We start from the raw sequence: 55,667 nt of genomic DNA on the forward strand, positions 1-55,667 counted from the left end.
CCTCGCCCATCATCTGCGGCTTGACGGCCACTAGTACCACGGCGGGGGCCTCGGGCAGCGGGGTGTTGATGTTGACGCCCTGCGCCTTAAGCCAGTCCGAGGGGTTAGGATCAATTACCCAGACCGCTGACGCAGGAAGGCCATGCTCTAACCATCCGGCGAGCATGGCCGATCCCATCTTGCCGCACCCCAGAAGAACCAGCCCCTGTTCGGCAACGCGTGACATGTCCATGATTGCCCCTCTCCTCATTCGGTTCGGGGCAAAGCTTTACGCGCGGCCGTAGGCCTCTGCAATGGCGACTTGTATCGCTTCTTCGGGGGTCCGATTGCCCCATGTGACCAACTGGATCGCCGGATAGTAGCGCTCGGCGCTCAGCACCGCGGCGCTGATCATCGTGTCGATCTGATCCGGGCTGGCCATCTGACCACCGGCCAGAACCAGACCATAGCGATAAACCATCAGCTTTTGATTGGCCCAGTACGTAAACGCCCCGGCCCAGCACTGATCATTCATCTTGTTCAGCAGTTCATACAGCTTGGCTTCGCGATCCGTTGGTGGCTCCATCTCGAACGAGCACACCATGCGCAGGGTTTCGTCATAATTCGACCAGGCCAACGTGATCGAGTATGTGCGCCACTGCCCTTCGACGGCCATGGCAATCTGATCATCCCCGATCCGGTCAAAGTCCCAGTCGTGATGTTCAGCAATATGTTCAACAATATCGATCGGATGAAGGTCTTCTTCGAGAAACTGCTCGGAAAGGGCCATAATGCCACCTCACTAATCTCTAGCCTTTTAGGGGCTGGCAGCGCCCCAATGCTAGTTGCTTACTCTACAAGCCGGGGCCAACCCCGTCTGCCTGTACTAAATATGGTGCGATGCGAGATAGGTTCTGGCAACCCTATTTATTGGGGATAACAGCAATAAGTTGTGGACAGTCGGCAACGGCGATCAAAATATTGGCACGAATTGTAGCTTTGTCTTGATTAATCTCAGCAGGGCGGCATGATGCACAACACCGCACAACCCAAGTTCGGATTGCGCGGCGGATAGCTTTAGCCAAAAATCAGATTGTTGGGGCGTTACTTGTCCAGCTTTGCCTCAAGCGCGGCGATGCGGGATTCCAGCGCTGCGTTTTCTTCACGCGCTTTTTGGGCCATCGCGCGAACGGCGTCGAATTCTTCGCGTGTGACGAAATCGCGGTCGGCCAGCCAGCGGTCGATCATCGACTTCATCGCATTCTCAGCCTCTTCCCGTGCGCCCTGGGCCACGCCCATGGCGTTGGTCATCAGTTGGGAAACATCATCGAGGATCTTGTTGCGGGTTTGCATGGCTCTACTCCGAAATCGCGGTTGGTCTCTATATGGGGAATGATTACTCCGGGCTCAAGGTTGACTTGCCCTGCAAACCCCGGGCAATGAGACGCACATGCAGGCTGTTCTGAATTTCCCCGATCTGTCGCCCGAGTTGTTCTCGATCTCATTGTTTGGGATGGAGTTCGCCCTGCGGTGGTACGCGTTGGCTTATATCGTTGGCATTCTTATTGCTTGGCGGATGGGCATTGCGGCGCTGCGGCGCCCGGCTCTGTGGCCCGACGAGACGCCCCCGATGAAGCCCGAACAGCTTGAGGATCTGATTACCTGGATCATCCTCGGTGTGATTCTGGGCGGGCGCCTGGGATTCGTGCTGTTCTACCAGCCCGCCTATTACCTTTCGAACCCGCTGGAGATTCTCAAGGTCTGGCAGGGTGGCATGGCGTTCCATGGCGGGCTGTTGGGGGTAGTAATCGCCTCTTATCTTTATGCGCGACGCCACCAAATTCCGGTTCTGTCCATGGCCGACCTGATCGCCCATACAGTGCCGCCGGGGCTATTGCTCGGACGGTTGGCGAATTTCACCAACGCCGAGTTGTGGGGACGCCCCAGCGAATTGCCATGGGCCGTGATCTTTACCGGCGGGGCAGCTCAGGATTGCCCCGGTGTCGTCGCCGGGATGTGCGCGCGGCACCCCTCACAGCTTTACGAGGCGGCGTTAGAGGGACTGTTTCTGGGTGCCCTGCTGCTGTGGCTCGCCTATCGGCGTGGCGCGTTTCACAGGCCGGGCCTGGTCATGGGGGTCTTTCTGGCCGGCTATGGTGCCTCTCGATTCATTGTCGAATTCTTCCGTCAGCCCGACGCACAGTTTATCTCGGCGGGGAACCCGCTGGGTCTGGCCTGGCACGTGGGCGGCTATGGTCTGACGATGGGCCAATTGCTGTCACTGCCGATGATTGCCCTTGGCTTGTGGTTCGCCCTGCGTGCAAGATCGAAGGCATGAGCCTGCAAGATCATCTGCTGGCGCGTATTGCGCAGGACGGCCCGATAAGTGTGGCCGATTACATAGTCGAATGCCTGCTGCACCCGACATACGGTTATTACACCACCCGTGACCCTCTGGGCACGCAGGGCGATTTCATCACTGCCCCCGAGATCAGCCAGATGTTCGGAGAATTGATTGGCCTGTCCCTGGCCCAAAGCTGGATGGATCAGGGCCACCCCGAGCATTTTGTTCTGGCCGAGCTTGGACCAGGGCGTGGCACGTTGATGGCCGACATGCTGCGCGCCACGTCCCGCGTGCCGGGCTTCAATGAGGCCGCCAAGGTCGTGCTGCTTGAAGCCTCGCCTGCTCTACGTGACGTACAAGCGCAAACTTTGAAGGATCATAACCCGCGCTGGATCGACTCGGTCGCCGATCTGCCCGAAGCGCCGTTGTTTCTGGTCGCGAACGAGTTCTTCGACGCCCTGCCAATACGACAGTTCCTGCGCGACCGCGATGGCTGGCGCGAGCGGTTGATTGGCCGCGATGGCACCGCGTTAACTTGGGGATTGGGTCCACATGCAGATCAGATCGCCCTCAAGGATCGACTGAACGACACTGCTGATGGTGACCTGGTCGAACTGTGTGCCGCAGCCATTCCCATCATTACCGTGGTTGCTGGGCGGATTGGCACCCATGGCGGCGCAGGGTTGATTGTGGATTATGGCGACTGGCATTCGCTTGGCGACACGTTTCAGGCACTGCAGGCACATAAACGCGCTGATCCTTTGGCCCAACCCGGTCAGGCTGACCTGACGGCACATGTGGATTTCGAACCACTGGCACTGGCGACCCGCGCCGCTGGATGCGCCCATTCGCGCCTGACACCACAGGGTGTATTTCTGGAGCGCTTGGGAATTGCCACCCGCGCACAAGCCCTTGCCGCGCCCCTCGGCGGGTCTGAGCTTGAAGCGGTAATTGCCGCACATCGCCGGTTGACGCACCCCGATGAAATGGGAAACCTGTTCAAAGTGCTGGGCCTCTACCCCACCCCTTCCGCACCACCTCCGGGATTGGAGCCATGACCTTGGAAATTCTGACCTCTGATTTATTGGCCCCTGTGCGCCACGGTTTTTTCAGCCGACGCGGCGGTGCATCATCGGGTATTTTTTCGGGCCTCAACTGCGGCTATGGCTCATCCGATCAGACCGAAGCGGTCACGGTAAATCGCAAGCGCGTGGCGCAGGCGATGGACGTCACACCCGAAGCCCTGGTGGGCATTCATCAGGTCCACTCTCCCACCGTTCTGACTGTCGACGCCCCGATCAACGGTGACAAACCAAAAGCCGACGCGGTGGTCACGGCGACCCCTGATCTGGCCCTGACGATTCTCACCGCCGACTGCCAGCCGGTCCTATTTGCCGATTCTGACGCGAACGTGATCGGAGCGGCGCATGCCGGATGGCGCGGCGCTTTGGATGGGGTGCTTGAGGCAACGTTGGACGCAATGGAGGCGCTTGGCGCCAAGCGGGAAAACACCGTGGCGGTAATCGGCCCCTCGATCTCGCAGGCGGCATATGAGGTCGGGCCGGAATTTCTGGATGAATTCGTCGCGGATTCTCCGAAAAACCTGCAGTTTTTTGCGAATGGAACGGGCGACCGACTGCAGTTCGACTTGCCTGCTTTTGGCCTGCACAGGCTGCGTCAGGCGGGGGTCGGACAGGCCGAATGGACACGCCATTGCACCTATTCTGACCCCGACAGATTCTACTCGTACCGCCGGTCAACCCACGCGAAAGAGGCAGATTACGGTCGCCTCATTTCCGCCATAAAACTTTAAGACTGGGCCCGAATTGCGGCGAAATCGCCGCTTTTTCGCCACAATTTTCCTATCTATTCGTGTCTCGACAATTTGATAATTATTGTCCGCTCTCAGGTGTTTATCTGCCGACTCTCCAGTAGAGCGCGACGCGATCAGAAAAGAGGAAATGCAAAACTTCATTTGTCCTGAATTCAATCCGGATCAGCCTTATCGCCGCCGTAATAAGCGGGCAGACTTAGGTGTCAGAGGAAAACGGGGCGTCAGTTCCCAAGCGAGCAGGACACAAAAATGAAGACGAGATCACGCTTTCTAAGCGCCGTACTTGTGGCCACCAGAGAGCAAAAACTGGAGATGCCGTGGAAACGGGTTTCCAGCAATTCGGTCAGAGTTGCGCGCCGCCTGGCGGCCCGACGCTGATGATGACTTACCCGCGAACCAAGCTGCCGGTTCCGGGGAATAAGACGCACAGCGGAGGGTGCTCCGATCCGGTGTGCGGCCTGCCGCCAATATTTGCGCGGCTCAATACCGGGGCGTGTGTGCGCTGGCAATTTCGCCTGCGTTTGTATGAGTTTGTCTGGGGGGTCATTGTGCTGACCAAAAATGTAGGAATTTCCTTCGCAAAAAGCGACCTGCGTTTCTGTCGCCCTGCGTGTCGCCGCTTTCTTCCAAGACATGGAAATAACCGATCAGGCTGGCCTGTACGGGGGTCTTGCCTGCCTGCGCGGTTTTTAGAGGGGACGGAATTGTAATGGCTATTCCAAATTCTTTATCACGCGCCGCCAGAAATGCTGTTGAAACCTCAGCATTGCTGCGCGAGGCGCCAAGACCGACCACACAACACAAGGCGCAGCTGCGGCGCTATGAGGTCAGTACGCTGATGAAAAACGGCGATGTGGTCCAGACCCGCCATATCGCACCTGCCCTGCCGATGTTCGAGGACGCGTTCTGCGCTTTTACCCGTGGGGCGTTGGTTGAAACAGAACTTGGCCCGATGGCAATCGAAGACTTGCTGCCTGGCGATACGGTCCTGACACAAGATGGGGTGTCGGAAACGGTGCTGTGGAAAGGGTCGGTCACCCTTATTCCTGGCCGCGTGGATTCGCGGGGCCGGACGCGCCCGTTAACACGGATCATGGCCGACACATTCGGAATGCAAAAACCAATGTCTGGCGTGATCGCTGGCCCTGCTGCTCGGTTGCTGGGCACGCCCGCACATTTGCGGCACCTGCACGGTGACGATCAGGTCCTTACACCGGTTAACGAATTTCAGGACGGCATGAGCGTCATCGAGACCCTGCCACCAACACCGGTCGAACTGTTTCATATCTGCCTGAAACGGCACTCGGTCATCCGAGTCGACGGTCTGCAATTCGAAACCTATCACCCTGGTACAAACGCTATTCGCAGGGTCAGCCGGTCCTTGCGGTCGGTTTACCTGAACCTGTTCGCGCATATCGAATCGCTGAACGATTTCGGCCCATTGGTCATGCCGCGCGCGGGTGATGGCGAGGTGGACGCGATATCAGCCTAGTTCAAAACAATTTCTGCAATGTGGGGGCAATATGCAGTTATTACTTAGTTGGATGGTTTACGTATCGGTGGCAGCGTTCCTGCCACCGGTAAAATCACACCCTAGATATCTGGAATTCAGGCCGTCCGGCTCATGCGTTCCTCGAGAACATCGAATGGCACGCCTGGTTCGTCTTTTGCGCCGCGAATAACAAGCGATGTCTTGACACTGGCCACATTCGGCGTGGTCAGCAGCTTGCCGGTCAGGAACTGCTGAAAACTGCTTAGGTCAGGCGCCACGCATTTCAGAATGAAATCCACTTCGCCGTTCAGCATGTGGCATTCCCGAACCAAAGGCCATTCGCGGCAGCGTTCCTCGAATGCGGTCAACTCGGCTTCGGCCTGACTTTCCAGACCGACCATGGCAAAGACTTGAACCTCAAACCCCAGCTCGCGTGAATTTACATCGGCATGGTAGCCGCGGATCAGACCTGATTCTTCAAGGGTGCGTACGCGCCGCAGGCAAGGCGGGGCAGAAATTCCCACACGTTTTGCCAATTCGACATTGGTCATGCGACCGTCTGCCTGCAATTCCGCCAGAATCTTGCGGTCAATCTCGTCCAGCCGTATCGCGACCATCAAATACTCCTGAATTTTTCGGTTGTTATATCAGCACCCGGCAGATGCGCAATAATCTTTCGTGAATGCGCAATATTGTTTATTTTCAATGTTCTTATTCAACCGTCATTTACCTAGCGTCTGACAGGCGTAAATCAGGAAGGGGCTTTAAGCGCGGCACAGGGGTCGCTATATCCATCCGCCAGGGGCCACGCGCCCAAATCAGGCAGATCGAGTTGGGGGTACCATGAGCGAGACACGTCACACCAAGGTTCTGATCATCGGATCGGGACCGGCCGGTTACACTGCGGGCGTATACGCAAGCCGCGCGATGCTTGAACCGATTCTGGTTCAGGGAATCGAGCCTGGCGGTCAGTTGACAACAACCACCGACGTCGAAAATTACCCCGGTTTCACCGAAGTTCAGGGGCCTGATCTGATGATCAAGATGCAAGAACATGCCCAGGCGATGGGGTGTGAGGTTATCGGCGATATCATCAGTGATCTGGACATCAGCAAACGCCCCTTCACCGCAAAAGGCGACAGCGGCAATACCTATACTGCGGATGCGGTCATTCTGGCCACCGGTGCGCGCGCCAAATGGCTGGGCCTGCCGTCGGAAGAGCAATTCAAGGGCTTTGGTGTTTCGGCCTGCGCGACCTGCGACGGCTTTTTCTATCGCGGACAGGAAATCGTGGTCATCGGTGGCGGCAACACCGCCGTGGAAGAAGCGCTGTTCCTGACCAATTTCGCCAGCAAGGTTACTCTGATTCACCGACGCGACGAACTGCGGGCCGAGAAAATTCTGCAGGATCGTTTGCTGAAACACGAAAAAATCGAACCGATGTGGTTCCACGAGTTGGAAGAAGTGATCGGCACCGATTCCCCACTGGGCGTCGAGGGTGTGCGCGTCAAGAACGTCAAAACCGGTGAGATCACCGAGGTTCCCTGTAAAGGCGTCTTTGTCGCCATTGGTCACGCGCCAGCAAATGAGCTGGTCAAGGACTCGCTGGAAACCCATATGGGTGGGTATGTGGTGACCAAGCCGGGCTCGACCGAAACCTCGGTGCCCGGTGTGTTCGCAGCAGGCGATCTGACTGACCACATCTATCGTCAGGCCGTCACGAGCGCCGGTATGGGCTGTATGGCCGCGCTGGATGCCGAGCGGTTCCTGGCGGAACAGGACTAAGACAATGCTGGAGTTCTCCGGCCCGGTCTGGAGAATTCTGTTTCTCTCCCAAAGTGACGCCCCTTTGGCCCCTGCCCGGGCGCCTGAGGGGCGTTTTCATCATTCAGGGCAGATTGCTCTCTATGCCTCTCTCAGCGCCGAAGGCGCAGGGGTCGTCATTCGTCGGTATGTCTCGCCCAACGATCCGCCGCGGATATTGCAAAGAGGCCAAGTTACTGGTGCAAGACTGGTCGATCTGAGGGGCCAGTCCGATGCGTCGATTATCTGGCAGGATATCCACGAAGAACGGGGCGTTTCACCGACATGGCGCTTCTCTGATCACGCCCGCGATACGGGTGCTGACGGGTTGATCTACAGCTCTCGGTCCCGACCGGAGCTAAGCCATATTGTGCTGTTCACTCTTTCGCCAACGATTATTTTCGCTGAATCCCAAGCAACCCCGTGGACACCGCCATTTACGTAACCATAACTTGACCCACTCGCGTCGCCGTACCAGACTCGGGAACACGCGCGGCGAATACAGGTGGCTTGATTGAAAAGCGTTTTATGGCAAGGCGGGTGGACAACCCGGCTTAGGATCATCAGCGGTCTTACCCTGTTCGCCTTTGCCTTCTTTCATTTCATCAATATCGGGTTGGGGCTGTTCCATACCGATTACCTGCACGGCATGCAGGATGGGCGCCACGCAGTTACCCGGCACAGTCTGGGCAGCTTGATCTTGTATCTGGCACTGTTCGTCCACCTTGGCCTTGCGCTTTATTCCATTAGCCAACGCCGAACGCTACGCATGCCCTTCAGCACGGCCTTGCAGGTCATTCTGGGGCTGTTGATCCCGCTGCAACTGATCTCGCATATCGTGCAGACGCGCTATGCCCACGAAATCTATAACGTCAATGACGAGATGGGGTACATCATCATTCTGATGTGGCCCAACTCGGCGATCTGGATGCAAAGCCTGCTGTTGCTGGTGGTTTGGGTCCACAGTTGCATTGGGCTGCACATGTGGCTGCGACTGACCCGCTGGTGGTCCAGATGGGTGCCTTACCTGATCGGTCTGGCGGTATTTGTGCCCAGCTTTGCGCTGGCTGGGTTGCTTACCGAAGGGCGCCGCATCTGGGCGGATTTTGCCGATCCGTTCCTGCGCGATCAATATATAGAACATTACAACTGGCCCACGCCCGAGGCCTTTCAGGTCATGTTCAGTGTCAAAGACAATGCGTTAATGGCCTTCTGGATCGCCTTGGGGGCTTCGCTGGCGGTATTTACTATCCGCAAACTATGGCGCCGCAGGCACTCGGTCCGGGTCAAGTATGTCGATGGCCCCGAGGTCGTGGCAGAAAAGGGCATGACCCTGCTTGAGATTTCGCAGGCCAATGGCATTCCGCACACAGCCCTTTGCGGGGGCAAGGGGCGTTGCACCACCTGTCGCGTGATCATTGAGGATGGCGCGGATCAACTGCCCACCCCGGATGAGGTTGAAACCCGCAGCCTTGCCGCCGTCAGCGCCCCGACTGGCGCAAGGCTGGCCTGTCAGATACGGCCAACCGCCCCCCTAGTTGCGTTTCGGATGTTCCGCTCTGATGGCAAGCGCGGACGAGCCCATGCCAGCCAAGGGCAGGAACGCAAGCTGGCGGTTCTGTTTCTCGATATGCGCGGGTTCACATCGCGGACCACGGGCCAGTTGCCCTATGACATTGTATTCCTGCTGAACCGTTTCTTTGATGCCATCGTCCCGGCAATCACGGCGGATGGCGGGGTGGTCGACAAATACATGGGCGACGGCTTGCTGGCCGTGTTCGAAACCCCGAATGCCAAAGACTCGGCCCGTGCCGGGCTGAAGGCCGCCGCCGATGTCAGCCGCGCGCTTGAGTATTTCAATCAACAGCTTCAAACCGAAGGCAGCCCCCGGATACGCATCGGAATGGGTCTGCATCTGGGCGATCTGGTACTAGGTGAAATCGGCGCTGCAGGCAGTTCTGCGCGCACCATTATCGGCGACGCGGTTAATGTGGCCAGTCGTCTTGAAGGCCAGACCAAGGCGCTTGGGGCGGAACTACTGGTCTCGGCCGAATTACTGCAGGCGGCTGGGTATGACGGCGATCTGTCCGGACTGCAATCGTTTGAGCTGCGCGGCGTGACACAACCGGTTTCCGCGCTGCCGGTGACGCGTGCTGCGGACCTTATGACGGACAAGGCCGCCTAGGAACGGATGTACTGAATTCACACGACAGGTGCGTGTCAGCGGGATACAAGTCGGGAAAAGCTGCGTCAGGCGAAAAATCCTTCCATTCCGGACAAAAACCGCGCATATCGTCCTTAATTTCGTGAATGTATATGGACTTCGCCCAGCAGCCGGGGCACATGCCCCATAAACACCCCTGAATCACCGATAAAACCGCACTGCGACAAGAGTATTCCAATGACGATGTTAAGCAATCTGGCTCCGATCTCTGAACTGTACGTTTCGTACGAGTCGGCGCAGAAATTGAAAGTGGAAGCTGCCGACCTGACCAGCTGGGACCTGAGCCCGCGTCAGATCTGCGATCTGGAACTGCTGATGAATGGCGGGTTCAACCCTCTCAAAGGGTTCCTGAGCGAAGCTGACTACGACAACGTCGTCGAAAACATGCGTCTGGCCGACGGCACCCTGTGGCCGATGCCCATCACGCTGGACGTTAGCGAAGATTTTGCTGAGACCATCGAATTGGGTCAGGACATTGCCCTGCGCGATCAGGAAGGTGTCATTCTCGGCACCATGACCGTGACCGACCGCTGGACCCCGAACAAAGCGCGAGAGGCCGAAAAGGTCTTTGGCGCCGATGACGATGCGCACCCGGCGGTGAACTATCTGCACAACGTGGCTGGCAAGGTCTATCTGGGCGGCCCCGTAGTCGGCATTCAACAGCCGGTTCACTATGATTTCCGTGGCCGCCGGGACACGCCGAACGAGTTGCGCGCCTATTTCCGCAAGCTGGGCTGGCGCCGCATCGTTGCGTTCCAAACCCGCAACCCCCTGCACCGCGCACACCAGGAACTGACCTTCCGCGCCGCGAAAGAGGCGCAGGCCAACCTGCTGATCCACCCTGTCGTTGGCATGACCAAACCGGGCGACGTCGATCACTTCACCCGCGTCCGCTGCTATGAGGCGGTTCTGGACAAGTACCCGGCATCGACCACCTCGATGTCGCTGCTGAACCTGGCGATGCGCATGGCTGGCCCGCGCGAGGCGGTCTGGCACGGCCTGATCCGCGCCAACCACGGCTGCACACATTTCATCGTTGGCCGAGACCACGCCGGTCCGGGCAAGAACTCGGCGGGTGAAGATTTCTACGGCCCCTATGACGCGCAGGACCTGTTCCGCCAGTTCCAGGATGAAATCGGCGTCGAAATGGTTGACTTCAAACACATGGTCTATGTGCAGGAACGCGCCCAGTACGAACCGAATGACGAGATCGCAGACAAGGACAACGTCACGATCCTGAACATCTCGGGCACCGAGCTGCGCCGCCGTTTGCGCGAAGGGCTGGAAATCCCCGAATGGTTCAGCTTCCCTGAGGTTGTCACCGAACTGCGCCGCACGTCACCGCCCCGCTCGGAACAAGGCTTTACCGTGTTCTTCACCGGTTTCTCGGGCTCGGGCAAATCCACCATCGCCAACGCGCTTATGGTCAAACTGATGGAAATGGGTGGCCGTCCGGTTACATTGCTGGATGGTGATATCGTTCGTAAGAATCTGTCGTCTGAACTGGGTTTCTCTAAAGAGCACCGCGACCTGAACATCCGTCGTATTGGTTACGTGGCTAGTGAGATCACCAAGAATGGCGGCATCGCCATTTGTGCGCCAATCGCGCCCTATGCCACCACCCGCCGTGCCGTACGGGAAGACATCGAACAGTTCGGTGCTTTCTGCGAGGTTCACGTTGCGACCAGCATCGAAGAATGCGAACGCCGTGACCGCAAGGGCCTGTACAAGCTGGCACGCGAAGGCAAGATCAAGGAATTCACCGGTATTTCAGACCCTTACGATGTACCGGCCAACCCCGAACTGAGCGTCGAGACCGAAAATGTCGATGTCGACAACTGCGCCCATCAGGTGCTGCTCAAGCTGGAAAGCATGGGTTTGATCGCCGCGTCTTAAGCGCAGGCAATTCCATTCAGGCGGCCTCCGACTTTCGGGGGCCGTTTTTTTGTAGGCACGATTGACAAGGCGCTGGCCAATTGGTGCATTTGCCTGACTTGATTTGGACGCAACACGCCTATGCCCTCTGACCTGCCCACCATAGCCAGTTTCTGGTTCGGATCAGATCTAAGTTGGCTAGAGGCATTGTGCATCCAATCCTATCTGGATCGGGGTCACCGGTTTATTCTTTATACCGGGCACGAGATCGAAGGCGTTCCCGCAGGGGGCGAATTGCGGCCCGCCAGTGATATCCTCTGGCCCGCGCCGTTTGATATGCCTGCAGGTGACCGGCGACGCGTCGCGGTTTTTTCCGACATTTTTCGTCTGCGACTGATGCAGAAAACCGATTTCATCTGGGTGGATCTGGACGCCTATTGTGTCAGGCCCTTTGCCTTTCCATCAGCGTATATCTTTGGACAGTCCCATACCGGAAATTTCCTGACCGGTGTGTTGCGCCTGCCAGCAGACTCGCAAACGCTGGCGCATATGCTGGACTTTGTGATCGCAGCCAACCCGACCCAGCCCTGGCGGGGCGGTCCGCTGCACCGGCGCAACCGTCAACGCATCCGGGACGGTGAGACCTGGGGGATCGAGAGCCTGCCCTGGGGCAGTTCCGGCCCCAAAGCCTTTGCACATTTCCTGCGCAAGACCGACGAGGACAGCCATGCCATGCAAGCGGAGGTGTTTTACCCTCTGTCCAAGCATGATCTGTGGAAATTGCACAACCCGTTCACCCCGACCGCACAGATTGAAGGCGACATGGTTCATTCCGTCCACGTCTATGGTCATCAGAAACGGCTGATGGCGCAGAACACGGACGGTTTGCCGGTGCGCGGATCGTATCTGCAGCGGCTATGCGATCGGCACGGGATTGACCCCGAGGCCCGTCCAATTCTGCAAGAAGGCTGGTTGGCACCCGCTGGTTAGTTCGGGCCCGCGTCTAGTTCAGCGCGCAGAAGGCGCACGGCTCTGCCCTCAAAATCCCCATATTCTGCTGCGTGTTGCTGGATCGCCTGCAGATGCGGCAGGCGCGCGGCGAAATCCTCGATTGATGCGGATTGGATCGCGCGCTGAATATCCTCTTTGGTTTCGCACAGGATCATACCAGAGGTATCGAAGAAATCGCCGATATTCGGGCATCCCCAATAGATCGGGACCGAGGAGCACAAGATCGCATCCGTCAGCTTTTCCGAAAAGTAATTCTTCTCACGCACGTTCTCGATCACCACAGAATAGCGGTACGGCGCCAACCCGTCGGATTTGAGATCAAACGGAGTGTATCCCCGGCCCATGATATCAACATCTGCACCAGTTTCACGCACCCAGTCGATCACCGAATGGCGCAACTGATGCCCTACAAGATCGCGCTTGGCCGAAGCAATTAGCGAGCAGGATTTGGTTTTCTCAACCTTCAGGTCCTGCCAGTCGGGCACCATCGTCACGCCATACGGCAGGAACACTGCATTCGGGATGTTGTGTAGCAGCACGTCATGAAAAGTCAGCACCCGGAAGAACCGCCGCCATGTATATCGCAGCATCCGATCATGTTTGGCGTGAATGGCCGAAGGCTCGCCCATCATCAATGAAATCCGCGCGCGGGTACCGCGACGCAAGCGCAGATGCACGGTCGAGTTCGGGTACATGATCAGGTGATCGGTGCGCTCCAGATCGCCCACCGTCTTGCCGGTCAGGCGATCCGGGCACCCTTCGGGCCAGATCAGTTCGGACAGCGAAACCGAGGCCAGTTTTGGCCCCAGCCGATGCCCATATGGCAGGATGGCAATGGCAGGTCGTGTCATTGTGTTGTCTCGGGCAGATCAACCTGCCCCCGCATCAACACATGACCGCGCCCCGCGACTTTGATACCGGTCATCGCATCGGGTGGGCCAACGCGTGTGACAACAGCCTGACCGGGGCGGCCCATGTCATGGCCTTGTTCTGCGATGAAACTGTCTTTGGGCATTAACCCGTACTTCCACAGATAGGCCGCCATGGCACCGGTGGCCGATCCGGTGAACGGGTCTTCGGGCGGGCTGGGTGGCGCCATCAACAGGCGTGAGAACGTGTCGCCCGCATTTGTCGCGCCCTTCATCGTCACAAGGAACGGTTCCGCCATATCGGTGCCAGAAAATCCGGCCTTCGCGGCCACTTTGCGCAGTGCCTCAAGATCCAACTGTGCGGCGCGCAAGGCCTCGTGATCACGCAGAACCGTAATGCAGAACGGCAACCCGGTGGACACAAATTGCGGCGGTGAGATTATCGCATCCTCGGGCAGGCTAATGGCGGCCGCAACCAGATCGACGGGAACAGGATTGCCGAATTTCGGCGCGACCTGAGTCATTTCGATCTCGTCTCCGTTCAAACGAATCGAAACGATCCCCGCGCCTGTTTCCAACGTCAGTGCATCGCCTTCAACCAAACCACGGGACCGCATCGCCACTACAGTTGCAATTGTGGGGTGTCCGGCAAAAGGGATTTCCTTGCTGGCCAGAAAATAGCGCACCCGGATTTCGGCCACATCAGATGGTCCCGTGAACGTGCATTCAACCAGAGAGGTTTCGCGCACATAAGCAGTGCACACATCTTCGGGCAATTCAGCCCCGCCGTGAACCACGGCGCAGCCGTTGCCGCCAAAGGCGCGATCACTGAAGGCGTCTACCCAATCGAAATCGAACCAGCTCATCCGCAAAATCCCCTGATGCAGAGTAAATCAGCCGGGCATGTCATGCCGGTTCGTATGTGTCGCGCTTGTTGTTGGGATTGTCACGCCGAAAAATAACCGGCGGGGCCGTTCAGTGAACGGCCACCGGTGACAGATCGTGTTCACGGGCCAGGAAAAAGGCCATCTTACGATCTGTCACGAGCGCAAGCTGCTGGCCATCGGAATCGTGAACCGCGTACAACTGATCCAGATCGCCTGCCTTATCCCGGACATCGCGGGGCAGATCGGCAACATCGACGGTTTTCACATAAACGATGCGGTCGCCTTCGGCGTTATATTCAATCGGTGTATTCATAGCTCTTACCCCTTTTTTATGTTGATCGTTTGCACCACGGTCTCAGGCACGGCGCGGGTCAGGTCCACATGCAGCAGACCGTTCTCCATGATCGCCTCGCCCACCTCGACACCATCGGCCAGCACGAACATGCGCTGGAACTGGCGCGCGGCGATGCCGCGATGCAGAAAAATGCGCCCCTCGCTGTCGTCGCGTTGGCGCCCCCGGATCACAAGCTGGCGATCCTCGATTGTGATCGACAAATCTTGTTCCGCGAACCCAGCCACAGCCAGGGTGATGCGGTATGAAAAGTCCGAGGTCTGCTCAATATTATAAGGCGGGTAGCCTTCGTTACCGGCCTTTGCAGACCGTTCCAGAAGACGTTCCAACTGCTCGAACCCCAAAAGATGCGGGTATGAGCCAAGAGTAAGTTTTGACACGTATTTTCGTCCTTTATTGCCAAAGCGACGTGTGATGCGGCCCCGTTCCGGCAACCGCGTATAATAGAATATGGGTTTATGCCGTGATGTCCACAAGGTCTGGCCGGATAAACCCTGACACACTATCTTGTGTCACAAGCACCACAAAAGGCACTGAGTCGCTCATGAATGCGCCAACAGATCTTTCGATGAAAACAGATGAGGTTTTGCGGGTTGAACTGGAGGTTTTTCGCCGCCAACACCGTGATCTGGACGAAGCGATCGAGGCGCTGCAGTCCACCGGCACAGCCGATCAGTTGACGATTAAGCGACTGAAAAAGCAAAAACTTCGCCTGAAGGACATCATTCGTCTGATCGAGGACCGTTTGACGCCGGACATCATTGCCTGAAAACTCCACCACTCGGTTCACACGCACATTCAAGGCGCTTATGAACCGAGTTTTGCAGTGTTACGTCATATTCAAACGGATGACATCTGTTTCAAGGTGAAACATTTGCGTTTGCGCAGAAGAAATTGGTCGGATCGTATTTCCGCTTAACCTCTTTCATTTGATCAAGATTTTCACCGAATGCCGTCTCTATCGCACTGTCTTCATCGGCGCCCAGATAGTTCAGATAAGTTCCGCCCGTGGAATAGGGCGCAATTGCATCATGCATGGACCGCGCCCAGGCAATCTGATCCGCGTCATCCGCTGGATCAGTCCACAGCGGTAGTATCGCAATCAGATAGTCGTGACCGCGTTGCGCAAAGGCGTTGTCCCCATTTGATTTGGACTTTGCTGCGCCAGCGCAATGTTCGATCAGAATGCCCGAGCCGGGTATTGTCATCCCTTCAGATTGTGCAACGATCGTATCAATGGCCTCATCCGTCAGCGCGTTGAGATATGCAGATTTCCAGTAGTTCCGGCTGCCTGGCCCATAGGCCCCATCCAGCATGCTTTGTTTGGCGGGGAACGGCATCTCGTGCAAGTCGACGACCAAAGGTTCTCCGATCTCCGTCAGGGGTTGGATTGCCTGACGCCCAGCTTCCTTATCGTCTCCAATCCAACACGGCACCATAGCTGTTAGCGGCGTTCCATCCGGTCCCCACAACAACCCCGCATAGACCGTCAGTTCATCAGGTGCCCGTGAAACGATATCCCGAAAACCTCGCAGCACTTCGGCGGCGTCGGCTCGGGGATATGCAATCATGCCCCCCAACACCGTAGACAGAGGATACGCCCTGTAAAGGAATGACGTCACGATGCCGAAATTTCCGCTGCCGCCGCAGATGCCCCAATAAAGGTCTGGATTCCTGTTCGCATTCGCAGTTCTGATCGAACCGTCTGCCGTTACGACTTCGGCCTCGATAACGTTGTCGCAGGTTGGCCCGTATTTTCGTGCCATCCAGCCGAATCCGCCACCCGTCGTCAATCCGCCAATACCTGTCTGCGATACGACGCCCAATGGCACAGCAAGGCCGTGAAGATGTGTTTCGCAGTCTACATCCCCCAACGTGGCCCCGCCCTGAGCGCGTACGGTTTGGGTTTCTGCATCAACATGGACCGCGCGCATGCAGGACAGGTCAATTACGAGGCCATCATCGCAGACGGCGCGCCCACCCACGTTATGACCGCCACCTCTTACCGATACCAGTATGTTGTTTTCAAACGCGAACCTGGCGGCCGCCGCGACATCGGCGGTGCCGTGGCACCGCAGTATTGCACCGGGATACTTGTCAACCAACGCGTTCCAAATACTGCGCGCACCGTCATACTCGGGGTCACCGGGCAAAATCAGTGCCCCGCGAACTTGCGATTTAAATGCCTCAATACTGTCCTGCGGCACGGCTTGGCCGTCCCGGTTTTTCAAAACTGTATCTGTCATGGGTACCTCCTCGGGAACCACTGTCCCGCGATCAAGTATACACTAATTCGAATGTATTTTCAGCAGGACGTCAGACGAGCCATACGGTCGCCAAACCACATTGCCTCTGGGACCGATTTAGCTATAGTGCGCGCTCTTTCAGAGGGCAGGGAAACAAGCGGATGAGCGATGTGAAAGTGGGGATCATCATGGGCAGCCAGTCGGACTGGCCCACGATGAAGGAAGCCGCGAACATACTTGATGAGTTAGGCATCGCGTACGAAAAGCGCATTGTCTCGGCGCACCGCACACCGGACCGCTTGTGGGACTATGGCAAGACCGCCGCATCACGCGGGCTGCATGTGATCATTGCCGGGGCCGGTGGGGCCGCGCATCTGCCTGGCATGATGGCGTCGAAAACACGGGTGCCGGTGATTGGCGTTCCGGTACAGACGCGGGCCCTGTCGGGCGTCGACTCGCTGTATTCCATCGTGCAGATGCCCAAAGGGTTCCCTGTTGCCACCATGGCCATCGGCGCGGCCGGTGGGGCCAACGCGGGCCTGATGGCGGCCGGGATTCTGGCCTTGCAGGATGACGCTTTGGCGCAACGACTGGACGCTTGGCGCGATGCACTGTCGGCGTCGATCCCCGAGGAGCCCGTCGATGAGTGACGCATTGCAAACGGGTGCCAGGATCGGAGTTCTGGGCGGCGGTCAATTGGGCCGGATGCTGTCCGTGGCAGCGTCTCGTCTGGGGTTTGTGACCCATATCTACGAACCCGGCGCCAACCCTCCTGCCGGCCAAGTGGCCGATCGCGTGACCACCGCCGCCTATGACGATATCGATGCGCTAAAGGCGTTTGCCGGGTCGGTAGATGTCATCACATATGAGTTCGAGAACATCCCGACCGAAGCGCTGGACCTGCTTGAAGCGCACTGCCCGATCCGTCCGGGGCGAGAAGCGCTGCGCGTCAGCCAGGACCGGTTGACCGAGAAGAATTTCCTGCAGGGGCTTGGCCTGCAAACCGCGCCTTTCGCGGATATCACCGATCTGAACAGCCTGAATGCGGCGATCGAGCAGATCGGTACGCCCGCAATCCTGAAAACGCGCCGGTTTGGCTATGACGGTAAGGGGCAGGCCCGTCTGCGCGCACCCGAGGATGCCGAAGCCGCGCTGGCCGATATGGCCGGGGCACCCGCGATCCTTGAGGGGTTTGTGGAGTTTAGCCACGAGGTATCGATCATTGCGGCCCGCGGGCTGGACGGTCAGGTTGCCTGTTTCGATCCCGGTGAGAACATACACCGCGATGGTATCCTGCACACCACAACAGTCCCTGCCCGTCTGCGCCCGGCGCAACGGACAGATGCCGTTCTGTTGGCCGCCAACATCCTAAACGCGCTGGATTATGTCGGCGTCATGGGCGTCGAACTGTTCGTGACGCCCGGCGGTCTGATCGTGAATGAGATCGCGCCGCGCGTGCATAACTCGGGCCACTGGACGCAGAATGGCTGCGCCGTGGATCAGTTCGAACAGCATATTCGGGCCGTCGCAGGATGGCCTTTGGGAGATGGTCAGCGACATTCGGACGTGGTCATGGAAAACCTGATCGGAACGGACATGGACCGCGTGCCCGAACTAGCGCAGGAACGCGACGTGGCGCTGCATCTCTATGGCAAGGCCGAGGTTAAGGCAGGCCGCAAAATGGGGCATTTCAACCGCATTGCACGGTGAATCAGCCAACAAACCGCGCCGCAATATCACCTGACATATAGCTAACCCGCCCGCCAGCCAGCGTGGCGGCTACGCGGCGGGTTTCGGCATCCAGTATCACCAGATCGGCGCGCTGGCCGGGGGCCAGCTTGCCCCGATCCTGCAAACCAAGGACACGGGCGGGGCCGGATGACACCAGCGCCCAGGCCCCGGCGAAATCCACCAAGCCAGACTTCGCCACCATCAGCGCCGCGCGGCGCGGGCTGGGATAGTGATAATCCGAGGCCAACGCATCGCAATATCCCATCGTGATCAGGTCAAGTGCGCTGACATTACCCTTGTGCGATCCACCGCGCACCACGTTGGGCGATCCTAAAATGATGTAATCCCCGGCGGCACGCGCGGCCTCGGCTGCTTCGAGCGTTTCGGGAAATTCCGTGATCTGCGCCCCCCGCGCCCGCCAGTCGGCCCGTATTTGTGCAGTCGCGTCGTCATGGCTGCCCATGCGCACGTACTGTGAGTCCAATGCCGCACATAGCGTGTCCAGCGCCGCTGGCACTTCGTTACGACGGGCGTGCATGGACAACAGCATTTTAAAATGCGTGTCCGGGTTTCGCCCGGCTTTCAGTGCTTGGCCGGTCAGACGCGGCGGCTTGCGCCCCTCGGCCAGACGGTCATGCGGCAGGTGGTCGTTGAACACGACATAGGGCACCTGCCAGTCCGCAATACGGCCGGGCAGGTCCGCATAGTCATCCAGCATGTGTGTCTCGAACCGCAACTGAGGCATCAGGTCGGTCACGACGCGATCCTTGACCGAGGTTATGGCGCGAAACACCTGATCCGCGAATTCCGGGCCACGCACCCCACCCTCCCAACTGTGAAACTGGGCCAGAACGGCGGTAGTGATACCATTCGCAGCCAATTCAGCCTCGACCGAGAGAATGCCTTCGTCCATCTGCTTCATCGCCCCGCGGCGTGGCGCGATATGGCGTTCGAACCCATCCCCGTGCAGGTCGATAATACCGGGCAGAACAAGATAGCCGGACAGGTCGATCTGTCGCCCGACCCGATCCGTTTGAATGATGCCATCCGCCAGAGACAGATCGGCGGGCACAAGGCCATGCTCCGGCAACAGCACCTCTGCACCGGTCAGGGTCAGATTCAATGCGGTCATTGCGTGGGCTCCGACTCGGGTTCCGAGCAATCCTGCCCGATACAGATTTCGTTGATGATATCCATGACGCCATCCAGCCAGGTGATCTGCGGATCGAATTGCCCGAATTCGATAAAATGCAGCGCCTGCGCCATGACGCGGGGATTGTTCATCATAAAAGTGTGCGTCACCGGAAGAACGATGTGATCCGTCATGCCGTCCACTTTTGTCGTTTCAATCGAGACCTTGCCGTCATCCTTGCCGTCGATCAGCGAGGAAAACAGCGGGTTCAGCGAGTTCTCACCCGCGATCACGCCCACCTCAAACTCAACGGATGGCAGGTTGCGCGGTATGCCCTCGGGGCCCGTGCCCAAGGCCAGCCCGGCGGGGCCATGCAGCATGCCGAACACCTCATACGCGCCCAGTTCATCCACGAGCTGACTGCCCTGATTGGGCGGGCCGAGCATGACCACACGGCCCAGGTTTTCCGGGTGATGGTCCTGCAACCAATAGCGCAGCAGGATGCCACCCATTGAATGCGCCACCACGTTCACGGTCTCATCACCACAGGCCACGAAGGCGTCCGGCAATGTCTGGTTCGCCAGTTCAGGTATCGGCAAATCGGTCGAAGGATAGCCGGGTCGGACAACGGTGTACCCGTGCGCCTGAAACAGTTGTTCCATCACTGTGAAGGACGCCTCGGTCCGCGCCAGCCCGTGTAAAAGCACCACGCATTTGGCCTGGGCCAAGGCGGGAACAAGGAAAAGAAACAGGGCAAGCAGATATCTCATAGCCGCCAGATAAGCGTTATCCGATTGCGTTGAAACCCCTAGCGCGGCTTCAGGCGCAGGACAGCCAGCGCGATGCCGCCCAGAACCAGCGCCGCGCCAAAGATCAGGCGCAAACTGGCGACTTCTCCCAACAACAAAACGCCAGCGAGGATGGCGATGATTGGTACGCTCAATTGCACTACCGCCGCCGTGCTTGGCGCCAGTTGCGGCAAAACCCGATACCATACGGCATAGCCCATCCCCGAGGTCACACCTCCAGAAAGGGCAGCCAGCAGGTAGCCAGCGCCACTCATCTGCCAACCCCCAACGGTCAGCATTAACGCTAGCGCAGTAACCGGCAGGGCTATAACGAAATTGGCCGCCGTTCCAGCAAGGGCGTCAGGCTCAAACCGCCCAACCAGCGAATAGACTGCCCATCCGACCCCGGCAGCTGTCATCAGAGCTGCGCCAATCGGGTCGACCTGTACTGCTCCGGACGGCCACAGGACATAGACCAGCCCCATAAGGGCGATTGCCGCGCCCCCCATCTGTCGCGCAGTCGGAGCATTGCCGGTTAACGACGTCACTGCGAACATTGTGATCTGCACAACGCCAAACAGGATCAGCGCCCCAAGGCCCGCATCCAACGTCAGATAGGCGATGGAAAACCCAATCATATAGAGTGACAGCGATCCTGCCCCCGCCAACCTGCGCCGGTTGCGCAATGGCAGACGACCTGACCTGAGCCAAACCAGACCGGTCAGCACCACTGCCCCGGACAACACGCGAATTATGGCAAACCCGGCGGGGTCGCTGGCACCGCTGTCTATAGCCAGACGATTCAGGATCGAATTCGCCGCAAAGGCGCACATGGTCAGAGTGGTGAGCAGAAACAAACGCATATCAACCGCATAGCGGTATCGCGAGCGTTTGCACACTCACTTTCCAGCGCGGCGTAGTGGTAAAAAGAAACGGGGCCGCCCAAAGGCGACCCCGTCAGTAAGTTCTATGGCGGTCCCTCTAAGCAATCTGGCCATAGGGCCAAGCGCTTGTCGGGATCGTCGGAATTCGCCGGGGCGAATTCGACGTGCTTACATCATGCCGCCCATGCCGCCCATGTCAGGCATGCCGCCTGCAGGTGCTGCGCCTTCTTTGGCAGGCTTGTCTGCAACCATTGCTTCGGTGGTGACCAGCAGGCCAGCAACCGATGCCGCATCTTCCAGAGCGGTACGGACAACCTTTGCCGGATCGATCACGCCGAACGAGAACATGTCACCATATTCTTCGGTCTGTGCGTTGAAACCGAATGCTGCGTCAGCAGATTCACGGACTTTGCCCGCAACAACCGCACCGTCAACACCTGCGTTCTCGGCGATCTGGCGCAGCGGCGCTTCGATGGCTTTGCGAACGATGTTGATGCCAGCGTTCTGGTCAGCGTTTGCACCTTCCAGAGTTTCCAGTGCTTTACCGGCCTGAACCAGAGCAACACCACCACCGACAACAACGCCTTCCTGAACAGCAGCGCGTGTTGCGTTCAGAGCATCGTCCACACGGTCCTTACGCTCTTTCACTTCAACTTCGGTCATGCCGCCGACGCGGATAACGGCAACACCGCCTGCCAGTTTGGCAACGCGCTCTTGCAGCTTTTCACGGTCGTAGTCGCTGGTGGTTTCTTCGATCTGAGTGCGGATCTGAGCAACACGTGCTTCGATCTCGGCTTTCTCGCCAGCACCGTCGACGATGGTGGTTTCGTCTTTGGTGATCTCGATTTTCTTGGCGGTGCCCAGCATGTCCATGGTGACGGACTCGAGCTTCATACCCAGATCTTCCGAGATAACCTGACCGCCGGTCAGGATCGCGATGTCCTGCAGCATGGCTTTGCGGCGATCGCCGAAGCCCGGTGCTTTGACAGCAGCAATTTTCAGGCCGCCGCGCAGTTTGTTGACAACCAGAGTTGCCAGCGCTTCGCCTTCAACGTCCTCAGCAATGATCAGCAGCGGCTTTTGCGACTGGATCACCTGCTCGAGCAGCGGAACCATCGGCTGCAGCGAGGACAGTTTCTTTTCGTGCAGCAGGATCATGCAGTCGTCGAGTTCTGCGATCATCTTGTCTGCGTTGGTGACGAAGTAAGGCGACAGGTAGCCACGGTCGAACTGCATACCTTCGACAACATCGGTCTCGGTTTCCAGACCTTTGTTTTCTTCGACGGTGATGACGCCTTCGTTGCCAACCTTCTGCATCGCGTCTGCGATCTGCTGGCCGATTTCGGCTTCGCCGTTGGCCGAGATGGTGCCAACCTGAGCAACTTCTGCCGAGTCTTTGACTTCGCGCGAGGCGTCTTTGATGCCTTCAACAACCTTGGCGGTTGCCAGGTCGATACCGCGCTTCAGGTCCATCGGGTTCAGGCCCGCTGCAACCTGCTTCAGGCCTTCGCGAACGATTGCCTGCGCAAGAACGGTTGCGGTGGTGGTGCCGTCGCCGGCTTCGTCATTAGTGCGGCTGGCGACTTCTTTCACCATCTGCGCGCCCATGTTTTCGAACTTGTCTTCCAGTTCGATTTCCTTGGCAACCGAAACACCGTCTTTGGTGATGCGCGGTGCGCCAAAGGATTTGTCCAGAACCACGTTGCGGCCTTTTGGGCCCAGGGTCACTTTGACAGCATCGGCCAGGATGTTCACACCTGACAGCATGCGGTTGCGGGCATCGGTGTCGAACTTGACGTCCTTAGCAGCCATATTGTCTCTCCTTGAGAAATAAGTTGGAAATGAAGATCAGAGAAGCGCGCGGCTTACTCGATGATCCCCATGATGTCGCTTTCTTTCATCATCAGCAGCTCTTCGCCGTTGACCTGAACCTCGGTGCCCGACCATTTGCCGAACAGGATCTTGTCACCGGATTTTACAGCCATTGCGATCAGTTCGCCGCTGTCCTTGCGTGCGCCTTCGCCGGTTGCAACGACTTCGCCTTCGCTGGGCTTTTCTTTAGCGCTGTCAGGAATGATCAGCCCGCCTGCTGTTTTTTCTTCGCTTTCGGTACGGCGAACCAACACGCGGTCATGAAGCGGTTTCAATGCCATCTTTGCAGCTCCTTGGGCTCAAAGTTTATTTATCCTCCCCTCGCCGGATGGCGAGGCGTTAGCACTCGGGTGATGAGAGTGATAACGACGCATAGCTAGGGGGTCGCAAACCCCGAGTCAACAAGCTGTGATGGATTTTTTGCAACCGGGCTCAGTCAGGCTGTTCCCAGCTGTAAGCCCAGTGTTTCAGACCGTCCTGCCCGGCGGCGGTCAGGTCGTAGACGCCCTTTTCCACCTTACCGAACCAACCGTAGTGATTGTCGCGCATCAGGCGAGTGGCCTCAGGAACGCCGGTTGCCTTTGCGACTTCGGACCCTTTGGTTGCCCCACATTCCGCCAGATGTGCCGCGCATTTCAGGGCGTCCTGACGATAGGCCGTGACGATCCCGTGTCGCGTAGCGCCGCCTGCATTGGGATCGCCCTCAAGCCGGTCGAACTCACGCAACAAGCGCGAAGTCTTAGCCTTGGACTTGCGCGGTGCGTACGGGCCGGGATCACATTGCACCTCGACCTTGCCATCGGCCCGCACGGTGATCAGCCCCAACCCCAGCCGGCGACACAGCGCCAGATTGTCCTTCAGCGCCCGACGCGCGCTGCGGCCTTTGGGCTTGCACACCCCGATGTAAACCTGATCCGTCACTTTCAGCCGTGTGATCGCCTGATGGAACAATGCCAGCGAAAACCGCAGCTTAAGCTCGACGATGACCGGTTCTTCGCCATCCCGCACGGCCACGATATCAGCCGCGCCAACCTCGCCTTTGACGGAATAGCCCTGACGCTCTAACAGCGCCTTGATGGGGGGATAGAGATCCTGCTCGCGGTTCATGTTTGCATGCTATGCGATTTGCGGCGGAATGCCAGACGCCAGGCGCAGCTTTCCAATCGGCCTTGCACCCATTCACCTGCCGAGGCAGTGTTTCAGCAACTCTGATTTCAAAGGAAATTTCCACATGCGCATAATTCTGCTGGTGATCTGCCTGTTGCTGCCCGTCACGGTTCACGCAGCTTGCGAGGGGCGCGATCTAAAGGGCGAATTGTCACCTGCAGCCCACGCCGAGCTGAAAGAAACCCTGACCAACGTCCCATTTGCAGAAGGCAACCACTGGATCGCAACAAAGGGCACAACGGTGCTGCACCTGATAGGTACGATGCACCTGAACGATCCGCGCATGGATGTGATTGTCGCAAACCTGACGCCAACACTCAGCCAAGCCGATGCATTCTATTTCGAAGTAACCCAAGACGAGATGAAGGCCTGGGAAAAGGAACTGGCTCTGGACCCGAGCCCGATCTTGATTACGTCCGGCCCCACCTTGATTGACCTGCTACCCGAAGAGGCTTGGACAACCCTGTCTTCCGCCCTAGCCGAACGCGGCATACCCAGTTGGATGGGAGCGAAAATGCGCCCCTGGTTTCTGGGCATGACTCTGGCCATGCCTACATGCCTACTTCAGGACCCGAACGCCAATCATGGGCTGGATGCGCGTCTGACCGTTTTAGCCGAAGATCAAGGCATCCCTCAATTTTCGCTGGAGAGCATTGAGGAACTGATGACCATGTTTGAACTCCACTCGATTGAAGAACAGGCGGAATCGCTAGCGCGGTGGGTCAATTCGTACGAAACCAGCGACGACCAGCTGGCCACCATGACAAACTCATATTTCGAGGAAAATCACGCACAATCCATCGAACTAGGCCGTATTTTGGCGCGAGAGCATTCTGGTATGTCGCCCGAAGTGTTTGACGAAGAATGGCAGGCGTTCGAACAGCACTTACTGGTCGGGCGAAACAACAATTGGATGCCGAGGATTCTGGACATTCAAGATCAGACCGCAGTGATCGCCGTGGGGGCTGGACATCTAGGCGGTACTCATGGATTGCTGAACCAATTGCAACAGGCTGGATATTTCTTGACCCGCGCGCCTTTCTGATCGCACTCGGCGAAAGACAGACCAACCGTCGCAGCGAGGATTCTGCCGGGTGACAACCCCGGCGGACCGCCCTATAAGGCGCGCAAATTATCATCCTCAGGACGCTGACATGACAACCCTTGTATTTGGCCATAAATCTCCCGACACCGACTCCACAGGATCACCCATCCTGTGGTCGTGGTACCTGAACGAAGTCATAGGCGAACAGGCCGAGCCCGTTCTGCTGGGCGAGCCCAACACCGAAGCCGCGTTCATGCTGCAGCGCTGGGACCTGTCCAAGCCGCGTATCATCGACGACGTCGAAGCCGACGCGCCGGTTGTCATCGTTGACACCAACAACCCGGCCGAACTGCCCGCCAGCATCAACAGTGCCGATATCCAAGCCATCATCGACCACCACAAGCTGGTCGGCGGCCTGGAAACCAAAGGCCCGATCGACATCACCGTGCGCCCGCTGGCCTGCACCGCCACCATCATGGTCGACCTGATGGGCGACGACGCAGCCAAGATGCCCGACGCCATCAAAGGCGCGGCGCTGACTTGCATCCTGTCGGATACCTTGGAGTTCCGCTCGCCCACAACCACTGCGCATGATCGCGAAGTGGCCGAGAAACTGGCTGCTGAACTGGGCCTAGACGTATCGGCTTATGCCGCCGACATGTTCGCGGCAAAATCGGATGTATCGTCCTTCTCAGACGCCGAACTGATCCGCATGGACAGCAAAGAATACGAGGTCGACGGCACCAAGTTCCGCGTCTCGGTTCTGGAAACCACGGCCCCCGGCGTCGTGCTGGACCGCAAGGCTAGCCTGGCGGACTCGATGGTCAGTGTGGCCAGCGAGGACGGCGTCGATCAGGTGCTGCTGTTCGTGGTCGACATTCTGAACGAAGAGGCCACTCTGCTGGTGCCGAACGATCTAGTCAAAGGCGTGGCCGAGAAAAGCTTTGGCGCATCGGTTAACGGCGACGCCGTGGTCCTGCCGGGCATCATGAGCCGCAAAAAGCAAATCATTCCGAACCTCAAGGTCTGATCTTTAGATCTTTCCAAAGAAAAGGCGCCCAAGTGGGGCGCCTTTTTTTGTTGAGGCATAGGATTTGCGCGACCCGCTTCCATTGCTACTCTGGTCAGGAGAGCAAGTAGCGGATCAGTTCCGACATATGAGTACACGCAAGTTCAGCACCACCCGAGACATCTTGCGGTTTGAAGGCAAGGACAGAGCAGCCTATTGGCGGCGCTTTGCGATGCTGCTGACCCTATCGGTTGTGATCGCTACGATGGGCATGCTTCGCGATTCAGGCGCGGTGGTGATTGCCGCAATGCTGGTGGCGCCGCTGATGGCTCCCATATTGGGCGTGGCGGCGGCTATGGTCATGGGGTGGCTGGGGCGTGCGTTCTATCTGGCTCTGATTGTCTGCGGTGCGGCCATTCTTTGCGTATTGCTCGCGTGGCTCTTGGTCTATGTCGCAGATGTCCCGCGCGGCATCCTGATCCCTGATCAAGTCTTGGCCCGGACCGACCCCGGAACCGAGGACCTGATTGTCGCTCTGGCCGCAGGCGTCGCCGGTGCTTACGTGCAAATCAACCGCTCCGAAGCCAGCTTGCTGCCCGGCGCGGCCATCGGCGTGTCACTGGTGCCGCCCCTGTCCGCCTCGGGCGTTCTGCTGTATTTCGGCGAACCGGGCGAGGCGTATGAGGCCGGGTTGTTATTCGCCACCAACCTTGGCGCGATCATCCTGTCCGCCTGCGCGGTTTATATCGTGTACGCGGCCCGCTCGATGGTCTTCAGCAAAGGTCGCCGGAAACTGAACTTTACCGCCAGTGTGACTGTGACATTGGCCTTTCTGGCTCTTGTCGTTTTGCAGTTGGGTAAATCCACCTATAATCGCTATCTCGAAACCCGAACCGAAGCTCAGGTCGCACAAGCCATCCGCGATTGGGCAGACCCGGTGTCGGTCGAGGTCATCCGCATTGACGTAAACGCCAAACGCAAGCAGGCAGATATCTGGCTGATCGTCGACCTGCCGATTGAAGCGGCTTACAAAGTCTCCTCGGTCGCTGGATTGCTGCCAGAAAGCCTGCGCGAGACACCTTTGGTCGAAATCCTTCAAGATCAATTGGGTCCGGGCTATCTGGTGGTGGTGCGGTTCCAAAACAGGATTGGCGCGCAAGTCATTCTGGGCACCGATGCCGTCCAGCAGGCGCCGGATGTCGACGAGATCAGCGAAGAAAACTGACCGACACAGCCATTTAACGGCGGCAATTGGCATTGCGGGATGGTCAAAGCCCGTCAGCTTTGCAATAGCTGACGCAACCTTGCATTCAACTCGCCCGAGGTCCTCAATGACTCAGATCGTCCACGCCCTGTCCGACATATCCGACCGCTACAAAGCACTGTTCGTTGACCTTTGGGGCTGTGTTCACAACGGCATCACCGCCTTCCCCGAGGCCGTCGCTGCCCTCAAAGCCTATCGTGCGAAAGGCGGGATTGTCGTGCTGGTGACGAACTCTCCGAAACCCCGCGCGGGCGTTGCCCAACAATTGGTGCAATTCAACGTCCCCGAAGATGCCTATGACACCATCGCCACCAGCGGCGATTCTGCGCGGTCGGCGATGTTCCGGGGCGCCGTCGGGGAAAAGGTCTATTTCATGGGCGAATGGCAGCGCGATGCGGGGTTCTTTGAGCCGCTGAAAATACTGCACCACCCGATCCACATCGAACGGGTCCCGCTGGATGAGGCCGAAGGGATCGTCTGTTGCGGTCCGTTTGATCCGATGGCGGACCCGTCCGTCAACCGCGCGGATTTCCTCTATGCCAAGCAAAAGGGCATGAAGCTGCTGTGCGCCAATCCCGATATTGTGGTCGACCGGGGCGAGGTGCGCGAATGGTGTGCCGGGGCGCTGGCCAAACTGTATACCGAGATGGGCGGCGAAAGCCTGTACTTCGGCAAACCCCACCCGCCGATCTATGATCTGGCCCGCCGTAGGCTGCAAGAACTGGGCCACGACATCCCCGATGGCGACATTTTGGTGATCGGTGATGGCCCCCATACCGACATTCTGGGCGGCATGGGTGAGGGGATTGATTCTCTGTTTATCTCGGGCGGATTGGCTGCTGCAGAAACAAAAACTGAGCATCATCCGCACCACGAATCGCTAACTGACTACATTGCAAGGGAAAATATAAATCCCACCTATACAATCGGTCGCCTGAGATAAGCAGAAAAGGCTTGATTTTCTGCGCTTGCGAAGTAATAAAGTTGCCGAACACGGGCAACATTGATCCTTTTGTTGCTCAACGGATTCAAGTGAGGGCGACATGTTGGACAATCTTCCGCGCGGCACGATCTGTATTGAAGACATCGAAATGGGCATGACCCGTCACCTGCGCAAAGTGGTGACTGACGAAGATATCGAGATGTTTGCGCAGGTTTCGACCGACCGGAATCCGGTGCATCTGGATGATGACTATGCCCGCGACACGATCTTTGAGGGGCGCATCGCCCATGGGATGCTGACGGCGGGCCTGATCTCGGCCGTCATCGGCGAACAGCTGCCCGGCCACGGCACCGTGTATATGGGTCAGTCGCTGAAATTCCTGGCCCCCGTGCGCCCCGGTGACATGGTCTATGCCGAGGTCAAAGTGATCGACATCGACTTTGCCAAGCGTCGGGTGAAACTGGATTGCCACTGCGCCGTAGATGGCAAAAAGGTTCTGGTCGGCGAAGCAATGGTTCTGGCCCCGTCGCGCAAGTTCGACTGATCCAAAGCACAGCTTTACCAGCCTTGTTTCGTTCACCGGCCCGGTCTAGACCCGGGTCGGTAAACAATTTTGACAGCTACTTAATTTGCACGACCCCGCGCAGCGGCAGCACTTTGCTGTACCAGCTACTAGCCGCCACGGGTTGCGCAGGAAAACCGGATTCGTACTTTCATGCCCCGATCTTGGAAGAATGGATGGCGTATTACGATCTGGATCGCAGCGCGTTTCCGGATACAAAAAGCACCCTGCGCGCAATCTTTGCCGAGGCCATTCACCAGAGAAAAGCCGCTACAGACATCTTCGGATTGCGCCTGCAAGGCAAAAGTCGGGCCTTCTTTCTTCAGCAATTGCGCAGTCTATACCCGACCGCCGGGGATGACCTAGCCCGGCTGAAAGCCACCTTTGGCGAGGTCTGCTTCGTTTACCTTAATCGGCGCAACAAGCTGGAACAGGCTATTTCGATTGTGAAAGCCGAACAGACCGGATTGTGGCACCGCAACGCAGATGGGACCGAGTTGGAGCGTCTCACCCCACCTGCCGACCCGGTTTACGATCCGATCGCCATCGCCCGATACATGGCTGAACTTGAAGAAGGGGATGCGGCCTGGCGTGACTGGTTCGCCGCGCAGCAGATCACGCCGCATATCATCCATTACGAACAACTTGAAAACGATCCAATTGGCGCTTTGACCGATGTACTATACCTGCTGGGGATCGATCCCGCGCGGGGTGCCGAGTTCACGCCCGCCACAGACAAGCTGGCAGACTCTACAAACCGGGAATGGGCCAGACGTTTTTTGGCCGATCATCCCACACACTGACAATGCAATCAGATGCTTGAACCCGAACCGCAGTCCCGTTAGGCAGATGCTATGCGCATCATCCGTGATTTTCAGTTCATCGAGCCTCAGGACCGCGGCGCCAGCGTGGCGATCGGGAATTTTGACGGCGTCCACATCGGCCACCAGTCTGTGATCGAACTGGCCCGCAATGCCGCGCCGGATGCGCCTTTGGGGGTGATGACCTTTGAGCCGCACCCACGCGAGTATTTCGCACCCGCAGCCCCGCCTTTTCGCCTGATGCGCTGCAATGCCCGAGCGCACCGGCTAGAAAAGCTGGGTGTCAAGAAATTGTATGAACTGCCCTTCAATTCCGCCCTTGCCGGGCTGACTCCGGAAGAATTCGCGTCGAACGTGATTTGCGACGGGTTGGGCCTTTCGCATGTGGTTGTCGGTGCCGATTTCTGTTTCGGCAAGGGGCGCAGCGGTACGGCGGATGATCTGGTTCGGTTCGGTCAACAAATGGGCTTTGGCGTCACCATCGCACCTTTGATGGAGCGGTCCGAGAATATCGTGTCGTCCACCGCGATCCGTACAGCGCTGACCGAAGGCCGCCCTCGCGATGCGGCAACCATGCTGGGCCATTGGCATCGGATCGAGGGTCCGGTGATCGGCGGCGAACAACGTGGCCGCGAGTTGGGCTTCCCGACCGCCAACATGTCCATCGAAGGTTTGCACCCGCCAAAATTCGGCGTCTACGCGGTGCTGGTCGATGTGTTGGACGGCCCGCATCGAGGCAGCTATCAAGGCGCGGCCTCGGTCGGGACGCGGCCAATGTTTAAGGGCGAAGTGCCGAATATCGAAACCTTCCTGCTCGACTTTTCAGGCGACCTTTATGGTGCGACCCTATCGATTGGTCTGGTTGAATATCTACGACCTGAATTGACCTTCGACGGGCTGGACGGGTTGATTGCACAAATGAACTCTGATTGTGACAAGGCCCGAACACTGCTGGCGAAGCTATGACCGCCGATCCTATTGATCGCACTGGCCTGAGTCCCCGGTTCTGGGAACGCAAACCCCTACCCAAGATGAACGAGCAAGAGTGGGAAGCGCTTTGCGACGGCTGCGGCAAGTGTTGTCTGAACAAGCTTGAAGACGAAGACACAGGCGAGGTGGCCCTGACCTGCGTCGCCTGCCGTCTGCTGGATGATGAGACCTGCCGCTGCACCCAATACGATATCCGCCACCAGTTCGTGCCGGAATGTATCGTGATGAAGCCCGACAATATCGACGATCACGCCTATTGGCTGCCGCAAACGTGCGCTTACAGGCTGTTGTGGGAAGGGAAACCTCTTTACGACTGGCACCCATTGATATCAGGTACAGCGGAGAGTGTTCACGCTGCCGGAATCTCGGTTCAGGGGCGCACGGTGTCCGAGTTCGAAACACCCATCGAAGAATGGGAAGACTATATCATCGAGGAGCCCAGCTGATGTATTTTGCCTCTGACAATTCTGGGCCGGTTCATCCGCAGGTCATGACCGCTTTGAACGAAGCAAATCAGGGCTATCAGATGGCCTATGGGGCCGACACACTGATGAATGAGGTGCGCGATCGAATTCGCGGCATCTTTGAAGCGCCCGGTGCTGCGGTGTATCTGGTAGCCACAGGAACGGCGGCAAACTCGCTGGCTCTGGCTACGTTGGCACAGCCATGGGAGACGGTGTTCTGTTCGCCCGTCGCCCATATCCACGAGGATGAATGCAACGCGCCGGAATTCTACAGTGGCACCAAGCTGACGTTGGTACCCGGCGGCGACAAGATGGATCCCGAAGCGCTGCGCCGTTCCATTCTGGCCGAAGAAACCCGCGGTGTGCATGGTCCGCAACGCGGACCGGTTTCGATCACCCAGGTGACCGAGCGCGGCTCGGTCTATTCGCTGGAGGAGTTGCAGGCATTGTGCGGCGTAGCAAAGGAGTTTGACCTGCCCGTCCACCTGGATGGAGCTCGGTTCACAAACGCTTTGGTCGCGCTGAACTGTTCTCCGGCCGAAATGACGTGGAAAGCGGGCGTCGATGCGGTCAGCTTTGGCGGCACCAAGAACGGTTTGATGGGGGTCGAGGCAGTTGTCTTCTTTGACGAATCCAAAGCCTGGGAGTTTGAACTGCGGCGCAAGCGCGGTGCGCATCTGTTTTCAAAACATCGCTATCTGTCCGCACAGATGGCAGCCTATTTGCAGGATGACCTGTGGCTGACTATGGCACGAAAGGCCAACGCCAATTGTGCCCACCTGGCCGACGGCCTGCGTGCCAAGGGCGCGACCTTCCTGCACGAGCCGCAGGCCAACATGGTATTCGCCCAGTTTTCCCGCGCCCGGCACAAGCAACTGCATGAGGCCGGGGCGATCTACCACCTTTGGGGGGCCGAACTTGACGGGGCGAGTGACGAAGAGGCGCTCGCCTGCCGTCTGGTCTGTGACTGGTCGATCAGCAGCGACGATATCGACCGTTTCCTCGACCTGCTTTGACTGGCATGCCGGTCAACCCTTGGCCTCGGTCAGGTGCCGGTCCAGATCATCCAAACGGTCCTGCCCCCAAAACCGCTGGCCATCCTCAGTAATGTAGAACGGCGCGCCAAAGACGCCACGTTCAACGGCCTCTTCCAGATTGGCGGCATAGGTTTCGGCACCGACCAGCAGGCCACTGTCTGCCAGATTTGGGTCAAAGCCCGCCTGCGTCAGGCAATCGCGGATCACATCATCCTGTGCGATGTCTTTTTCCTCGGCCCAACAGGCCCGCAGCAAGGACTGGACCAACTTACCTATATCCCCTGCCCCATCCTTCATCGCTGCAATTACCGCATAGGACGACGGCGCCATATTGGTCGGCCAATGCGCCGGTTGCAGATTGAATTCTATTCCCAGGTTCTTGGATTGGCGCAGCAGTTCCTGCGCCCTGTATTCAATGCGCGACGGGTGGCGATCTTTTGGCGGCGTTCCCCCCGTACGCCCGAACAGCGCCATGATATCCAGCGGTTTGTAATTGATCGTCGCGCCATGCTTGGCCGCGACCTCCTCCAGCCGCTCACCTGCCAAATAGGTGAATGGCGAAATTGTCGCAAAATAGTAGTCAATCCGGGCCATGTGCACTTTCTCCGCTGCGTTACCTTTGCTGGACGGTAAGGCCATGCTAAGCGGTGTCAACATCACGAATCTGTCACATTTGCCATTGCTGCCCGGGGACCTCAGCCGATGCCGACACTCAACGAACCCAAGCTTATCGCTGGGAACGCAAATCTTCCGCTTGCCGAATCCATAGCTCGCCGCATGAGCCTGTATCGCGGCGTCGATCAGGGTCTGGTCGATGCGAGAGTTGAACGGTTCAATGACGGCGAGATTTTCGTCGAAGTGTTCGAAAACGTGCGTGGCGAGGACATGTTCATCGTCCAGCCAACCTCGAACCCCGCCAATGACAATCTGATGGAGCTGCTGATCATTGCCGACGCGTTGCGCCGGTCATCGGCCCAACGGATCACCGCTGTTATCCCCTACTTCGGTTATGCTCGACAGGACCGCCGCACCAAGGCCCGCACGCCGATCAGCGCCAAGCTGGTGGCCAACATGCTGACCGGTGCAGGGATCGAGCGGATCCTTACCATGGACCTGCACGCAGCGCAGATTCAGGGGTTCTTCGATATGCCGGTCGACAACCTCTATGCCTCGCCAATCTTTGCACTGGATGTAAAACACCAGTTCAAGAACAACCTGGATGAACTTATGGTTGTCTCGCCCGACGTGGGCGGTGTGGCCCGTGCACGTGAACTTGCCAAACGCATCAGCGCTCCCTTGTCGATCGTTGACAAACGACGCGAAAAGGCTGGCGAAGTGGCAGAAATGACCGTGATCGGCGACGTCAAAGACAAGATTTGCCTGATCGTGGACGACATGTGCGACACTGCCGGCACGTTGTGCAAAGCGGCTCAGGTACTGATGGATAACGGTGCGAAAGAGGTTCACTCTTACATCACACACGGCGTCATGAGCGGCCCGGCAGTCGAACGCGTAACCAATTCGGTAATGAAGTCGTTGGTGCTAACCGACACGATCCAGCCAACCCCAGAGATCGCAAAAGCCAAGAACATCCGCATCGTACCAACGTCTCCGATCTTCACGCAGGCGATCCTGAATATCTGGAACGGTACCAGCGTTTCGTCGCTATTCGAAGACAAGACCTTGATCCCGATCTACGAGTCTATGTACCACATGGACTAAGTTTGGATCGGGCGGTCCTTTTGGGCCGCCCTTCCCTTTGCAGGCCTCCGCGCCCGCGACCAACCTGCCACGAAAATCAGCGTGGTTATCTGTGGAAAGTCCCATGACAGTCAACAAACGCATCGTTCTCTCCAGTGACCACGCAGCCATTGATTTGCGTCAGGCTGTTGCCGCCCATGTTGCGGCAAATGGCTGGGAAGTGGTGGACATCGGCCCTACCACTCCTGAAAGCACCCACTACCCCCTGCACGGCAAAGCTGCTGCACAGGCTGTGGCTTCGGGCGATTGCCAATTGGGAATCGTTCTGTGCGGCACCGGTCAAGGCATCATGATGGCCGCCAACAAAGTCCCCGGCATCCGTTGTGGTGTTTGTTCCGACGCGTTTTCGGCCCGGATGATCCGCCATCACAATGACGCAAACATGCTCTCCATCGGTGCGCGCGTTGTGGGTGAAGGTCAGGCGTTGGATATCGTCGATGCCTTTCTGACCGCCGAGTTTGAAGGCGGCCGTCACGCGACCCGTGTGGACATGATTGAGGGAAATGAGGCCTAGAGCAGCATTTCACGCCACTTCAGACCACCGCAATCCTGGCAACGCCCGCTTGCAGAGCTTTGTTGGACCGTGTCTGGAACACGTCAATGCATGTCGGCGATGCAACTTTATGAGCGACCTGTGCCTTAGCGCTACGAATGTTGTCAAACGTAGAAAAGTTCAGACGTCTCACACCCAATTATGTTGCGGCTCCTTTCTTGGCCTCGGCGCATCAATTGCGCTGACGTCAGACCAATTTTCAACACATTGCCCTGGCAAAAAACCTACAAGCACTAAATGATAGAGTTTCAGACCTCGACCCATGTCCAACACAAGCTTTCAAGACCGCATTCAACGCATCAACGCCAATAACCCTCAAGCAACCTCTGACCTTTCGCAAAAAGTAACAAAAGCTCCATCACTCCGACCAAATCACTGGAAGGTCCTTGTCGGCATACTGTTTTTGAGTGTCGGGCAACAAGCAGTAAAACAGGCGAACGAAAGTTACGAGGTTATAAAGCAAAGCTATGGGATCGGTGCCGCAGCCGGGCTGGGTGTTGCGGGGGTGTTCGCGTTAGTGGCTGGCTGTATCCTTATGTACCGCGGCATTTTGGCTGGTGACAAACAGCGGAACAAGGCGATCTCGGACGCCTCCGAAACGGGAGGGCGTCGAAAGCGTATTACGTCAAACAGGGCTCGGACCATATGTTCCATAGTAGGCTTCAGCTTTGGCGCCATTGCCACATTTTACCTTATTACAGGCAAAATCGCCCACTCGATGGATACCGAGAGTGCCCGAGAGTACGCCCTCGGGGCCAGCGTGATTATGATTGGTCTCCCTATGCTTTCTCTGCTCATAGGATTTATCGGACTTTTCGTGCGTGGTTTTGCCTTGGGTCGTGTTCCCGTATTTTGCGTGCTTGGAGCCGTCATAACGATTTGCGCCATAATTCTGAGCGGTGCTAATCCTTACGAGTGGAACTGGTTGTTTTCCAGACTACACTGATTATCCCGAAAAGCGCGTAGCATGTTTTTCAAACCACTTCCTGGCTCAGGCGTTGAATCAATCACGAGATATCCCAGTCATCCTCATGTGCGACCTCACCAATGGCCGTCCATGTCACCCGTATCCGGGCAATTCGCGTATCCGACCAGGTTCGGAATACGGTAACAAAGCCCTCAGGTGTAATGTCCGCAGTCGTCACCTCGGCACGTAGCGCCGAGGACGTGTCCACATCCCATAAAGACACGCCAATCTGAACCACCGGTGCGGTTCGAAATGGCTGACTGAAGAGGATCGCAGACCGCCGTTCGCGTGGCCCCTCGCCCGTCCACATATCGCCGCCATCAGCGAAATCGGAAAACAGCACTGACTCGCCTTGGTCGATACCAATAGGGTGGGTTCGAAAAGTCTTCATTGTTGATGTCTTTGTCTTTGTATTCCTTACACCTATCCTGCGGCCTCGGCAAAATCACGACAAAAAAACGGCCCCGCGCAGGCGGAGCCGTTATAAATCACAAGAATTGCCAGAGCCTTACAGGCTCATATGCGTTCCAAGGGCTTCCATGTCGGCCAGCAACTTGGCAGCGTCGTCAACGATGGACTGATCATCGCCTTCCTTCGCTGCCTCGTGCGACGCGCGTGCCTCGGCGATCAGATCGTCCAGGTGTGAGCGTGTCATTTCGGCAACCGGGATCGCCTTTTCGGCCAGAACCGACAGGCCATCGCCATTGATCTGAGCAAACCCACCGGTGACCAGGTATTCGCTGGACCCTTCAGGTGCTTCGACCTTCAGGATGCCCGGGCGCAGCGTGGTGATGGTGGGTGCATGATCGGGCATCGCCGTCATGTCCCCGTCCGCGCCGGGAATCTGGACCGCCGTCGCGCTGAGCGAAGCAAGGCTCCGCTCGGGGCTGACGAGGTCGAATTGCATCGTGTTTGCCATCAGGGATACTCCTTAGGCGGCTTCTGCGGCCATCTTTTCCGCTTTGGCGATCACTTCGTCGATGCCGCCAACCATCAGGAAGGCCGCTTCGGGCAGGTGATCGTATTCGCCAGCCACAACGGCCTTGAACGACGCGATGGTGACATCCAGAGGAACCTGAACGCCCGGCGAGCCGGTGAAGACCTGCGCCACGTCGAACGGCTGCGACATGAAGCGTTCGATCTTACGGGCACGGGCCACGGTCAGTTTGTCCTCTTCCGACAGCTCGTCCATGCCAAGGATGGCGATGATGTCCTGCAACGACTTGTAGCGCTGAAGGATCTGCTGAACATCGGTCGCAACCTGATAATGCTCTTCGCCAACGATGGCCGGGTCGAGCAGACGCGAAGTCGAGTCGAGCGGGTCAACCGCAGGGTAGATACCCTTTTCCGAGATCGCACGGTTAAGAACGGTAGTCGCATCCAAGTGAGCGAACGAGGTTGCCGGCGCAGGGTCGGTAAGGTCGTCCGCAGGCACGTAGATCGCCTGCACCGAGGTGATCGAGCCCGACTTGGTCGAGGTGATGCGTTCCTGCAGGGCACCCATGTCAGTGGCCAGTGTCGGCTGGTAGCCCACCGCCGAAGGAATACGACCCAGCAGAGCCGAAACCTCGGAACCCGCCTGCGTAAAGCGGAAGATGTTGTCGACGAAGAACAGAACGTCGGTACCGGACTGGTCGCGGAACTGCTCAGCCAGGGTCAGGCCGGTCAGAGCAACACGCGCACGCGCTCCGGGAGGTTCGTTCATCTGACCGTAAACCAGGGCCACCTGCGATTCCGACAGGTTGTCCGGCTTGATAACATTCGATTCGATCATCTCGTGGTACAGGTCGTTCCCTTCACGGGTCCGTTCACCAACACCCGCAAACACCGAGAAGCCCGAGTGCACTTTTGCGATGTTGTTGATCAGTTCCATGATCAGAACGGTTTTACCAACGCCGGCGCCGCCGAACAGGCCGATCTTACCGCCTTTGGCGTAAGGGGCCAGCAGGTCCACAACCTTGATGCCGGTGACCAGAACTTCCGACTCGGTCGACTGTTCTGCAAAGGTCGGTGCAGGCTGGTGGATGGCGCGGGATTCGGTTGCCTCAACCGGGCCCTTTTCGTCGATGGGATCGCCAACAACGTTCAGGATGCGGCCCAGGGTGGCGTTACCAACCGGAACCGAGATCGGTGCGCCCATGTCGGTGACTTCCGCGCCACGAACCAGACCTTCGGTCGCGTCCATCGCGATGGTGCGGACAGTGTTTTCACCCAGGTGCTGGGCAACTTCCAGTACCAGACGCTTGCCGTTGTTTTCGGTTTCCAGCGCGTTCAGAATTTCAGGCAGCTGATCTTCGAAGTGCACGTCGACGACGGCCCCGATGATCTGTGTGACTTTGCCTTTTGCATTCGCCATATTGTTGTCTCCGGTTTTCTTACAGCGCTTCGGCGCCGGAAATAATTTCAATCAGCTCGTTGGTGATCACGGCCTGACGCGAGCGGTTGAACTGGATCGTCAGCTTGTCGATCATTTCACCCGCGTTGCGTGTCGCGTTATCCATTGCAGACATCCGTGCACCCTGTTCAGACGCTCCGTTTTCGAGCAGGGCCGAGAAGATCGCGGTTGCAACCCCCTTGGGCAGCAGGTCGGCCAAGATGGCCTCTTCGCTGGGCTCGTAGTCGAAAACAGCACCGCTATCGTCACCCTCGGTTTCCTCGAACGAGGCGGGGATGACCTGCTGTGCCGTCGGGATTTGGGTCACAACGTTGACGAACTTCGAATAGAAGATCGTGGCAACGTCGAACTCACCCCCGTCAAAGCGCGACAGGACGTCCTTTGCGATGTCTTGCGCGTTGGTATAGCCCAGACGCTTGACCTCGCTCAGGTCGATATGTCCAACGAACAGATCGCCAAAATCACGCTTCAGCGCGTCGCGGCCTTTTTTGCCGACGGTCAGAACTTTGATCGTCTTGCCTTTGGCGCGCAGCTCGTCCGCCTTTTGGCGGGCCAGCTTGGCGATGTTCGAGTTGAAGCCGCCGCACAGGCCGCGTTCAGCTGTCATGACAACCAGCAGATGGACATCATCACTGCCCGTACCACGGAGCAGCTTGGGGGCGCTGTCGCTACCCCCGACCGACGCCGCCAGCCCCGCCATCACGGCATTGAACCGTTCGGCATAGGGGCGCGAGGCTTCGGCAGATTCCTGGGCGCGGCGCAGTTTTGCAGCCGCGACCATCTGCATGGCCTTGGTGATCTTGCGGGTCGATTTGACCGACTCGATCCTGTTTTTAAGGTCCTTAAGATTTGGCATATGCCCGCCTCTCCCTTAAGCGAAGGTTGCGGCGTATTCGTCCAGCGCAGCCTTGATCTTATCGGAAGCGTCACCCTTGATCTTGGGATCTTCGTCCGTGATCCACTGAAGCAGATCCGCGTGCTTGCCACGCAGGTGCGCCAGCAGGCCAGCTTCGTAACGGCCAACATCGGACACGTCGATCTTGTCGAGGTAACCGTTGGTACCGGCGAAGATGACACAGACGATTTCAGCATTGGTCAGCGGCGAGTACTGCGGCTGTTTCATAAGCTCGGTCAGACGCGCACCACGGTTCAGCAGCTGCTGGGTCGCGGCGTCCAGGTCGGAACCGAACTGAGCAAACGCAGCCATTTCACGGTACTGAGCCAGTTCCAGTTTAACCGGACCGGCAACCGACTTCATCGAGTTGGTCTGAGCCGAAGAGCCCACACGCGAAACCGACAGACCGGTGTTCACAGCAGGACGGATACCCTGGTAGAACAGTTCGGTTTCCAGGAAGATCTGGCCGTCGGTGATCGAAATCACGTTGGTCGGAATAAACGCCGAAACGTCACCACCCTGAGTTTCGATAACCGGCAGAGCAGTCAGCGAGCCCGCACCGAAATCCTCGTTCAGCTTGGCCGAACGCTCCAGCAGGCGCGAGTGGAGGTAGAAAACGTCGCCAGGATAGGCTTCACGTCCGGGCGGGCGGCGCAGCAGCAGCGACATCTGACGATAGGACACAGCCTGCTTAGACAAGTCATCATAGATGATCAGCGCGTGACGGCCATTGTCTCGGAAGTATTCGGCCATCGCGGTTGCAGCGTAGGGTGCCAGGAACTGCATCGGTGCCGGGTCGGACGCGGTTGCGGCCACAACGATCGAGTATTCAATCGCACCGGATTCTTCCAGCTTCTTCACCAGCTGCGCAACGGTCGAACGCTTTTGACCGATGGCAACGTAAACGCAGTACAGTTTCTTCGACTCGTCGTCGCCTGCTGCGTCATTGTACACTTTCTGGTTCAGGATCGCGTCCAGAGCAACGGCAGTTTTACCGGTCTGACGGTCACCAATGATCAGCTCACGCTGGCCACGGCCAATCGGGATCATCGCGTCAACCGATTTCAGGCCGGTTGCCATCGGCTCATGAACCGACTTACGCGGGATGATGCCTGGTGCCTTAACGTCTGCAACGCCACGCTTGGTTGCGTTGATCGGGCCTTTGCCGTCCAGCGGGTTGCCCAGACCGTCAACAACACGGCCCAGCAGCTCGTCACCGATCGGAACGTCCACGATCGAGTTGGTGCGCTTGACGGTGTCACCTTCTTTAATGTCACGGTCGGAACCGAAGATAACGACACCGACGTTGTCGCTTTCCAGGTTCAGCGCCATGCCCATGATGCCACCGGGGAATTCGACCATCTCACCGGCTTGTACGTTGTCCAGGCCGTATACACGGGCAATCCCGTCACCGACGCTCAGCACGCGGCCAATCTCGGCCACTTCGGCTTCCTGACCAAAATTCTTGATCTGGTCCTTCAGGATTGCAGAAATCTCTGCAGCTTGGATTCCCATTTATCCGACCTCTTTCATTGCATTCTGTAGGGAGTTCAGCTTCGAACGGATCGAGCTATCGATCATTTTCGAGCCCACTTTAACGACAAGACCGCCGATGAGGCTTTCATCAACGGTCGCATTGATTGTCACGGTCTTGCCCACACGCTCGGACAGCGTTTTGGACAGTTTATCCAGTTGCGTCTTGGTCAACGCCTTGGCCGAGGCGACATCGGCGGTCACTTCGCCGCGTTCGTCTGCCAGCATGTCGCGCAGTACCTGCACCAGTTGCGGAATAACAAACAGGCGGCGCTTTTCGGCCATCAGACCCAGCGTGTTGCGCAGGATGGTATGCAGACCCATCTTGTCGGCAATCGCGGTAATCGCTGCTTCCTGTTCGGCGCGGGATACCAGCGGCGATGCAATCAGGTCGCGCAAGTCGGCGCTTTCGCCCAAAGCTGCTGCCAAATCGTTGATGCCGGTTTCCAGACCTGCAAGGTCATTATTCTCTTTGGCGATCTCAAAGATCGCGGTGGCATAGCGTTCAGCAATGCCAGTGGAAATCGAAGCTGGTTCGGACACGTCCACCCTTCCGATATTTGAGGCCCCGATTTTGAGTAGCGGCCGCTACCACGGGGGCGTGAGGAAACCCCGCCCAGACGGCCGGGGATCAAAATCACCGGGGATGTAGCAGAGCCGAACCAAGCTAGCAATATATTATCACGGCAAGCACTTTATCCACAAAATGTTTTGTTTCAATTACTTACGAAGGGTGCGACCCTTTTATCCGGCTGGAAGGCAGGAAAAATGTTACGAAAGTGTAGGTTTTTGCGATTCCTGTGACCTATTTCCCGCAAATTCGGGCTTTGAAACGTCCCAAATCGACACAAGAATTATGCTGGCTTCAACAGTCCATCTAGCGCCTTGATCGGGCGACGTTCGGTATCTTTTGTGACGGTGCCGCTGGGGGGGCGGATGTGCTTGGTGACCTCTACCATCAGCACGCCCCCTGCCATCACCGTTGGCATGCGCTGACCGGTTTTTTCGATCAGACTGCCCGATTTCAACCAGAACCGGCGAAACGAAGGCGGCATATACAGGGCCGAGCAGTGGCCTTCGGGAATGAAGTGATGCGCCTTGAGCTGGCTTTCCAACTGCGACGCCGAATACGGGCGCCCGAATCCAAAGGGCGTTCGATCTGATCGCGACCACAGCCCGGCCCGGTTCGGCACAATGAAAATCGCGCGCCCGCCTGGTCCGAGAACCCGCCAGCATTCGTTCAGCAATTCGCTGGGCTGGCCTGAGGTCTCCAACCCGTGCATCACGACCAATTTGTCCACGTGCCCGGTTTCAATGGGCCAGAGTGTTTCTTCGGTCAGCACAGAGACATTGGGCATCCCGGCAGGCCAGGGCATGACCCCCTGCGGCCCTGGCATCAAGCCGATGACACGACGCGCTTCTGCCAGATATGGCCGCAAAAGTGGCACCGCGAAGCCAAAGCCTACTACGGTCTGACCTTTGGCTTCGGGCCACAACTGCGTCAGCCGTCCACGAATAGCGGCCTGCGCCGCACGGCCCAATGTGCTGCGGTAGTAGAAATTCCTCAGATCCTGCACATCAAGATGCATTGCGGACACCTGGTCAATCGGCTTAGCTGGGCGCAGTCTAGCAACGAAAGGGCAAAAGGCCATGCCTCTTGAGATCGTAACCATCCCATGTCTCAGCGATAATTATGCTTTTCTGGCGCATGACGCCACCAGTGGCCAGACCGCCCTGATTGATGCGCCCGAAGCAGGACCGATTCTGGCAGAACTGGACGCCCGCGGCTGGACGCTAAGTCACGTGTTGCTGACCCATCATCATTGGGATCACGTCGACGGGCTGACCGGTATTCTGGAAAGACACCACGCCAAAGTCATTGGTGCCAGTGCCGACGCCCACCGCCTGCCCCCACTGCATCTGCAAGTGGCCGAGGGCGACTCGTTCCAGATTGGTGACGAACCGGTGCAGGTATTGGATGTGTCAGGCCACACGGTTGGTCATATTGCATTCTACATGCCGCAAAGCGCTGCCGTTTTTACCGCAGACAGCCTGATGGCCCTGGGCTGCGGCCGCCTGTTCGAAGGTACCGCGCCGCAGATGTGGCAATCTCTTTCCAAGTTGGCCGCACTGCCCGACGAAACAATCGTCTATTCGGGCCACGAATATACGCAATCCAACGCCAAATTCGCCATTTCGGTCGATCCAGGCAATGCCGCACTGCAGCAACGCATTGCGGATATCGACACCGCCCGCGCCGCCGGAAAACCTACGGTTCCCTCGAGCCTGGCGCTGGAAAAGGCCACAAACCCGTTCTTGCGTGCCACTGATGCGTCGATTCAGGCCAATCTGGGTATGGAAAACGCCGAACCGACGGCTGTATTTGCCGAAATCAGGGCTAGAAAAGACCGCTTCTAATGCTTATTTCGCGCTCTTCACGGCCACGGTCACAGGAAATGTGACTGTCAAGTGAAAGAAAACCCTTGAAGCCGGGCCACGATCAACCAAACTCTATTAGTATGAGGACATGGTTGAACCGGGGCCACATCCTGCCCCTTTCGACCCAAGACAGAGGAGCACCCGCGTGCCTTCATTCTCGAGCACTTTAGAACAAGCCATCCACGCGGCCCTTGCGGCTGCGAATGAACGGCGACATGAATTTGCAACGCTGGAACATCTGCTGCTGGCGCTGCTGGAAGAACCCGATGCCATCCGCGTCATGAAAGCCTGCAGCGTCGATCTGGAAGAATTGCGCAGCACTTTGGTCGAATTCATCGACGAAGACCTGTCTAATCTGGTCACCGACATTGATGGGTCCGAGGCCGTACCAACCGCCGCTTTCCAGCGCGTGATTCAGCGCGCCGCGATCCACGTGCAAAGTTCGGGCCGCACCGAAGTGACCGGAGCCAACGTTCTGGTCGCCATCTTTGCTGAACGCGAAAGCAACGCAGCCTATTTCCTGCAAGAACAGGACATGACGCGCTATGACGCGGTGAATTTCATCGCACACGGCGTAGCCAAAGATCCGGCATATGGCGAAAACCGCTCGGTTTCCGGCGCGGATCAGGTCGAGGAAGAGGCTCAATCCAGCACCACTGATGGTGATCAGAAAGAAAGCGCGCTTGGGAAATATTGCATCGATCTGAACGCCAAGTCGCGTGCAGGCGATGTCGACCCCCTGATCGGTCGCGCCGATGAGGTGGAACGCTGCATTCAGGTGCTATGCCGTCGCCGCAAGAACAACCCGCTGCTGGTGGGTGACCCGGGCGTGGGCAAAACCGCCATTGCCGAGGGTCTGGCCCACAAGATCGTGGGCGGCGAAGCCCCTGATGTGCTGTCGAACACCACCATTTATTCGCTGGATATGGGCGCGCTGCTTGCGGGCACCCGCTATCGCGGTGATTTCGAGGAACGGCTGAAAGCAGTCGTGACGGAATTGGAAGATCACCCCGACGCTGTGCTGTTTATTGACGAGATTCACACCGTGATCGGTGCCGGTGCGACTTCGGGTGGCGCGATGGATGCGTCGAACCTCCTGAAACCTGCCCTGCAGGGCGGCAAGCTGCGCACCATGGGCTCGACCACTTATAAAGAGTTCCGTCAACATTTCGAAAAAGACCGCGCGCTCAGCCGCCGGTTCCAGAAGATCGACGTGAATGAACCTTCGGTTGAAGACAGCGTAAAAATCCTGCGCGGTCTGAAACCCTATTTCGAGAAGCATCACGAGATCAAGTACACTGCGGATGCGATCAAAACCGCCGTAGAACTGTCGGCGCGCTATATCAATGACCGCAAACTGCCAGATAAGGCCATCGACGTGATCGATGAGGCCGGTGCCGCACAGCATCTGGTCGCAGAAAGCAAACGACGCAAGACCATCGGTGTGAAAGAGATCGAGGCCGTCGTTGCCAAGATCGCGCGCATTCCGCCCAAAAACGTCACCAAGGACGATGCGGAGGTTCTGAAAGATCTGGAAACTTCGTTGAAACGGGTGGTGTTTGGTCAGGACGAAGCTATCGAGGCGCTTGCCAGCGCAATCAAGCTGGCCCGTGCTGGTCTGCGCGAACCAGAAAAACCCATCGGCAACTATCTCTTCGCTGGTCCAACCGGTGTGGGTAAGACCGAAGTGGCCAAACAGTTGGCAGATACGTTGGGCGTGGAACTGCTGCGCTTTGACATGTCGGAATATATGGAAAAGCACGCGGTCTCCCGTCTGATCGGTGCCCCTCCGGGTTATGTCGGGTTCGATCAGGGTGGTCTGCTGACCGACGGCGTGGATCAGCATCCGCATTGCGTGCTGCTGCTGGATGAGATCGAAAAGGCCCACCCGGACGTGTTCAACATCCTGCTGCAGGTGATGGACCACGGTGAGCTGACCGATCACAACGGCCGCACGGTGAATTTCCGCAACGTGGTTCTGATCATGACGTCGAACGCGGGTGCGCAGGAACAGGCCAAGGCCGCCATTGGCTTTGCCCGTGACCGCCGCGAGGGCGAGGATACCGCTGCGATCGAACGTATGTTCACGCCGGAATTCCGCAACCGTCTCGACGCCGTGATCTCATTCGCACCTCTGCCGAAAGAGGTCATCCTGCAAGTGGTCGAGAAATTCGTCCTGCAGCTTGAGGCGCAATTGCTGGATCGCAATGTGACCATCGACCTGACGCCCAAAGCCGCCGAATGGCTGGCCGACAAGGGCTATGACGACAAGATGGGTGCGCGTCCTCTGGGCCGCGTGATCCAGGAACACATCAAGAAGCCTCTGGCCGAGGAGTTGCTGTTCGGCAAGCTGGCCAAGGGTGGTGTGGTTCGTGTCTCGGTCAAGAAGGGCGAGTTGAACCTGGAAATCTTCGGCCCCGATCAGCCGCGCATTCCGGGGGACAAGCCACCGCTGCTGACCGCAGATTGATTGCATCGTGATACAGAAAGAAACCCGCCTTCAATGGCGGGTTTTTTTTATGTTTATTTGGTGCGCTGTGGATGCGGGCTGTGAAAATACTCTGATCGACGGCGCCGTGAAGCCCGATAGGCCGACAGAAAGACTTGAGCATAACGCAGCCCGTCGAAACTCTGAGACAAAGCGGACACCAACGCGATTCCAACGTCCCTGGCTTTGCGAATGCGCCCGGCCCTGGTTTGCACAAAGTATTCGAGATCAATGAAACGAATTTGCTGCCCGTCCCAGCACATATCCCGAAAAGCCGGGCGCCCGTGGGCTAGGTCGATTGAATGCAAGCGTGCCAACGCTTGCCCCGCCGCATAACATGCCTTTTCTTTATCCCCAGCGGTCAAAGAGTTAGACTTGCAGATGTCAGTCAGACTGGCGCCAGCATCTTCAAGCACAAAGTAGCCCGTACCTTCGGTCACAATTGCCGGGACTGGCACACCGCTGTGCCACAGGAAATGATGTGAACACCGGTCCCGGTCGAACGCCATATTCGGAGTTCCCTTTACCAGCCAAAGCAGAGGCGCAGACCGCTCAATGCGCTTCATCCAAAACGGGGTTCCTTTTAAGGTCTCAAACCGGGCCACACGCCGATAAGGTGCTTGCAGGGCCTCATCAACCGCGCTTTGCAATTCAACTGCCAATTTGTTCAAATCCGTACCTGCTCAACCTATGGTGCAGATATAGGGGCATCACACTCGCCTTTCACCCAGTGCGAGCTAAAATTGCGGCGGATCGAAGCCACTTTCGTCTGCCTGAAAAAACCCATTGTAGCGATTTAACGCTCAGTCAATTTCAACTCGATCCTGCGGTTCTGGGCGCGGGCTTCGGGGGTATCGGCGGGATTGACAGGCTGGAACTCACCAAACCCGTTGGCGGCCAGCCGGTTCGGCGGGATACCCAGCGCTTCGACCATGTATCGCACCACCGAAAGCGCTCGGCCCTGGCTGAGTTCCCAATTGTCGCGATACCGGCCCGTCCCGGCCAGAGGTACGTTGTCCGTGTGGCCATCGACACGGATGACCCAGTTGAGACCCTCGGGAATTTCCGCCGCTACACTGCGCAGGATATTGGCCACCTTGGCGACCTCTTGCCGCCCGACCGGCGACAGCGTAGCTGATCCTGTGTCGAACAGCACCTCGGATGAGAAAACGAACCTGTCTCCTTCGATCCGCACGCCTTCTTCATCGCCTAGGACATCGCGCAAACGACCGAAGAATTCAGAACGGTAACGCTGCAGGTCCTCGGCCTGTGCGGCTAGCTTTTCGGCCTCGGCCTCAAGGCGAACGCGCTCGGCCTCTTCCAGCAGTCGGCGGCGACGTTCTTCCGAGGCGGCCCGCGCCAACGCTGCATTCAAGTCCTGTCCCAAGGTCTGGATACGGATATCGGCGGCCGCATTGCGCTCCTGATAGTCGTCCAGCAACGCCTGCAACCCACCCAATTGTTCGCGCAGTGCCGCCATTTGCTGATTGAGCAATGCCGTTTCGCGCTGCGCTTTTTCCGAAATCGCCTGCTCATTCGACAGCGAATCACGCGCAACGGCCAGCAAGGCCGCGCGTTCTTCGGCCAATGTGCGTTGTTCCTGCGCTTCAGCCTGAGCCTCGGTTCGAGCTGCCAAAGCCGCCTCAAGCTGGGCTCGCAATTCTTCTGCGTTCAAGGCCCCAAACTGCCGTTCCAATTCGGCTTTTGCAGCCTGTGCAGCGGCCAACAGTGTCAAGGTCTCTTCAGCCTCTTTCCGCTGCGCTTCCAGCGCCAAGGTCATGGCCGTCAGTTCAGCATCCGCGTTCAGCAATCGGTTGCGCAGATTTTCGGCGGCGGCGGCCTCAGCCAGCTTGGCAGCCTCTTCGGTGCTCAGTTGTTCTTCTAGCTCAGAAATCCGCGTGGACTGCGCCGCATCGCTTTGTTCCAGATCAGCAACCAAGGCTTCCAGCGCCTCGCGTTGCGCTGCAGCCAGACGCGCGGCTTCGGTCTGTTCATCGACCTCAGCGCGGCTTTGCGCCAAGGCCAGATTCAACGCGCCCTGTTCATCAACCAACTCGGCGATTTGACCCTGTGCGCGCTCTTGCTCGACCAGCAGAGCCGCGACCTGAGCCTCAAAATCGGTCAGTTGGATCTGCGCTTGCACCAGTTCGTTCTCGACCTGCGACAAAGTCGAGTTCAACACACCCAACCGCGCTTGCAACCGGCTGTTTTCCCGTTCTTCCAGCCCCAACGCTCCGGCCAGCGCCGCAACCTCATCCGACAAGGCGGTCAGTTCGTCCTCTTGCCCGGAAATAGTCTCACGCAGCACAAACTGCACGACCATGAAGATCGTCAGCACAAACGTCAGCACCATCAAAAGTCCGGTGATCGCATCCACAAAACCGGGCCAGACCGAACCCTGGAACCGTTGACCTGTGCGTCGGGACAGGGCCATGGATTACTCTCCTTCCGGAGCGGTTCGCACGGCGCCTCGGGGTAAGGTCAGGGCTTTGACCAGCAATTCGATATCCTTGCGCAACTCGCTCATGCTTTCCTGACGGCCAGCCGAGATTTCTTCGAGAATACGAAGCAACTGCACATCCATCGAGCGCAGGCGCATACGGCTTTCGGCGTCTATCCCGTCACCAGCGCCCTGTTCGCGCATGTGATCCAGCAGGGCGTCCTGCCCAAGCGCAACCCGTTCCAGGGCAGCTGTCACGCCCTCGGTATCGGACTGTCGCACGTTCATTTCGCCGATCGAATCCGCCAACTGGCCAAGTTTGGACGACACCGCAGCGCGATCAGCCTCTTGCGCTGAAAACAGATCCTGCAGCGCGTTCATCTGTTCGGACATGGCATCCAATACTGGCGTCAGAACCGCCAGTTCAGCGCCACCTTCATCGCTGGCCCCGAAGCCAACGCGGGTGATCGAGGATAACCATTCCTCAAGCTCGCGGTAGAACCGGTTCTGTCCATGGCCCGCAAACAATTCCAGCAGACCAACGATCAGCGAGCCAGCCAGACCCAACAACGAAGACCCGAAAGCCACGCCCATGCCCTGCAGCTGCGATTCTAGCCCGACCATAAGGCGGTTGAATACGGCCAGCCCCTCTTCACCTTCCTGCGGGTTAAGGCTGCGGATTGTGTCCACGATGGCGGGAACCGTGGTGGCCAGCCCGAAGAACGTGCCCAAAAGACCCAGATAGATTAGGACGTTGGTGATATAACGGGTGATCTCACGTTCTTCCTCGACCCGTTCTGCGACTGAATCCAGAATGGACCGTGTCGAGGTTGAGCTGATCTGAGACCGCGCGCCCCGTTCGCGGAGCAGGGATGCCAACGGTGCCAGCAATTGCGGTGTGCGTGCATCTTCGCGCACAACACCGCCCACAAACGCCTCGATCCATCGGACAGAGCCGATCAGTTGGGTCACCTGAAAGAAACAGGCGAAAACACCGATGATGAACACCAGGATGATAAAGCCGTTCAGGTATGGGTTGGCTTCAATCACCGGCATCACATAGGGCAAGGCCATAAATACGCCCAACCCGGCCAGACCTATTGCGACCAACATCATCACAATCTGTCGAATGGGATGCGAGAAATGAGGTCTCGCGCCCTGATGTGCCTGCGCCATGCGCGTGGTTCCCGGTTTTTGCCTGCTCTGCGCTGAATCTAGCGAACTTATACCGGTGACGCCAAGGGTTTATGCGGTGATATCACGCACACGTTGCGCCAACCACTCAAGATCGGGGTCGCGCAGGTCGATCTCGGCCAAATGTTCGGCGGTGTTATAGAGGTATTCGGTGTTTGGCCCCCGCCCGCCGACCGCATGGGCGATTATCTGGGCCTGCTCTTCCAGAGGGATACCGCCGCAATACTGCACATGATCGGCGTCGATCACGTAAGTCACGGCATTCACAACCTCGCCGCTGTCCAGGTGCAGGTCCAGCATCTTCTCAACATAGGCCGACGAGATCAGCTCGCGCTCGCGCAATTCATGCAGGGTGCGGTCTTCGTGTCCTGCCTCAACCGCCAGAGCCAGCCCCTTGCAATTGGCGTCGGCCTGTTCGTCCAGCGCCAGAACCAGACCAGGATGGTCTTCAGTACCGCGATGGTGGATCGAGCTCATGCAAAAGGACCGCGCGTAACCGTTCAGTGTGGCGCGTTCACTGCGGGCCACCGGAAAGCCCGGATTCCACAGCAGCGATCCATATCCGAAAACCCACATCGTCATAGCACTGGTCCTTGCCCGTTTGCGTCTATAAACATCAATTCCGAGGTGGGAAAAAGGGCGAACTGCCATGCGCGGTCTGATACGGGTAATCATTTTCATCGCTGTAATCTGGAGCGTCTATTGGTTCGTCGCCGGCTTCGGCCTGCGCAACGCGATCACCACATGGTTTGACAAACAGCAGGAACAGGGCTGGCAGGCTGATTTTTCAGACGTTGAAACTGCCGGGTATCCACTGAACCACATGACGCGCCTGAATAACCCGGCGCTGGCCGATCCGGTCAATGGCACCGCCTGGAGCGCGGACTGGATCGAGTTCCAAAGCCCGGCAATCTGGCCTGGTCGACAAGTGCTGCGTTTTGCCGGCACGCCGCAGCGCCTGTCTTATTTCGATCAAACCGCGACCATTCAGGCCGCCGACCTGCAAGCTGAGTTGCAACTGCAACCCGGCGTGGCGCTTATGTTGGAAAAGATGGCGTTGACCGCCGGGCCGTGGTCGATCACCGATGATTCCGAGGCTTTGGCTGGGGGCAACACATTGGCCCTTGTGATGGAACAGACCGCCACCCCCGAGGCATATGTGATCAGCGCGCAAGCAGACGGCTTCACCCCCGGCGATGACCTGCGCGAACTGATGCGTTCGGCCACTACCCTGCCGCAAGCGTTTGAAACGCTGGAGCTGGACCTGACGGCCACTTTCGACAAGGCATGGGATCGATCCGCGCTGGAACAAAGCAGACCGCAACCGGTTAAGCTGGACTTGCGCCTGGCTGAAATGCAATGGGGCGCGCTGCGCCTGTTCGCAACCGGAGAGCTGGACGTAGACCCGCAGGGCATTCCCATCGGAGAAATCTCTATCCGGGCCGAAAATTGGCGTGATATGATCGCCATGGCCAATGCAGCGGGCGCCCTGCCCGATCAGGCGGTGGACCCTGTGACAACAACGTTGAACTTTCTAGCCGGGCTTGGCGGCAACCCCAATGCGTTGGACGTGCAGCTGAATTTCCGCGATGGGTTTGTCGCCATGGGCCCAATCCCTTTGGGCCCGGCACCGCGTCTGATCTTGCGTTAACGGCAGTACGGCCCGCGACGATGGCGTGCCGTATCCAGGTGGAAATGATCGCGATGATACCGGTCCGCATTCGGCCCCAGAACCGTGCCAAACGGGCCGCACGCCCCGCGCCAGACTTTGGTCAGCTGACGTTTTGACGGGTTCTTTCGCCAGCCGTTCAGAACGGTCACGACCTCTCCGTCTGCCATCTTAAAGCCCGAGATGTCGATTGCCCGGCCTTTGCCGTGTTCTGAAATTCTGGCCCCTTTTTGATTGTTTCGGGTCCGACAAGCGTAATGGGCAGCAATCTGAAGCTCGGCCACCGGACCGCGCCGCTTGAAGGTGGGTTTAACCGTTTTGTCGACCCATTTGTTCAATGCCATCGCCGTACCGCAATCCATCGTCGACGGGCGGCTGAGCACCACACCTGAAACCGAGGTGATTTGTACAGCATCCTTGATGCCGCAGGCCTTGATACGACCGGGCACATTTCCGACAGGCTTGCCCTGAATAGCAATATCCCCACAGACCGAAGTTTTGCGCAGTTTGCGTTTCTTGAACAACGCCTCCTGTTCCAATTCCTTGGGTCGCAGATACGGCATCAACGAGGTATCCGGCCCCAGCAACGGCAATTCCGAGGGGCGCGCTGCCACGGCTAAGACCTGCGGCGACTCAGGGCGCAATACAGGCCGTGTCTTCACATTGGGCAACGGGCTGGCAAAAGCCAGAACAGCGGTCGTTGCGGGCCGCGCCATAGGAACGAGCGACTGTTCAGGAGGCGCCGCGTTGGACACTGTGGCGCAGACCGCCAAATATCCAATCACAAGGAACCTCCAGCCGCGTTTCATGGGTTCGCCTTTCCCCGTCCGAAATCAGGCGCATCCGTATCCTGCCCCGCATCGATAATCCCACGCCGGATCGCGCGGGTACGAGTGAAATAGTCAAACAGATGTTCGCCATCGCCGGTGCGAATAGCACGTTGCAGCGCAAAAAGCTCCTCGGTAAAGCGCCCGAGGATTTCCAGGGTCGCGTCTTTGTTGGTTAGGAACACATCGCGCCACATGGTCGGGTCCGACGCCGCGATGCGGGTGAAGTCCCGAAAACCAGCGGCCGAATACTTAATGACCTCGCTATCGGTGACGCGGCGCAGATCGTCTGCAACCCCCACCATCGTATAGGCAATCAGGTGCGGCGCATGTGAGGTCACGGCCAGAACCAGATCGTGGTGGTCCGCGTCCATCTCATCCACATTCGCGCCCATTCCTTCCCAAAGCGCACGCAAACGGGCGATGGCGTCCGGGTCCGAACCTTCAACCGGCACCAGCAAGCTCCAGCGATTATCGAACAGTTCGGCAAACCCGGATTCGGGGCCGGAATGCTCAGTCCCTGCCAGCGGGTGCGCCGGTATGAAATGCACTCCTTCGGGAATATGGGGCGAGACCGCCTCTATCACGTGCCGCTTGACCGAGCCCACATCGGTCACTGTCGCGCCCGGTTTCAGGAGCGGTGCGATTTCTTGCGCGACCGTCCCCATTGCGCCGACGGGTACGCAAAGCACTACCAAATCCGCACCCTCAACCGCCTCTTGCACCGTGTCACAGACGCGGTCGCACAGGCCTATCCGACGGGCAGTATCGCGTGTGGCCTCGGACCGGGCATAGCCGGTGACCTCACCCGCAAGGCCCGCGCGTTTGATGGCCCAGAACATGGACGACGCAATCAGGCCCAGCCCGATCAGTGCGACGCGGTCGTATACCTCGCTCATGCGGCGCCCCCTTTGAATGCGGTGATGGCCGCAACGACACGGCGGCATGCCTCTTCATCGCCCACGGTAATCCGCAAGGCGTTGGGCAGGTTGTAACCCGCCACACGGCGCACGATCAAACCCTGCGTCTTGAGGTAATCGTCACAGGCCTCGGCCTCGGCCTGATCGGTGAAACGGGCCAGTATGAAATTGGCGCAAGACGGGTCTGTAGGCACGCCAATCTTGGCAAGTTCTTCCGAAAGCCAAACGCGCAGCCGGGCGTTTTCGCCGTGACAGAAGGTCAGGTAGTCGTCGTCTTTCACCGCCGCTTCGGCCGCAGCCAACGCGGTCAGAGACAGGTTGAACGGCTGGCGCACACGATTCAGCACGTCGATGATCGATTGCGCGGCAAAGCCCCAACCGACCCGCATCCCGCCCAGCCCGTAGATCTTGGAAAACGTACGTGTCATGATGACGTTTTCGAACCGATCCACTAAAGACGCACCACCATCGAACCCATCGACGAATTCTGCATAGGCTCCGTCAATGACCAACAGACAGCTTTGCGGCAAAGCTTCGGCCAACCGCACAAGGTCCGCCTCGCCGATCATAGTCGAGGTCGGATTGCCCGGATTGGTGACAAACACGATGCGCGTTTGCTCGGTAACCGCGGCAAGGATGTTGTCCACATCCACGTGACGATCCCGTTCCGCCACCATGACCGGCGTTGCCCCGGCCATACGGGCGATAATCGGGTACATGGAAAACCCGTGCTCGGTGTAAATGACCTCATCCCCCGGCCCGGCATAGGCTTGCGCCACGAATTGCAGCACCTCGTCACTGCCCACACCGCAGATGATCCGCGCGGGGTCCAGCGCGTGACGTTCCCCGATCGCGGCACGCAGGCTAGCGTGGTCGGTGCTGGGATAACGATGCAAGGTCACGGCACTGTCGCGCACCGCCTCAATCGCCTTGGGGCTGGGCCCGAACGGGTTTTCGTTAGAGCTGAGCTTGATCACATGCTCGACCCCGGCCACATGCGACTGGCCGCCCTGATACAGCGCGATGTCCATAATGCCGGGTTGAGGGGTGATCTTGGTCATAAGAGGCTCCGTTAATTGGAGCCTCTCATACCCGTCTCAACGCGTTGAGAAAAGCGGCAATTCCGTCACGCCGCTTTGAAGCGGGCCGTTGCCGGGTCAGCGTTGTAGAATGGTACGAACTCTTCGGTCCGGTGGGACAGGTCATTAACACTGTCGATGATGAACTGAACGGTCTCTTCGCTCATCAAATACGAGAAGTTCAGCCGCACCCAGCCGGGTTTCTTCATCTCTTCCCCCGCGGACAGGGCCGCGTGCAATTCATCCGAGGTTGCGCGGTCGATCCCCAGAAGACGGTGCGCATATGGCCCCGCACAGGCACAGCCGCCGCGCGCCTGAATGCCATAAATATCGCTAAGCATCCGGGTGAACAGTTGCTGATGAACCGGCTGGCCAGAGTTATCCCGCACAAGGAAGGAATAGATCGGCAGGCGATGCGGGTTATCGACGCCCAGCAAGGTCAGGTTCGGGTTATCACCCCACCCGTCCAGCGCCATACGGTTAAACTGCGCCTCTTTTTCGGCGATCTCATCAGTGCCGACAACATCCTTAACGATAAAGGCCAGCGCCGCGCGGATGTCTCCGACCACGTTGGGTGTTCCGGCCTCTTCGCGCGTGGCCAGGTCCTCGCTGTAGTCGTGCCGCCAGGGCGAAACAAAACTGACCGTGCCACCACCGGGCCAACTGGGGCATGTGCGGCGCACGGCGGTCTGATTGACGATCAGAACACCCGACGCCCCCGGCCCGCCCGGAAACTTATGCGGAGACACAACGATAGCATCCTTGCGCGCATCCTCTGGCCCCATGTCCATCGGCAGATAAGGACCACCGCCTGCGTAATCCCAGACCGAAACGGCGCCATGCGCCTTGAGCAGTCGGGTGATCGGATCCGGGTCGGTAATGATTCCGGTTACATTCGACGCAGCCGAAAACGACCCGATGATCAGATCCGATGCAGCATTGTCGATCAGAACCTGCTCCAGCGCCGCCAGATCAACCCCACCTTCAATAGCTTCAGGAATCTCGATCACCTGTGCCTTGCTTTCACGCCACGGCAAAATGTTCGAATGATGCTCGTACGGCCCAATCAAAACGACCGGCTGGTCAGCCGCATCCACACCCAACAAGCTGACCAGCCGGTTCAGACCCGCAGTAGCGCCGGACCCGGTGAATATCACCGCGTCTTCTCCCCTCGCGCCAACGATGCGGGCAATCTCTGCACGCGCCTCGCGGCGCAACCGAGTCATGTATGAACCGCAATAGGAGGCCTCGGTGTGGCTGTTGGCATAAAAAGGCAGCACCTGTTCGGTGACAAAATCCTCAACCTGCCGCAGCGCACGGCCCGAAGCGACGTAATCCGCATAAACCAGCGGCACGTCCCCATGTAGACCCGAGATCAGAACGTTCTCTCCGATCAGCCCGTCGCGCAGGCTTGAATTGCGAGTGGTGGACAGGATGTCTGCGCGAAATTTGGACAGGGTCATGGCATAGTCTCCGTATTGCCCTACCAATGTGATTGCTTTTTCCTGAGTAAACTTCACCGTTCTTTTGATAGATTTTTAAAAATTTGTGTCATATGATCAAGAATGGCGGAAAAAATAGATCAAATTGATAAACGCATCCTGCGTGAGCTGCAAACAGACGCGACCTTGTCCCAACGCGAACTGGCCGATCGGGTCGGGCTGTCGCAGAACGCCTGTTGGCGGCGGTTGAAGGCACTGAATGAGGATGGCGTGATCACCGGCTCAACCGCACGGATCGCACGGGAGAAGCTGGGGCTAAGCCTTGTGGTTTTTGTTATGCTGCGCACCCGGCATCACTCGGCCGACTGGTTGCAAGCATTTCGCAGCCACGTACTGACCATCCCCGAAGTGGTGGATTTCCACCGGATTGGTGGCGACTA

The 55,667-nt window shown here is 58.0% G+C and carries 59 protein-coding genes (2 of these 59 cut by a window edge); 28 read left to right on the top strand and 31 right to left on the bottom strand.

Going from position 1 to position 55,667, the window contains the following annotated elements; genetic code table 11:
• The 3 genes from proC to ACR0LY_RS07645 form a co-directional block, all read right to left on the bottom strand.
• Positions 1–232: the beginning of a pyrroline-5-carboxylate reductase gene (proC, locus tag ACR0LY_RS07635; RefSeq protein ID WP_170347859.1), read on the bottom strand. The gene continues 584 nt to the left of window position 1, outside the view; the window shows 232 of its 816 coding nt (coding positions 1–232); it begins with the start codon at positions 230–232; its stop codon lies off the left edge, out of view.
• Positions 233–268: 36 nt separating this feature from the next.
• Positions 269–769, bottom strand: a complete 501-nt coding sequence (locus ACR0LY_RS07640; protein WP_170347858.1) for a type III secretion system chaperone family protein — start codon at positions 767–769, stop codon at positions 269–271.
• Positions 770–1,083: 314 nt separating this feature from the next.
• Entirely contained in the window at positions 1,084–1,332 is a 249-nt protein-coding gene (locus ACR0LY_RS07645; protein WP_037308471.1) for an accessory factor UbiK family protein, read from the bottom strand.
• Between the two features lie 97 nt (positions 1,333–1,429).
• Here ACR0LY_RS07645 and lgt point away from each other — a divergent pair, with 97 nt between their 5' ends.
• The 4 genes from lgt (at position 1,430) to ACR0LY_RS07665 (ending at position 5,649) form a co-directional block, all read left to right on the top strand.
• Positions 1,430–2,317 carry a prolipoprotein diacylglyceryl transferase gene (gene lgt / locus ACR0LY_RS07650; RefSeq protein ID WP_170347857.1) on the top strand — a complete coding sequence of 296 codons (888 nt, stop codon included), beginning with the start codon at positions 1,430–1,432 and terminating at the stop codon, positions 2,315–2,317.
• Complete coding sequence (locus ACR0LY_RS07655; protein WP_170347856.1) at positions 2,314–3,381, top strand: class I SAM-dependent methyltransferase; 1,068 nt, start codon at positions 2,314–2,316, stop codon at positions 3,379–3,381. Before lgt ends, ACR0LY_RS07655 begins: the two co-directional genes overlap by 4 nt.
• On the top strand, positions 3,378–4,136 hold the full coding sequence (gene pgeF, locus ACR0LY_RS07660) for a peptidoglycan editing factor PgeF (protein WP_170347855.1): 759 nt from the start codon (positions 3,378–3,380) through the stop codon (positions 4,134–4,136). Before ACR0LY_RS07655 ends, pgeF begins: the two co-directional genes overlap by 4 nt.
• A 730-nt stretch (positions 4,137–4,866) precedes the next feature.
• Positions 4,867–5,649, top strand: coding sequence for a Hint domain-containing protein (locus ACR0LY_RS07665; protein ID WP_170347854.1), 783 nt, complete (start codon positions 4,867–4,869; stop codon positions 5,647–5,649).
• Positions 5,650–5,765: 116 nt separating this feature from the next.
• Here ACR0LY_RS07665 and ACR0LY_RS07670 read toward each other — a convergent pair whose 3' ends face one another.
• Positions 5,766–6,266: an Lrp/AsnC family transcriptional regulator gene (locus tag ACR0LY_RS07670; protein ID WP_170347853.1), complete on the bottom strand. Its 501-nt coding sequence runs from the start codon at positions 6,264–6,266 to the stop codon at positions 5,766–5,768.
• 226 nt (positions 6,267–6,492) lie between these two features.
• On the opposite strand from ACR0LY_RS07670, the gene trxB reads away from it, so the two are divergent.
• The 5 genes from trxB to ACR0LY_RS07695 all read left to right on the top strand — a co-directional run bounded on the left by trxB (position 6,493) and on the right by ACR0LY_RS07695 (position 12,541).
• A complete protein-coding gene (gene trxB / locus ACR0LY_RS07675; protein WP_170347852.1) occupies positions 6,493–7,434 on the top strand; it encodes a thioredoxin-disulfide reductase in 942 nt (313 codons plus the stop codon).
• A gap of 4 nt (positions 7,435–7,438) precedes the next feature.
• Positions 7,439–7,897, top strand: coding sequence for an RES family NAD+ phosphorylase (locus ACR0LY_RS07680; RefSeq protein WP_170347851.1), 459 nt, complete (start codon positions 7,439–7,441; stop codon positions 7,895–7,897).
• Between the two features lie 69 nt (positions 7,898–7,966).
• Positions 7,967–9,637, top strand: coding sequence for an adenylate/guanylate cyclase domain-containing protein (locus ACR0LY_RS07685; RefSeq protein WP_170347850.1), 1,671 nt, complete (start codon positions 7,967–7,969; stop codon positions 9,635–9,637).
• Positions 9,638–9,853: 216 nt separating this feature from the next.
• The gene (locus ACR0LY_RS07690; protein ID WP_170347849.1) at positions 9,854–11,572 is read left to right on the top strand and encodes a bifunctional sulfate adenylyltransferase/adenylylsulfate kinase; all 1,719 of its coding nucleotides are present in this window, start codon (positions 9,854–9,856) and stop codon (positions 11,570–11,572) included.
• 120 nt (positions 11,573–11,692) lie between these two features.
• Positions 11,693–12,541 (top strand): hypothetical protein, encoded by an 849-nt coding sequence (locus tag ACR0LY_RS07695; RefSeq protein ID WP_170347848.1) that lies wholly within the window; start codon positions 11,693–11,695, stop codon positions 12,539–12,541.
• Here ACR0LY_RS07695 and ACR0LY_RS07700 read toward each other — a convergent pair.
• The 4 genes from ACR0LY_RS07700 to ACR0LY_RS07715 form a co-directional block, all read right to left on the bottom strand.
• Positions 12,538–13,413 carry a glycosyltransferase family 10 fucosyltransferase gene (locus ACR0LY_RS07700; RefSeq protein WP_170347847.1) on the bottom strand — a complete coding sequence of 292 codons (876 nt, stop codon included), beginning with the start codon at positions 13,411–13,413 and terminating at the stop codon, positions 12,538–12,540. The two genes, ACR0LY_RS07695 and ACR0LY_RS07700, sit on opposite strands and share 4 nt — an antisense overlap.
• Positions 13,410–14,297 carry a PhzF family phenazine biosynthesis protein gene (locus tag ACR0LY_RS07705; protein WP_170347846.1) on the bottom strand — a complete coding sequence of 296 codons (888 nt, stop codon included), beginning with the start codon at positions 14,295–14,297 and terminating at the stop codon, positions 13,410–13,412. The genes ACR0LY_RS07700 and ACR0LY_RS07705 overlap by 4 nt, the downstream gene beginning before the upstream one ends.
• A 109-nt stretch (positions 14,298–14,406) precedes the next feature.
• Entirely contained in the window at positions 14,407–14,631 is a 225-nt protein-coding gene (locus tag ACR0LY_RS07710; protein ID WP_170347845.1) for a DUF1150 family protein, read from the bottom strand.
• Positions 14,632–14,636: 5 nt separating this feature from the next.
• Positions 14,637–15,050: an Hsp20 family protein gene (locus ACR0LY_RS07715; RefSeq protein WP_170347844.1), complete on the bottom strand. Its 414-nt coding sequence runs from the start codon at positions 15,048–15,050 to the stop codon at positions 14,637–14,639.
• A 164-nt stretch (positions 15,051–15,214) separates the two neighbouring features.
• Here ACR0LY_RS07715 and ACR0LY_RS07720 point away from each other — a divergent pair, with 164 nt between their 5' ends.
• Entirely contained in the window at positions 15,215–15,439 is a 225-nt protein-coding gene (locus tag ACR0LY_RS07720; protein WP_058280035.1) for a YdcH family protein, read from the top strand.
• Between the two features lie 91 nt (positions 15,440–15,530).
• Here ACR0LY_RS07720 and ACR0LY_RS07725 read toward each other — a convergent pair whose 3' ends face one another.
• Positions 15,531–16,916: an FAD-binding oxidoreductase gene (locus tag ACR0LY_RS07725; protein ID WP_170347843.1), complete on the bottom strand. Its 1,386-nt coding sequence runs from the start codon at positions 16,914–16,916 to the stop codon at positions 15,531–15,533.
• A gap of 161 nt (positions 16,917–17,077) precedes the next feature.
• Between ACR0LY_RS07725 and purE the strand changes: the two genes are divergently transcribed.
• Both purE and ACR0LY_RS07735 read left to right on the top strand, forming a co-directional pair.
• Positions 17,078–17,566: a 5-(carboxyamino)imidazole ribonucleotide mutase gene (purE, locus tag ACR0LY_RS07730; RefSeq protein ID WP_170347842.1), complete on the top strand. Its 489-nt coding sequence runs from the start codon at positions 17,078–17,080 to the stop codon at positions 17,564–17,566.
• A complete protein-coding gene (locus ACR0LY_RS07735) occupies positions 17,559–18,626 on the top strand; it encodes a 5-(carboxyamino)imidazole ribonucleotide synthase (RefSeq protein ID WP_170347841.1) in 1,068 nt (355 codons plus the stop codon). Before purE ends, ACR0LY_RS07735 begins: the two co-directional genes overlap by 8 nt.
• 1 nt (position 18,627) lies before the next feature.
• On the opposite strand, the gene ACR0LY_RS07740 is transcribed toward ACR0LY_RS07735, so the two are convergent.
• The 6 genes from ACR0LY_RS07740 to ACR0LY_RS07765 form a co-directional block, all read right to left on the bottom strand.
• Positions 18,628–19,779 (bottom strand): alpha-D-ribose 1-methylphosphonate 5-triphosphate diphosphatase, encoded by a 1,152-nt coding sequence (locus ACR0LY_RS07740; protein WP_170347840.1) that lies wholly within the window; start codon positions 19,777–19,779, stop codon positions 18,628–18,630.
• A complete protein-coding gene (locus tag ACR0LY_RS07745) occupies positions 19,776–20,549 on the bottom strand; it encodes an alpha/beta fold hydrolase (RefSeq protein ID WP_170347839.1) in 774 nt (257 codons plus the stop codon). The genes ACR0LY_RS07740 and ACR0LY_RS07745 overlap by 4 nt, the downstream gene beginning before the upstream one ends.
• A gap of 38 nt (positions 20,550–20,587) precedes the next feature.
• Positions 20,588–21,430, bottom strand: a complete 843-nt coding sequence (locus ACR0LY_RS07750) for a DMT family transporter (RefSeq protein ID WP_170347838.1) — start codon at positions 21,428–21,430, stop codon at positions 20,588–20,590.
• A gap of 189 nt (positions 21,431–21,619) precedes the next feature.
• Positions 21,620–23,263 carry a chaperonin GroEL gene (gene groL, locus ACR0LY_RS07755; RefSeq protein ID WP_170347837.1) on the bottom strand — a complete coding sequence of 548 codons (1,644 nt, stop codon included), beginning with the start codon at positions 23,261–23,263 and terminating at the stop codon, positions 21,620–21,622.
• Positions 23,264–23,316: 53 nt separating this feature from the next.
• Positions 23,317–23,604, bottom strand: coding sequence for a co-chaperone GroES (gene groES / locus ACR0LY_RS07760; protein WP_170347836.1), 288 nt, complete (start codon positions 23,602–23,604; stop codon positions 23,317–23,319).
• A gap of 151 nt (positions 23,605–23,755) precedes the next feature.
• Positions 23,756–24,430, bottom strand: coding sequence for a DUF2161 domain-containing phosphodiesterase (locus tag ACR0LY_RS07765; RefSeq protein WP_170347835.1), 675 nt, complete (start codon positions 24,428–24,430; stop codon positions 23,756–23,758).
• A gap of 124 nt (positions 24,431–24,554) precedes the next feature.
• Here ACR0LY_RS07765 and ACR0LY_RS07770 point away from each other — a divergent pair, with 124 nt between their 5' ends.
• From ACR0LY_RS07770 to ACR0LY_RS07810, 9 genes are all read left to right on the top strand, one after another.
• Positions 24,555–25,535 carry a TraB/GumN family protein gene (locus ACR0LY_RS07770; protein WP_170347834.1) on the top strand — a complete coding sequence of 327 codons (981 nt, stop codon included), beginning with the start codon at positions 24,555–24,557 and terminating at the stop codon, positions 25,533–25,535.
• Positions 25,536–25,644: 109 nt separating this feature from the next.
• Positions 25,645–26,565 (top strand): manganese-dependent inorganic pyrophosphatase, encoded by a 921-nt coding sequence (locus ACR0LY_RS07775; protein ID WP_170347833.1) that lies wholly within the window; start codon positions 25,645–25,647, stop codon positions 26,563–26,565.
• A 127-nt stretch (positions 26,566–26,692) separates the two neighbouring features.
• Positions 26,693–27,769, top strand: a complete 1,077-nt coding sequence (locus ACR0LY_RS07780; RefSeq protein WP_170347832.1) for a DUF389 domain-containing protein — start codon at positions 26,693–26,695, stop codon at positions 27,767–27,769.
• Positions 27,770–27,875: 106 nt separating this feature from the next.
• Positions 27,876–28,751, top strand: coding sequence for a TIGR01459 family HAD-type hydrolase (locus ACR0LY_RS07785; protein ID WP_170347831.1), 876 nt, complete (start codon positions 27,876–27,878; stop codon positions 28,749–28,751).
• Between the two features lie 100 nt (positions 28,752–28,851).
• Positions 28,852–29,295: a MaoC family dehydratase gene (locus tag ACR0LY_RS07790; protein ID WP_058275996.1), complete on the top strand. Its 444-nt coding sequence runs from the start codon at positions 28,852–28,854 to the stop codon at positions 29,293–29,295.
• A 23-nt stretch (positions 29,296–29,318) separates the two neighbouring features.
• Positions 29,319–30,116 carry a Stf0 family sulfotransferase gene (locus ACR0LY_RS07795; protein WP_170347830.1) on the top strand — a complete coding sequence of 266 codons (798 nt, stop codon included), beginning with the start codon at positions 29,319–29,321 and terminating at the stop codon, positions 30,114–30,116.
• Between the two features lie 51 nt (positions 30,117–30,167).
• Complete coding sequence (locus ACR0LY_RS07800; RefSeq protein WP_170347829.1) at positions 30,168–31,100, top strand: bifunctional riboflavin kinase/FAD synthetase; 933 nt, start codon at positions 30,168–30,170, stop codon at positions 31,098–31,100.
• Positions 31,097–31,570, top strand: coding sequence for a YcgN family cysteine cluster protein (locus tag ACR0LY_RS07805; RefSeq protein ID WP_170347828.1), 474 nt, complete (start codon positions 31,097–31,099; stop codon positions 31,568–31,570). The genes ACR0LY_RS07800 and ACR0LY_RS07805 overlap by 4 nt, the downstream gene beginning before the upstream one ends.
• On the top strand, positions 31,570–32,604 hold the full coding sequence (locus ACR0LY_RS07810; RefSeq protein ID WP_170347827.1) for a threonine aldolase family protein: 1,035 nt from the start codon (positions 31,570–31,572) through the stop codon (positions 32,602–32,604). Before ACR0LY_RS07805 ends, ACR0LY_RS07810 begins: the two co-directional genes overlap by 1 nt.
• 12 nt (positions 32,605–32,616) lie before the next feature.
• On the opposite strand, the gene ACR0LY_RS07815 is transcribed toward ACR0LY_RS07810, so the two are convergent.
• Positions 32,617–33,219, bottom strand: a complete 603-nt coding sequence (locus ACR0LY_RS07815) for a 2-hydroxychromene-2-carboxylate isomerase (RefSeq protein ID WP_170347826.1) — start codon at positions 33,217–33,219, stop codon at positions 32,617–32,619.
• A gap of 108 nt (positions 33,220–33,327) precedes the next feature.
• Between ACR0LY_RS07815 and ACR0LY_RS07820 the strand changes: the two genes are divergently transcribed.
• From ACR0LY_RS07820 to ACR0LY_RS07830, 3 genes are all read left to right on the top strand, one after another.
• Entirely contained in the window at positions 33,328–34,347 is a 1,020-nt protein-coding gene (locus ACR0LY_RS07820; protein WP_170347825.1) for a ribose-phosphate pyrophosphokinase, read from the top strand.
• Between the two features lie 103 nt (positions 34,348–34,450).
• Positions 34,451–34,900, top strand: a complete 450-nt coding sequence (gene rpiB / locus ACR0LY_RS07825) for a ribose 5-phosphate isomerase B (RefSeq protein WP_170347824.1) — start codon at positions 34,451–34,453, stop codon at positions 34,898–34,900.
• 301 nt (positions 34,901–35,201) lie between these two features.
• Complete coding sequence (locus ACR0LY_RS07830; RefSeq protein WP_170347823.1) at positions 35,202–35,885, top strand: hypothetical protein; 684 nt, start codon at positions 35,202–35,204, stop codon at positions 35,883–35,885.
• 61 nt (positions 35,886–35,946) lie between these two features.
• Here the strand turns inward: ACR0LY_RS07830 and ACR0LY_RS07835 are convergent, their stop codons facing one another.
• From ACR0LY_RS07835 to ACR0LY_RS07865, 7 genes are all read right to left on the bottom strand, one after another.
• Complete coding sequence (locus ACR0LY_RS07835) at positions 35,947–36,297, bottom strand: H-type lectin domain-containing protein (protein ID WP_170347822.1); 351 nt, start codon at positions 36,295–36,297, stop codon at positions 35,947–35,949.
• A gap of 117 nt (positions 36,298–36,414) precedes the next feature.
• Positions 36,415–36,825: a F0F1 ATP synthase subunit epsilon gene (locus ACR0LY_RS07840; protein WP_170347821.1), complete on the bottom strand. Its 411-nt coding sequence runs from the start codon at positions 36,823–36,825 to the stop codon at positions 36,415–36,417.
• 12 nt (positions 36,826–36,837) lie between these two features.
• A complete protein-coding gene (atpD, locus tag ACR0LY_RS07845) occupies positions 36,838–38,262 on the bottom strand; it encodes a F0F1 ATP synthase subunit beta (RefSeq protein WP_170347820.1) in 1,425 nt (474 codons plus the stop codon).
• 19 nt (positions 38,263–38,281) lie between these two features.
• Entirely contained in the window at positions 38,282–39,157 is an 876-nt protein-coding gene (locus ACR0LY_RS07850) for a F0F1 ATP synthase subunit gamma (protein ID WP_058280013.1), read from the bottom strand.
• A 15-nt stretch (positions 39,158–39,172) separates the two neighbouring features.
• Positions 39,173–40,711: a F0F1 ATP synthase subunit alpha gene (atpA, locus tag ACR0LY_RS07855; RefSeq protein ID WP_170347819.1), complete on the bottom strand. Its 1,539-nt coding sequence runs from the start codon at positions 40,709–40,711 to the stop codon at positions 39,173–39,175.
• Entirely contained in the window at positions 40,712–41,272 is a 561-nt protein-coding gene (locus ACR0LY_RS07860; protein ID WP_170347818.1) for a F0F1 ATP synthase subunit delta, read from the bottom strand.
• Between the two features lie 311 nt (positions 41,273–41,583).
• Entirely contained in the window at positions 41,584–42,318 is a 735-nt protein-coding gene (locus ACR0LY_RS07865) for a class I SAM-dependent methyltransferase (RefSeq protein ID WP_170347817.1), read from the bottom strand.
• 61 nt (positions 42,319–42,379) lie between these two features.
• Between ACR0LY_RS07865 and gloB the strand changes: the two genes are divergently transcribed.
• The gene (gene gloB, locus ACR0LY_RS07870; RefSeq protein ID WP_170347816.1) at positions 42,380–43,147 is read left to right on the top strand and encodes a hydroxyacylglutathione hydrolase; all 768 of its coding nucleotides are present in this window, start codon (positions 42,380–42,382) and stop codon (positions 43,145–43,147) included.
• Positions 43,148–43,313: 166 nt separating this feature from the next.
• Positions 43,314–45,638, top strand: a complete 2,325-nt coding sequence (gene clpA / locus ACR0LY_RS07875) for an ATP-dependent Clp protease ATP-binding subunit ClpA (protein ID WP_170347815.1) — start codon at positions 43,314–43,316, stop codon at positions 45,636–45,638.
• Positions 45,639–45,691: 53 nt separating this feature from the next.
• On the opposite strand, the gene ACR0LY_RS07880 is transcribed toward clpA, so the two are convergent.
• The 4 genes from ACR0LY_RS07880 to ACR0LY_RS07895 form a co-directional block, all read right to left on the bottom strand.
• A complete protein-coding gene (locus tag ACR0LY_RS07880) occupies positions 45,692–46,222 on the bottom strand; it encodes a phosphotransferase (protein ID WP_170347814.1) in 531 nt (176 codons plus the stop codon).
• 230 nt (positions 46,223–46,452) lie between these two features.
• Complete coding sequence (locus ACR0LY_RS07885; RefSeq protein WP_170347813.1) at positions 46,453–48,090, bottom strand: peptidoglycan -binding protein; 1,638 nt, start codon at positions 48,088–48,090, stop codon at positions 46,453–46,455.
• A gap of 3 nt (positions 48,091–48,093) precedes the next feature.
• The gene (locus tag ACR0LY_RS07890) at positions 48,094–49,272 is read right to left on the bottom strand and encodes a biopolymer transporter ExbB (RefSeq protein WP_170347812.1); all 1,179 of its coding nucleotides are present in this window, start codon (positions 49,270–49,272) and stop codon (positions 48,094–48,096) included.
• 69 nt (positions 49,273–49,341) lie between these two features.
• A complete protein-coding gene (locus ACR0LY_RS07895; protein WP_170347811.1) occupies positions 49,342–49,872 on the bottom strand; it encodes a gamma-glutamylcyclotransferase in 531 nt (176 codons plus the stop codon).
• 67 nt (positions 49,873–49,939) lie between these two features.
• On the opposite strand from ACR0LY_RS07895, the gene ACR0LY_RS07900 reads away from it, so the two are divergent.
• Complete coding sequence (locus ACR0LY_RS07900; RefSeq protein ID WP_170347810.1) at positions 49,940–50,941, top strand: DUF2125 domain-containing protein; 1,002 nt, start codon at positions 49,940–49,942, stop codon at positions 50,939–50,941.
• Here ACR0LY_RS07900 and ACR0LY_RS07905 read toward each other — a convergent pair.
• The 4 genes from ACR0LY_RS07905 to ACR0LY_RS07920 all read right to left on the bottom strand — a co-directional run bounded on the left by ACR0LY_RS07905 (position 50,938) and on the right by ACR0LY_RS07920 (position 55,248).
• Positions 50,938–51,768: an extensin-like domain-containing protein gene (locus ACR0LY_RS07905; RefSeq protein ID WP_170347809.1), complete on the bottom strand. Its 831-nt coding sequence runs from the start codon at positions 51,766–51,768 to the stop codon at positions 50,938–50,940. The two genes, ACR0LY_RS07900 and ACR0LY_RS07905, sit on opposite strands and share 4 nt — an antisense overlap.
• On the bottom strand, positions 51,765–52,685 hold the full coding sequence (locus ACR0LY_RS07910) for a prephenate/arogenate dehydrogenase family protein (protein WP_170347808.1): 921 nt from the start codon (positions 52,683–52,685) through the stop codon (positions 51,765–51,767). The genes ACR0LY_RS07905 and ACR0LY_RS07910 overlap by 4 nt, the downstream gene beginning before the upstream one ends.
• Positions 52,682–53,767, bottom strand: coding sequence for a histidinol-phosphate transaminase (gene hisC, locus ACR0LY_RS07915; protein WP_170347807.1), 1,086 nt, complete (start codon positions 53,765–53,767; stop codon positions 52,682–52,684). Before hisC ends, ACR0LY_RS07910 begins: the two co-directional genes overlap by 4 nt.
• A 65-nt stretch (positions 53,768–53,832) precedes the next feature.
• Positions 53,833–55,248 carry an aminotransferase class V-fold PLP-dependent enzyme gene (locus ACR0LY_RS07920; protein WP_170347806.1) on the bottom strand — a complete coding sequence of 472 codons (1,416 nt, stop codon included), beginning with the start codon at positions 55,246–55,248 and terminating at the stop codon, positions 53,833–53,835.
• A gap of 102 nt (positions 55,249–55,350) precedes the next feature.
• On the opposite strand from ACR0LY_RS07920, the gene ACR0LY_RS07925 reads away from it, so the two are divergent.
• Positions 55,351–55,667, top strand: the 5' portion of a protein-coding gene (locus tag ACR0LY_RS07925) for an Lrp/AsnC family transcriptional regulator (protein WP_170347805.1). It continues 145 nt past the right edge of the window; the window shows 317 of its 462 coding nt (coding positions 1–317); its start codon is at positions 55,351–55,353; the stop codon falls past the right edge of the window.

Source organism: Ruegeria sp. BC5 (assembly GCF_056539205.1).

What these genes read in the sequence shown, in the direction of transcription:
- ACR0LY_RS07705 (WP_170347846.1), bottom strand. Translation starts at nt 14,297, where the DNA reads ATGAGCTGGTTCGATTTCGATTGGGTAGACGCCTTCAGTGATCGCGCC.
- ACR0LY_RS07910 (WP_170347808.1), bottom strand. Translation starts at nt 52,685, where the DNA reads ATGAGCGAGGTATACGACCGCGTCGCACTGATCGGGCTGGGCCTGATT.
- ACR0LY_RS07765 (WP_170347835.1), bottom strand. Translation starts at nt 24,430, where the DNA reads ATGAACCGCGAGCAGGATCTCTATCCCCCCATCAAGGCGCTGTTAGAG.
- ACR0LY_RS07770 (WP_170347834.1), top strand. Translation starts at nt 24,555, where the DNA reads ATGCGCATAATTCTGCTGGTGATCTGCCTGTTGCTGCCCGTCACGGTT.
- purE (WP_170347842.1), top strand. Translation starts at nt 17,078, where the DNA reads ATGAGCGATGTGAAAGTGGGGATCATCATGGGCAGCCAGTCGGACTGG.
- ACR0LY_RS07865 (WP_170347817.1), bottom strand. Translation starts at nt 42,318, where the DNA reads ATGCATCTTGATGTGCAGGATCTGAGGAATTTCTACTACCGCAGCACA.
- ACR0LY_RS07920 (WP_170347806.1), bottom strand. Translation starts at nt 55,248, where the DNA reads ATGACCCTGTCCAAATTTCGCGCAGACATCCTGTCCACCACTCGCAAT.
- ACR0LY_RS07740 (WP_170347840.1), bottom strand. Translation starts at nt 19,779, where the DNA reads ATGACCGCATTGAATCTGACCCTGACCGGTGCAGAGGTGCTGTTGCCG.
- ACR0LY_RS07695 (WP_170347848.1), top strand. Translation starts at nt 11,693, where the DNA reads ATGCCCTCTGACCTGCCCACCATAGCCAGTTTCTGGTTCGGATCAGAT.
- ACR0LY_RS07745 (WP_170347839.1), bottom strand. Translation starts at nt 20,549, where the DNA reads ATGAGATATCTGCTTGCCCTGTTTCTTTTCCTTGTTCCCGCCTTGGCC.
- ACR0LY_RS07690 (WP_170347849.1), top strand. Translation starts at nt 9,854, where the DNA reads ATGACGATGTTAAGCAATCTGGCTCCGATCTCTGAACTGTACGTTTCG.
- ACR0LY_RS07840 (WP_170347821.1), bottom strand. Translation starts at nt 36,825, where the DNA reads ATGGCAAACACGATGCAATTCGACCTCGTCAGCCCCGAGCGGAGCCTT.
- ACR0LY_RS07895 (WP_170347811.1), bottom strand. Translation starts at nt 49,872, where the DNA reads ATGACGATGTGGGTTTTCGGATATGGATCGCTGCTGTGGAATCCGGGC.
- ACR0LY_RS07645 (WP_037308471.1), bottom strand. Translation starts at nt 1,332, where the DNA reads ATGCAAACCCGCAACAAGATCCTCGATGATGTTTCCCAACTGATGACC.
- ACR0LY_RS07780 (WP_170347832.1), top strand. Translation starts at nt 26,693, where the DNA reads ATGAGTACACGCAAGTTCAGCACCACCCGAGACATCTTGCGGTTTGAA.
- ACR0LY_RS07820 (WP_170347825.1), top strand. Translation starts at nt 33,328, where the DNA reads ATGCCGACACTCAACGAACCCAAGCTTATCGCTGGGAACGCAAATCTT.
- rpiB (WP_170347824.1), top strand. Translation starts at nt 34,451, where the DNA reads ATGACAGTCAACAAACGCATCGTTCTCTCCAGTGACCACGCAGCCATT.
- ACR0LY_RS07810 (WP_170347827.1), top strand. Translation starts at nt 31,570, where the DNA reads ATGTATTTTGCCTCTGACAATTCTGGGCCGGTTCATCCGCAGGTCATG.
- ACR0LY_RS07640 (WP_170347858.1), bottom strand. Translation starts at nt 769, where the DNA reads ATGGCCCTTTCCGAGCAGTTTCTCGAAGAAGACCTTCATCCGATCGAT.
- ACR0LY_RS07830 (WP_170347823.1), top strand. Translation starts at nt 35,202, where the DNA reads ATGTCCAACACAAGCTTTCAAGACCGCATTCAACGCATCAACGCCAAT.
- ACR0LY_RS07670 (WP_170347853.1), bottom strand. Translation starts at nt 6,266, where the DNA reads ATGGTCGCGATACGGCTGGACGAGATTGACCGCAAGATTCTGGCGGAA.
- atpD (WP_170347820.1), bottom strand. Translation starts at nt 38,262, where the DNA reads ATGGCGAATGCAAAAGGCAAAGTCACACAGATCATCGGGGCCGTCGTC.
- ACR0LY_RS07785 (WP_170347831.1), top strand. Translation starts at nt 27,876, where the DNA reads ATGACTCAGATCGTCCACGCCCTGTCCGACATATCCGACCGCTACAAA.
- pgeF (WP_170347855.1), top strand. Translation starts at nt 3,378, where the DNA reads ATGACCTTGGAAATTCTGACCTCTGATTTATTGGCCCCTGTGCGCCAC.
- ACR0LY_RS07735 (WP_170347841.1), top strand. Translation starts at nt 17,559, where the DNA reads ATGAGTGACGCATTGCAAACGGGTGCCAGGATCGGAGTTCTGGGCGGC.
- ACR0LY_RS07885 (WP_170347813.1), bottom strand. Translation starts at nt 48,090, where the DNA reads ATGGCCCTGTCCCGACGCACAGGTCAACGGTTCCAGGGTTCGGTCTGG.
- ACR0LY_RS07680 (WP_170347851.1), top strand. Translation starts at nt 7,439, where the DNA reads ATGCTGGAGTTCTCCGGCCCGGTCTGGAGAATTCTGTTTCTCTCCCAA.
- ACR0LY_RS07775 (WP_170347833.1), top strand. Translation starts at nt 25,645, where the DNA reads ATGACAACCCTTGTATTTGGCCATAAATCTCCCGACACCGACTCCACA.
- ACR0LY_RS07880 (WP_170347814.1), bottom strand. Translation starts at nt 46,222, where the DNA reads ATGAAGCGCATTGAGCGGTCTGCGCCTCTGCTTTGGCTGGTAAAGGGA.
- hisC (WP_170347807.1), bottom strand. Translation starts at nt 53,767, where the DNA reads ATGACCAAGATCACCCCTCAACCCGGCATTATGGACATCGCGCTGTAT.
- trxB (WP_170347852.1), top strand. Translation starts at nt 6,493, where the DNA reads ATGAGCGAGACACGTCACACCAAGGTTCTGATCATCGGATCGGGACCG.
- groL (WP_170347837.1), bottom strand. Translation starts at nt 23,263, where the DNA reads ATGGCTGCTAAGGACGTCAAGTTCGACACCGATGCCCGCAACCGCATG.
- ACR0LY_RS07815 (WP_170347826.1), bottom strand. Translation starts at nt 33,219, where the DNA reads ATGGCCCGGATTGACTACTATTTTGCGACAATTTCGCCATTCACCTAT.
- ACR0LY_RS07700 (WP_170347847.1), bottom strand. Translation starts at nt 13,413, where the DNA reads ATGACACGACCTGCCATTGCCATCCTGCCATATGGGCATCGGCTGGGG.
- ACR0LY_RS07725 (WP_170347843.1), bottom strand. Translation starts at nt 16,916, where the DNA reads ATGACAGATACAGTTTTGAAAAACCGGGACGGCCAAGCCGTGCCGCAG.
- ACR0LY_RS07665 (WP_170347854.1), top strand. Translation starts at nt 4,867, where the DNA reads ATGGCTATTCCAAATTCTTTATCACGCGCCGCCAGAAATGCTGTTGAA.
- atpA (WP_170347819.1), bottom strand. Translation starts at nt 40,711, where the DNA reads ATGGGAATCCAAGCTGCAGAGATTTCTGCAATCCTGAAGGACCAGATC.
- gloB (WP_170347816.1), top strand. Translation starts at nt 42,380, where the DNA reads ATGCCTCTTGAGATCGTAACCATCCCATGTCTCAGCGATAATTATGCT.
- ACR0LY_RS07800 (WP_170347829.1), top strand. Translation starts at nt 30,168, where the DNA reads ATGCGCATCATCCGTGATTTTCAGTTCATCGAGCCTCAGGACCGCGGC.
- ACR0LY_RS07790 (WP_058275996.1), top strand. Translation starts at nt 28,852, where the DNA reads ATGTTGGACAATCTTCCGCGCGGCACGATCTGTATTGAAGACATCGAA.
- ACR0LY_RS07900 (WP_170347810.1), top strand. Translation starts at nt 49,940, where the DNA reads ATGCGCGGTCTGATACGGGTAATCATTTTCATCGCTGTAATCTGGAGC.
- lgt (WP_170347857.1), top strand. Translation starts at nt 1,430, where the DNA reads ATGCAGGCTGTTCTGAATTTCCCCGATCTGTCGCCCGAGTTGTTCTCG.
- groES (WP_170347836.1), bottom strand. Translation starts at nt 23,604, where the DNA reads ATGGCATTGAAACCGCTTCATGACCGCGTGTTGGTTCGCCGTACCGAA.
- ACR0LY_RS07655 (WP_170347856.1), top strand. Translation starts at nt 2,314, where the DNA reads ATGAGCCTGCAAGATCATCTGCTGGCGCGTATTGCGCAGGACGGCCCG.
- ACR0LY_RS07905 (WP_170347809.1), bottom strand. Translation starts at nt 51,768, where the DNA reads ATGAAACGCGGCTGGAGGTTCCTTGTGATTGGATATTTGGCGGTCTGC.
- ACR0LY_RS07805 (WP_170347828.1), top strand. Translation starts at nt 31,097, where the DNA reads ATGACCGCCGATCCTATTGATCGCACTGGCCTGAGTCCCCGGTTCTGG.
- ACR0LY_RS07750 (WP_170347838.1), bottom strand. Translation starts at nt 21,430, where the DNA reads ATGCGTTTGTTTCTGCTCACCACTCTGACCATGTGCGCCTTTGCGGCG.
- ACR0LY_RS07720 (WP_058280035.1), top strand. Translation starts at nt 15,215, where the DNA reads ATGAATGCGCCAACAGATCTTTCGATGAAAACAGATGAGGTTTTGCGG.
- ACR0LY_RS07835 (WP_170347822.1), bottom strand. Translation starts at nt 36,297, where the DNA reads ATGAAGACTTTTCGAACCCACCCTATTGGTATCGACCAAGGCGAGTCA.
- ACR0LY_RS07710 (WP_170347845.1), bottom strand. Translation starts at nt 14,631, where the DNA reads ATGAATACACCGATTGAATATAACGCCGAAGGCGACCGCATCGTTTAT.
- ACR0LY_RS07850 (WP_058280013.1), bottom strand. Translation starts at nt 39,157, where the DNA reads ATGCCAAATCTTAAGGACCTTAAAAACAGGATCGAGTCGGTCAAATCG.
- ACR0LY_RS07890 (WP_170347812.1), bottom strand. Translation starts at nt 49,272, where the DNA reads ATGGCGCAGGCACATCAGGGCGCGAGACCTCATTTCTCGCATCCCATT.